Genomic DNA, 54,650 nt, shown 5'->3' with positions numbered 1-54,650 from the left:
ACCGGTGTCACGTCTCATCGTGAGCTCCCGAAACGTCCAGCACTTTGTATCCGACGACGTTGACCACGCGAGTGTCGCCGAGATGACGATCTGGCCGTGGCACGCCGTGCGGGTGGATGTGGCCGTGCAGCATGAACGGAGGCTGCAACCGCGAGACCAAGCCACGGAAACACTCGAACCCACGGTGCGGTGCATCCGGTTCGTCGCCGCAGTCCAACGGCGGCGAGTGGGTCAGCAGCACGTCCACGCCACGTCCGTCCCGCAGCCTGCGCCACCCGGCCAGCCGGGACACCCGGCGGGCGCGGCGGGCCTGCTGCCGTTCCGTCCACTGGTTCGGGCACCTGTTGTAGCGGATCGAACCACCGAGACCGGCGATGCGCAGGCCGGCGACGTCGATCACGCGTTCGTCCGCGTTCACCGCACCGGTTGGACCTGGCCAGCGCACCGGCACGCCCGCCTTTGTCCACAGGCCGCGCACGTTGGAGTAGCCGGAGAGATCGACGTCGTGGTTGCCGGGGACGAAGACCAGGGGCTTGTCCAGCGCGTTGGCCAGAAACTCCAGGTAGTCGAACGGGAGGTCGCCGGCCGCGACGATCAGGTCCACCTCGAGCTGGTGCACCTGATCGGTCCACAGCTGTTCGACGATCTCATCCGCCACCGCGAGCACCCGAACCATTCCAGCAGCGTAATGAGGCTCGTCCCAGATGACGCGGGACAGCGCTGCCACTAGCGTCAACGCCGTGCTTGCCGAGCTGTTCGCCGCGGCCGCCCACGGGTGCCGCGAGCGCAGTCCGCTGACCCAGCGACTCCTCAACGACGCTGCCGCCGACCTCAGTCAGGGCGGCGTCACCGCGAAGATCATGGCGGGCGCCGAACGCGACCGGGAGGCCACCGTGCCAGGTCTGCGGTTCGCGGGCGCCGTGCACCGGCTCGTGCTCGAAGGGCGCGCGCCTGGCCTTGCGAAGCACTACCCGTCCGTCGGTGGCCAGCCGCACCTGCCGACGTTGTGGGAGGACGCGCTGCCCGCCCTCGAGGAGCACGCGGATCTCCTGCGACATCGCATCGGCACGACGGTCGTGCAGACCAACGAACCCGGCCGCAGCGCGCCCCTCTACGGCGGCCTGATGGTCGCCGCGCAGGAGGCGGCGAAGGCGGCGGCAGGCACGTGCCTTCTGCGTGCGGCTGCTGGAGGTCGGCGCGAGCGGTGGGCTCAACCTGCGCCCGCACCACGTCGGCTACCGGCTCGACGACACGGTGCTCGGCGACCCGGACAGCCTCCTCGTCCTCGACCCCGAGTGGACCGGCAGGCCGCCGACCGACCTCGGTCACCGGCTGCGCGTGGTCGGAAGGGCGGGGTGCGACCTCCGACCGGTCGACGTGTCCACAGAGGACGGACGCCTGCACCTGAGCTCGTTCGTCTGGGCGGACCAGCTGGAGAGGTGGAACCGGCTCAGGGACGCGCTCGACCTGGCGGCGACGGACCCGGTGAAGGTCGAACAGTCCGCGGGCCCCGAATGGCTCGCGAAACAGCTCACCCGCGCCGAACGCGACGTGCTCACCGTCGTGTGGCATTCCGTGGTGTGGCAGTACGTTTCGCCTGCCGACAGGGCGATGGGCCGGGCGGTGCTGGCTGACGCGGCCGCGAAGGCGACGCCCACGACACCGTTGGCACTGCTGGTGTTCGAGCCGCGTCGATGGGACGCCGGCTACCGGTTCGAGCTGTTGCTCAAGCTCTGGCCGGCCGGGATCTCACTGAACCTCGGGTACGGCGAAGGGCACGGCACACCGTTCACCTGGAACGTCACCCCTTGGGAATGATCACCGCGTTCACGACGTACCGGCCGTCGTGTTCCTCGACGGGCAACCGGAAGTCGCCACTCGTGCCGTCGCGGGTGTACTCCACGACGACCGCGCCGTCACGGTAGACGCCGCGGTCCACCTGTGCCGTGGCGAAGTGCTCGACGGTCGCCTTCGCCACGTCCTCGCCGCCGACGGCGAGCAACGGCTCAAGCTTGTGGAAGTCGTGTGCGCGCAACGCGTTCGTCACGTCGGCGGTGAGCTGCTCCGGGGACGAGGCGCCGGGTTCCGGCCAGCTCGCGATGGAGATGATCACCATCACGAGCCAGCCGATCGGGAAGACCAGCAGCCAGAACCTGAGGTTCGTCAGCCGCTCGTGCACGTCAGGGCGTCCCCGAGATCAGCACGAACACGGTGGTGATCCAGCAAAGCAGGAACGCGAGGATCCAGAAGCGGATGTTGGTGAGGATTCTGGTCATGACAGGGCCTCTCTACAACGAGCAAAGCGAGCGAAACCGGGACTAGAGCCAGCGATTTCGGCGCAATATTCGGTAGAGCGTGAGGCAGGCGATGAGGACCAGGCTCATCACCAGGGGATAGCCGAACTTCCACTTGAGCTCGGGCATGTAGTCGAAGTTCATGCCGTACACGCCGACGACCATGGTGGGCACGGAGATGATCGCGACCCACGAGGTGATCTTGCGCATGTCGGTGTTCTGCTGCAGCGTGATCTTCGCGAGCGTCGCGTCGACCAGCGTGGTCAGCAACTCGTCGAACGCGGTCACGCGCTCGGACACCTCGGTGAGGTGGTCGTCGACGTCGCGGAAGAACGCCCTGACCTCTTCGGGGATGAGCGGCGTGTAGCCCTCCGCCAAGCGGCGCAACGGGTTCGCGAGCGGCATCACCGCGCGGCGCAGCTCCACGACCTCGCGCTTGAACATGTAGATCTGCTCCGCGCTCACCTCGCTGCGCGGCGCGAAGACCCGCTCCTCCATGCGGTCGATGTCGTCCTCGATGTGGTCGGTGACCTCGAGGTAGTTGTCCACCACCTGGTCGGCGATCGCGTGCATCACCGCGGAAGGACCGATCTCCAGCCGCTCCGGGTCCTCCTCCAGCACGTGGCGCAGCTTGGAGAGCCCGGAGTGGTTGCCGTGCCGCACGGTGATGACGAAGTCCTTGCCGAGGAACACCATGATCTCGCCGGACTCGACGATCTCGTTGGCGGTGTCGGGGGACTCGTTGGTCACGTAGCGGACGGTCTTGAAGACCATGAAGAGCGTGTTGTCGTACCGCTCGAGCTTCGGACGCTGGTGCGCGTGCACCGCGTCCTCCACCGCGAGCTCGTGCAGGCCGAACGTCTCCGCGATGCCCTGGATCTGCTCGGCGTCGGGCTCGTGCAGTCCGATCCAGACGAAGCCGTCCTTGCGCTTGCGCACTTCCTTGACGGCGTCGGTGTGCGTCCAGCGGCCCGGCAAGCGCTTGCCATCGACGTAGACCGCGCAGTCGACCACGTAGTGCGACAACGGCACGGTGATGTGCGGAGCGGGGCGCTGCTGAGCGCCGCGTCCGCGGATCGAGGGCAGGCTGGGCATGGTGAGTTCCTCCAGGGCCACACGTCGTCGTTCAAGTGCACGAAAAGCACGACGGGCGTCCCACCGGAGGGAAACTCGAGCGGTCTAGAACGATCTAGCCGGCCACCTCGGTGAAGACGCGCTTGGTACTGGCAGGGTGGGGGTCCTTGCTCATTTAGGGGTCCTCACCTCCTCGGGGCGAAGGTCACTGGTGGTGGAAATCCTCACACACCGGTTGCCGAGGGTACTCCCTCTCTGCTCAGACTGTCTCCCCACCTGAGACAGATCTCGATCACACGTAGTTGGAGGCGCGGTGCAGTTCGGTCGGTACTACGAGGAGTTCGAGGTCGGAGCGATCTACAAGCACTGGCCGGGCAAGACGGTCACGGAGTACGACGACCACCTGTTCTGCCTGCTCACGATGAATCACCACCCGCTCCACATGGACGTGAACTACGCGGAGAACACGACGGACTTCGGCAAGAACGTCGTCGTCGGCAACTACATCTACTCGTTGCTGCTGGGCATGTCCGTGCCCGACGTCTCCGGCAAGGCGATCGCCAACCTGGAGATCGAGTCGCTGCGGCACGTGAAGCCGACGTTCCACGGTGACACGATCTACGGAGAGACCGAGGTGCTCGACAAGACGCCGTCCAAGTCCAAGGACGACAGGGGCGTGGTCTACGTCGAGACCCGCGGCTACAAGCAGGACGGCACGGTCGTGTGCATCTTCCGCCGCAAGGTCATGGTGCCCAAGAGGTCTTACGGTGAAGCTCGCGGCGGCGAGCAGCCCGGGCGCCCCGAACCGAAGGAGTGAAGTGACTTCTCTGGATCTGGCACAGCAGCGTCTGCGTGCGTTCGCGGAGGAGGCGGCCGGCATCTCGCCGCTCTACGAGCACCTCGCGTCGCGTGCTGCCGACGATCCGGAGGTCGCCGATCTGCTGACCGCCGCCAGTGAGGACAACGCCACGGGCGAACTCCTGCTGGCGGCGGCGCATCGGCTGGTGCAGGCGGAACCGTTCCACCAGCTCTCGAACTACTACCCGTCGCTCGGCGGGACCTACGGCGCGGACGAGAACACCTGGCCGCTCTTCCGCGACTTCCTGCTGGAGCGCGCCGACCGCGTGCGGGCTCTGGTGAGCTCCCAGGTGATCCAGAGCAACGAGGTGCGCAGGGCCGCGCTTCTGTTTCCGGCTGTGGCCGCCGCGGCGAAGCAGGCGGGCGGGCCGATCGGGCTCGTGGAGGTCGCGACGACGGCCGGTCTGCTGCTCGGGCTCGACCAGTACTCGTACCGCTACCAGACCCAGGAGGCCGGTCAGCTCGTCGCCGGGCCCGCGAAGGCCGCGCTGGGCCTGCACTGCTCGCTGGAACTGGCACCGGGCGCGGTGCTGCCGAAGCTGCCCAAGACGATCAAGGTGGCCGCGAAGGCCGGCATCGGCGTGGCACCCGCGGACCTGGCGGACGAGGACGCGTACGCCTGGCTGGAGGCGTGCGTGTGGGCCGACCAACCGGAACGGCTGCGTCTGTTCGGAGTGGCGTGCGGGGTGCTCCGCAAGAACCCGCCACGTCTGGTCGCCGGAGATCCGGTCGCGGACCTCGCCAAGGCGGTCGAGCCGATCGACGCGCCGCTCGTCGTCATCACGAGCGGGTCAGGGCTCGACCTGGTGCCTGCTTTGTCGGCTTTGGGCAGGCCCGCGTGGTGGGCCGCTCACGAGGGCGGTGAGCTGCGGCTCATCCGTGTGCGTGACTCGGAAGTCGAGACGACCACTCTGGCCACCACCGAGGCCCACGGGCAACGTCTCGTTTGGCGTTGAGCACTCGCCCCGATCGCGTGAACCCTGATCAGGCCCTGGGCAGGCAGTTCCACTCGGAAAGCGCTTCTAGGAGCCCGTGAGTGGTCGGAAGTGTGGCCAACGTCGCACTGTCGACCCAAGCGACATCCGATGCGTCGTCGCCCGCTCGGAGCACACCCGACGTGACCTGGCATTCGTAGTCGAAGATCAAGAAAACCCCGTTCGGGGCCTGGCGCTCGACGCTGCCGACGAGGCGTCCAACGGTGACGGAGAGTCCCGTTTCTTCGGCTAGTTCCCTAGTCACGGCAGCCTCATCCGTCTCTTTTGGCTCCACGCGCCCGCCTGGTATCGACCACATGCCCTCACCAGGCGGATTGGCACGTCGCACGAGCAGTAGTCGCCCGTTCGAGTCATGAACGATGGCTCCGACACAACGGATGGTGCGCTCGCTGCTCGCCGTCACGAACACGAAGCGTAGTCACCCCGGAACGGCGGTGCAGTCCACTACCCCGGCTGCGGTACAAATCTCCCAAGGCGCTGAATCGTGCTGTACAACGGTCACGAACGGCGCCAAACGGGTGCGAACGCGGACGGGGTGGACACCGTGAACTTGAAGAAGATTCTCACTTTCGCCGGAATCGCCTTGCTGCTGTTCTTCCTCATCGCTGAGCCGCAGCAGGCCGCACAGTTGGTCACCAACATCCTCAACTCGCTGCGAACTGCGGCTGAGGCCCTGATCACCTTCGTGCGACAATTGTTCTAGTCCCCCGGTTCGCCGGGAGGCGGGGACAGAGCACTGGCTGGCATCGGGAAAGGGCTGGTAGCGCATGTTCGCACCACGTGATCCGGACGACTACCTGCTGTCGAGCGAGCGTCGGGTCATCCGGGTGCGCAGGCACTGGTCCTACCTGATCTGGGACGTGCTCGAAGCCGCAGCACTGCTCGCCGGCTTCATGATGATCTCGTACCTGCTTCCCGCCGACGCGGGCGTGATCCAGAACGTGCTGTGGTACGGCGGGCTGCTCGTGCTGTTGCGGGTCGCCTACTTCATCATCGAGTGGTGGGTCGAGCGCATCGTCGTCACCGACAAGCGGTTCATGCTGACATCGGGCGTCTTCGAGACCAAGGTCGCGATGATGCCCATCAGCAAGGTCACCGACCTCACCTATGAGCGCACCGTGGGCGGACGCATGTTCGGCTACGGCACGCTGATCGTGGAGTCGGCCGGTCAGATCCAGGCGCTGAACCGCCTGGAGTTCCTGCCGGACCCCGAAGAGGTGTACGACGCCATTTCGGAGCTGACCTTCGGTGACAAGAAGGCGCAGGCGGAGCGGTTCTCGATGATCAAGGCACAGCGGGCTGCGCGCGGGAAGAAGATGGTCCCGTAGCGGGACCTCACAGGGGCGTCGTCCACACTGGACGACGTGGTCATCGATCTGCACACCCATTCGACCGAGTCCGACGGCACCGACAGCCCTGCCGAACTGGTGAAGGCTGCGGCGCGAGCAGGGCTCGACGCGGTGGCGATCACCGACCACGACACCGCGGCCGGGTGGGCCGAGGCGGCTGCGACATTGCCTCCTGGCCTGCGGCTGGTGCGTGGCGCCGAGCTCTCCTGCGCGTGCCCTGACGGCCGTGGCCGCACGATCACCGTGCATCTGCTGGCCTATCTGTACGACCCGACGCACGCGGCGTTGATGGTCGAGCAGTCGCGGCTGCGCGAGGAGCGGCGGCACCGGCTGCAGAAGATGGCCGAGATGATGCAGGCCGACGGCTTCCCGATCGACCCGGTCGACCTGATGACGCGGCTGCCCTTCGACGCGCCCGCAGGTCGTCCGCACCTGGCGCAGGCGTTGATCCGCGCCGGGGTGGTGACCTCCGTCGACGAGGCCTTCGCGACCTACCTGACGGGTGGGCGTTATTACGTGGGGCGGACCGACACACCCGTCGAGCGCGCCATCGAGATGATCACCGAGGCCGGTGGCGTGACGGTGCTCGCGCATCCGTTCGCGGTGTCGCGCGGGCCCATCGTGACCTCTGACGTCGTGCGTTCGCTGGCCGCCGCCGGCCTGGCCGGGGTCGAGGTGGACCATCCGGACCACGATCTTGAGACGCGGGCGTCGTTGCGGTCGCTGGCCTCGTCGCTGGGACTGATCGTCACCGGGTCGAGTGACTACCACGGCACGAACAAGACGGTGCGGCTCGGCGCGGAGACGACGGCGCCGGAGATGCTGGATGCTCTGGCCGAGCGGGCGACCGGCGGCAAGATCCTCGTCGGATAGGGCGGTGTCTTCGTGTTCAACCTGCGGCTCTTCATCGAGGCCACGATCACCCTGCTGGTGATCATGGACCCGCCCGGCACCGTGCCCGTGTTCCTGGGACTGGTGGGCCGCAAGTCACGGGACCAGCGCAAGCGAGCCGCGCGGCAGGGCGTGCTGGTGTCGTTCCTGGTGATCACGCTGTTCGCCGTCGCGGGCAACTCGATCCTGGCGTACATGCACATCGGCATTCCCGCGCTGCAGGGCGCGGGCGGGTTGCTGCTCTTGCTGATCGCGCTGGACCTGCTGACCGGCAAGGGCGCGACCAACCACCCCGAGGTCGAGGACGTCAACATCGCCCTGGTGCCGTTGGGGACGCCGCTGCTGGCCGGGCCCGGCGCCATCGCCGCGACGATCGTGTTCGTGCGGCAGGCTGACGGCTGGGGCTCCTACTTCGCGTTGGCCGCGGCGATCGTGGCCGTGCACCTGATCCTGCTGGGGACACTGCGGTCCGCCGGACTGCTGATCAAGGTGTTCAAGGAGAGCGGGATCCTGCTCATGGCCAAGATCGCCGGTCTGCTGCTGGCCGCGATCGCCGTGCAGCTGGTCGCGTCGTCGGTGCAGGGCTTCATTTCTTCTGGCGTCTAGCGCTCGATGTGGGCCTTGTCGCCGTCGATGATGATCGGGCGCTCGATCAGGCTCGGGTTGGCGACCATGTGCGCGATCCACTTGGCGCGGTCGTGCTCGAGGAGCTTGGGGTAGGCGGGTTCCTTGGTGCGCGCGATCTCCCACGGCTCTTTGCCCAGGAGCTTGAGGACGTGGTCGAGCTCCTCGGCGGTGGGGGCGTCGTCGAGATAGCGCCGTTCGGTGTACTCGATGCCCTCGTCGTCGAGGCGTTGCTTGGCGGCGCGGCTCTTGGAACAGCGCGGGTTGTGCCAGATCTCCATGCGCGAAAATGTAGCGAGTTCGCGTCGGTCATCCGGTTGCCCCTTCGGGTCAACCGCCGGAGGCGATTCGGGCCGAAGCGGCAGCCGGATGGCCGACTTCCCGGCGAACTCGCCGCCGTCTGCGGAGCAGGGGCAATCCAACACTGTCAGAGGGGCTGAGTACCTTGATTGGGGTGGAACAACTCGGCTTCGACTTCGGCACGCAGCACCGCCGTCGGCTCGTGCGCGTCACGCCCGCGAAGCTCGCGACGTGGACGGACTGCCCGCGCCGCTTCCGGATGACGTACCTCGACCGCCCCACGCCACCGAGGGGCGGTGCCTGGGCGCACAACACCTTGGGCGCTGTGGTGCACAACGCCCTCAAGGCGTTGTTCGATCTGCCTCCGGACAAGCGCACGCCGGACCAGGCCGTGGCGCTGGTGAACCGGCAGTGGAAGTCCGAGGGTTTCCGCGACGTCGACCAGGCCGCCGAGTACCGCTCGCGCGCGCAGGGCTGGGTGCACGACTACGTGTCGTCGCTGGACGTCGACTTCGAGCCGCTCGGGGTGGAGCGCTGGGTGTCGTCGCCGACCGAGCGCATCGTGGCCGAGGGGCGGGTCGACCGCATCGACTACCGCGACGGCGAGCTCGTGATCGTCGACTACAAGACCGGGCGTCACGTGCTGACCTCTGACGACGCTCGGGGTTCGCAGGCTTTGGCTTTGTACGCGCTGGCCGCTCGGCGCACGTTGCGCAAGCCGTGCAGCCGGGTGGAGTTGCACCACCTGCCGTCCGGGTCGGTGGCGGTGTGGGAGCACACGGAGGAGTCGCTGGCCCGGCACGTTCGGCGGGCGGAGGAGGCGGCGGACGAGATCGACCTGGCCACGGAGACGCTGAAAGCCGGTGGAGATCAGGAGATCCTGTTTCCGCCGGTCACCGGGCGGCAGTGCCAGTGGTGCGACTTCCGGCGGAGCTGTCCGGAGGGGCAGGCGGCCGCACCGTCGTTGGAACCGTGGGCGTTGCTGGCTCCGTAGCCGTCGAGTCGTGAGAACCGGCGGCCCCGTAGGGTGGCGGGAGTGGACGTGGAAGTAGCAAAGCGGCCGTCGCGGACCTACGGAATCCTGCGCGCCGTGAGCGGTGTGCTCGCGGTGGGCATGGTGCTGCTCGCTCTGGGGAACATCGGCGTCCAGTTCTACGCGAACTCCCGCGATCTGCCTGGACCCGGCACGTTGTCGGTCACGGCGCACGTCGTGGCGGCTTTGGTCGTCGTCGCGGGGCAGATCGTGGCTGACCGGTACGCGGACTGGAAGGCGCCGTTGGCCTCGCTGGCGGTGCTGGTGGTGACAGGGGCGACCCTGTGGACCTTCTGGTGGGCCTGACTCGCCGCATTGCTGGTGGGGACCGGGCGGCTGGTGTGCTCAGGCGCTGGCGGCGTCGCTTCGGATGAGGCCGTTGCGCAGCGCCGCCATCAAGGCCTGTGCGCGGTTGGAAGCGCCGAGCTTTTCGTAGAGGCGTGACACGTACGTCTTGGCCGTCGAAGGCGACACGTACAGGGTGCGCGCGATGGCGGGGATGGACACGCCGTCCCGCAGCAGCATCAGCACCTCGCGCTCGCGCGGGCTCAACGCCAGGCGGCTGGCCGTGGACTGGCGGCGTGCCATGGCGAGCGCCAGGCCTGCCGCGGTGAACGACGAGGCCGCCACGGCTGCGTGCCGGATGGCGCAGAGGATCTCCTCGACCGGGGCGCTCTTGCCGACGAAGGCCGATGCGCCGGTCTCCAGGGCGCGGAACAGCACGTCGTCCTCGCCCTGCGACGTCAGCACCACGATGCCCAGCGTCGGGTAGCGGTCGCGCAGTTCGCGGGCGAACCTCAGGCCGTCGGCGTCAGGCAGGCCCACGGCCACGGTGACGACGTCCGGACTCGATGCGGCGATGACGGCGGGGGCCTCGGCCGCTGTGCTCGCCTCCGCGACCACCTCGAGGTCGGGGTGCTCGGCGGCGAGCGTCGTCAGACCGAAACGGGTGAGCGTGTGTCCGTCGACGACGACAACTCTGATCGCCATAAGCCGCCCCTATCGGTTGAAGGTTCAACCCGCATGTCGTTCCGAATGTCACTCTTGGTTACACCAAAGGGCCTAATGGGGTCTTTGGTCCCGTCCTGGCAGGGACCGTCAGATCTGCATCAGGACGCGGGCGATGCTGATGGCACCGGAGCCGATGATGACCACGAACATGGCCGGGAACAGGCACGCGATCAGCGGGAACAGAATCTTCACCGGCACCTTCTGGGCCTGTTCCTCGGCGCGCTGGCGGCGCCGGATCCGCATCTCGCGGGCCTGTTCACGCAGCACGGACGCGATGGGAACGCCCAGCTCACCGGCCTGGGACAGGGCCGAGATGAACGCGCGGAGCTCGTTGACCGTGGTGCGTGTGGTCAGCGAGCGCAACGCCTCGTTGCGGGACTTGCCGATCTGCATCTCCTGCAGCACGCGGGCGCATTCCTGGGCCAGTGGACCCGCGGTGTTGCGGGCGACCTGGGCGAGAGCCGCGTCGAAGCCGAGGCCTGCCTCGACACACACGGTCAGCATGTCGAGGGCGTCGGGGAGAGCGCGGCGGATCAATGTCTGGCGCTTCTGGCCCGCGTTGAGCAGCAGGAGGTCGGGCAGGAAGAAGCCGAAGACCGCGCCCACTGCCAGCCCGGCGACCAGCCAGCCCACCGAACGGAAGCCGAGCATGCCGCCCAGACCGGCGCCGACCAGCAAGCAGAGCCCCTTGGCCGCGAGCACGCGGTCCGGGGTCCAGGTCGCCGGGTTGCCGGCCAGGTCGAGGCGGCGCTGCAACCCGTGGGCCACACCGGCGGGGGACAGGCGCACGGCGATGGAGCGCAGCCAGCTCGGCGACGTGCCGACGTCCGACTTCTGGACGACCGCGGCCGAGTAGCTCGTCTCGATCAGGTCCAGCGAGCCGGAGGCGGTGACGCGCGGTTTGGCTACGAGCGCGACGACGCCCAACGAGAAAGCGAGCAGCAGACAGCCGAGCCCAAAAATGAGCACCATGTCACACCTCCACGCGCACGAGCTTGCGCATCCACAGCGAGCCGATGACGACCAACACAGCAGCACCCGCGAGCATCACGATGCCGACCAACGTGGTGTACAGCGGGCGCATGTACTCCGGGCGCGTCCAGAACAGGAACGCTGCCAGCACGATCGGCAGCCCGACCAGCACATAAGCCGACAGGCGGCCCTCCGCGGACAGCGCGCGGACGTGTCGGCGGGTCTGGGAGCGGTCGCGCATGGTGGCGACGGTGTTCATCAGCACCTCGGCGAGGTTGCCGCCGACCTGGCGCTGGATGCGGACTGCCATGACGACCCACGCGAGGTCGGGGCAGCGCATTCTCAGTGCCACGCGGTCGAGGGCGTCTTCCAGTTCGGCGCCGATCCGGGTGGCGGCCAGCGCGCGGGAGAACTCGCCCGCGGCCGGCTGGGTGTCGTCGCGCACCACGGCGTCGATGGACTGGGCCAGTGAGAAACCCGAGCGCAGCGAGCTGGCGATCAGCTGCAGCACGTCCGGGAGCTGGTCGGCGAACGCCGCGCGGCGCTTCGAGGTCCGCACCTTCAACGCCAGCGCGGTCACGAGCCAGCCGGCCACAACGCCCAGCGGCACACCGATCCACCAGGTCGTCAGCAACGTCAGCAGAGCGGCGAGCCCGGCAGAAGCGCAGACCCGCAGCAACGTCCACTCCGCCGGGCTGGCCTTCACCCCGGCGAGGTCGAGCCGGTCCGCGAGGCGGGCGGCGCTGACGTCGCTCATCACCCGGCGGGTCCACACCACGGCCACCTGCGCGGCCTGGCTTTCCTCCTGCGCAACGGGTTCCTGCGCGCCGTAGTGTTCCAGATGCCGTTCCAGCTTGCGGCCCGCGGCGGAACGACGTGGCGCCAGCACGAGGATCACGAGGACGAACACCACGAGGAACGTGCCGATGATCAACGCTCCGGTCTGCCAGTTCTGCCCGGGAGTCGGAGCGGGAATCGCGACAGGCACGGGATCAGGAGTCGCGACGGGTTCGGCCGCGGTAGGTGACGGAACCGGCGAAGGCACGGCCAGAGCAGCGAAAGCAGCGGCCAGCGCGGGCGTGTCGGAGGCGGTCAACAGACGTCCTCCCGCAGCACCAGCGATCCGGCGCAAAGCATCATCGCTGTACTGGAACCCGATCACGTCGGTCGGCACACCGGCAGCCGCCACAGCGGAAACGGCGGCATCCACGGTGGACTTGCTGACTGTGTCCTCACCGTCGGACACGATCACCATGCGCCGCTCGGAAATGCCCTGCAGCGCGGACAACCCGACCGGAACAGCATCGAACAACGACGTGTCGCCCTTGGCCTGCAAGCGATCCAGTGCACCAGCCACAGCACCGCGGTCGGCGGTAGGTGCGAGAACCAGTGAAGGCTGCGACGAGAACGCGACCAGACCGACCTGCACGTCTGCGGGCAGCGACCCCACGTAGGTCGCGATTGCCTGCCGTGCGACGACAATCCGGTCCGGCGCCATCGACCCGCTGGTGTCGACCAGCACCACGACCCCGCGAGATGGTGCGGCAACGGCAAAAGCGCTGAACACGAACGTCAGCACAGCGCCGATCAGGAGCCCGGCAAGAACTCGCCTCATCGCGGACCACCCCCGAACAGGTGCGGAGGAACATCGATCCCGCGGTCCCGCAACCGCTCCACGAAGTGCGGCCGCAGCCCGGTCGACTGCAGCTGACCCCGGTAGAGCCCGTGCTCGTCGACACCGGCGTGGAAGTCGAACTCGAAGATGTCCTGAAGAGTCACGATCTCGCCCTCCATCCCGATCACCTCGGTGATGTGGGTGATCCGCCGCGTGCCGTCCTTGAGCCGTGACTGGTGCACGATCAGGTCGATCGCGGACGCCATCTGCTCGCGGATCGCCCGCGCCGGCAGGTCGACGCCCGCCATCAGCACCATGGTTTCCAAGCGGGACAACGAGTCGCGCGGCGAGTTGGAGTGAACGGTGGTGATCGAGCCGTCGTGGCCGGTGTTCATGGCCTGCAACATGTCCAGCGCGGCGCCGTCGCGGACCTCGCCGACGATGATTCGGTCGGGTCGCATGCGCAGCGCGTTGCGAACCAGGTCCCGCACGGCCACCTCACCGCGTGACTCCACGTTCGGCGGCCGGGCTTCCAGACGCAGCACGTGGTCCTGACGCAGCTGGAGCTCGGCGGCGTCCTCGATGGTGACGATGCGCTCGTCGGCCGGCACGAACGACGACAGCACGTTCAGCGACGTCGTCTTGCCGGAGCCGGTGCCGCCACCGATCAGGATGTTCATCCGCCCGTGCACGCACGCCTGCAGCAGGTACGCGGTCGCGGGCGTCAGCGTGCCGAATCCGACCAGGTCGTCGACGGTGAACGGGTCGGCGGCGAACTTTCGGATCGTCAGCACCGAGCCGTCCAGTGCGATCGGCGGCACTACGGCGTTGACGCGGCTGCCGTCGGGCAGGCGGGCGTCGACCATGGGCGAGGCCTCGTCGACCCGGCGGCCGACCTTGGCGACGATCTTGTCGATCGTGCGGCGCAGGTGCGACTCGTCCGCGAACGCCGCGGGAACCGGCTCCAACCGGCCCGACCGCTCGACGTAGACCTGGTCGAAGCCGTTGACCATGATCTCGGAGATGCCCGGGTCGCGCAGGTAGGGCTCCAGAGGGCCGTGGCCGAGGATCTCGTCCAGGACCTCCAGCGAGATACGGGTGCGGTCGGCGTTGGTCAGCGGCGTCTCGTCGCGTTCCAGCACCGCCTGCAACGTCTGACGCACCTGGACTTCCAGCTCACGCTGGTCGAGGTGCGCGTCGTAGAGCTTGGGGCCCAGCACCTCCAGCAGGCCCGCGTGCACGCTGCGCTTCACCTCGGCGAACGGGTCCGCGGCACGGGCGTGCCTGCGCGGCTGGTGTGCCGGGGCGACGGATTCCCGTTGCGCGGCAATGCGATTGGCCAGGCTCATCGGAACCACCTCTTGGACTTGGCCGCGATGACCGCGGGCTCGGTGAGCACGTGTTCACGGGCGAACCGCGCGATCGCCTCGCTCACCGAGTGCTTGGGCAGGTCGAGGACGATCGGGTTGCCCTTGTTCACCGAGATCGGCACGTCCCGGCTGGACGGCACGTGTGCGCGGATGTCGCTGCGCACAACGCGTTCGATGTCGTCCATCGAGAGGCCGACCTTGGAGTCGGAGCGGTTCAGCACGACCGACCGGATGTCGTGCGCGTACGACAGCAGGTCCAGCATGTCGAGCGTCACGCGCAGGTTCTTCAGCGCCGGAACGTCCGGCGTGGTCAGCAGGACGTGGTGGTGCGAGGCGTCCATCGCCGCCAGCACGTGCTCACTGAAGGCCGAAGGCGTGTCCACGACGACGAAGTCGAACATCGTCGGTAGCACCTCCAGCAGTTCGCTGACCAGCGTCGCCGGAATCCGTTCCGCGTCACCGGGTTCGACCGGCGCGAGGAGTGCGCTGAGCCCTGGCCGGCACGCCGTGAGCAGCGATGACGTGCCCGTGACGTCGAGGTGGCCGAGCATCCCGAGCCCGTGCACGATCGTGCGGACCGGCTCGGCCCGCAGGCAGATTCCGACGTCGCCGAACGCGAGATCGAGGTCCACCAGGCAGACCGACCGTGCGCCACCGGCCGCGAGCACAGCGGCGAGGTTCACCGCGAGCGTCGTCTTGCCGCACCCGCCCTTCGCGGAGAACACGGTGATCACCTGGCCGTGCTTGCGCTCGTCGGCGTGGGGCTGCGGTACCCCGGTCACCTGCGCGGACAATGCCCGCGATCGAGCGCAGGCATCGGCCAGGGACGGGAGGTCGTCCCGCGCGACAACCTCACGAACACCCGCGCGGAGTGCCTGCGTCAGCACGACGACGTCGAGCACCTCGCGCAGCAGCACCACACCGACCGTGGGACGCTCGACCCGCATCGTCTCGGCGAAAACGAGTGCCTCGTTCAGATCGACGGCCGCACCGATGACGACGAGCAGTTCGGCGGGGTCCGCGGCGAGCAACCGGCCGGTCTCGGCGAGCGTCGCGGCGGTGACGACGTCGCTGCCGACGACGCCGACGGCGTGGGAGAGCTGTCCGGCACGGGCGGCCGGGTCGCACAGGATCGTCATGGCACGCCTCAGTTTCCGAACAGGGAACGGTTGTCGACGCCGTTGCCCGGCGTGACCTCGGACTTGCCGCCGAGCAGCGCGAAGTAGAGCGTTCCGGTCTGCTGGCCGTGGATGAGCCTCTCCGCATCCGCCTGCTTCACCGCGACCGTGACGATCGCCTTGCCGACGTCGCCGTCCTCCGCTGCCTGCTTCTCGCCGACCACGGAGAGGACTTCAAGGCCGGTCAGCAGCAGGCGGGTGGACTGGTTGCGCTCGTACTGCTTGGACAGACCGTCACCGGACGGTGTGTTGCCCTTGCCGTCCATCACGGTGAACGTGTCGAACACCGCGACCTTCGAGCCCTTCTGGATGAGCCCGCCCGCTCTCTGCCAGGCCTCTGTCGGCACGGTCACCGCGATCATCCCGTCGGGGATCGAGATGCCCTTGGCGAGCGAGGCCGCCTCGGTGAACAACGCCTTGGTGACCAGCTGGCCCTCCGCGATTTCCGACGAGGTCACGAGGTCGACGATCGACGTGTCCAATTCGGACAGTACGTTGGCGGGTACGCTGCTCTTGGGCATCTGCTGCTTGTCCACGAGTTTCATCACCGACTCGGCGGTGGTGCCGGCGGGGATGCGTTCCTTCGCGACGAGCACGGTGATGGCCTGCTGGCCCGCGATCGCACGAGCGTCGGCGCTGCGGACGTAGAGGAACACCCCGGCGCTGCCACAGATGGCCAGCGCCACCGCCAGGATGATGATGAGAGCGCGGTTCTTCATGACTACTCCTGGGATTCAGCCGGTGAGCTGGACTATGCGGGCACCGAGATCGGGGCCGCCGATGGTGCCGGTGGAGGGCATGAGGCCCTGGACGAAGTAGCCCGCGACGCACTTGTCCGAGCCGGTGCACTCGTTCTTGCCGGTCAGCCAGTCCTTCTGCGAGGCACCAGGCAGCCAGTACCCGGTGACGACGAAACCCGCGAAGCCGGCGAGCGTGTAGGTGCCGCCGGTGCCGGTCCCGGTGACGTTGGTGTAGATCGGCAGCCAGACGGGCTGGCGCGAGCTCCACGCGCTCGCCAGTGCGGCCTTGCAGTCCTTGCCGGCTGACGCACCGGTGTCCGCGCTGTAGGTGTTGTTGTCGATCAGCACCGAGCAGTCGGAGCCGGCGCCGTCGACCCAGCCGAACTCACCGGGACCGTCCGACCCGGCGGGGCCGCTCGGGCATCCCGTGCCGCTGGTGGTGTGCAGCTTGAGCACCTGGTGCACCGACAGCGGTGGTGTGGTGGGCGGTGTCGGGCCGTACACGGTGCCGCCGGAGGTCGCCGTCGACCATTCGCACCACGAGATGGTGAGCGCGATCGTGGTCGCGGTCTTCGGAGGGCCCCACGCGGCACGGGCGCAGGCGGCGACCCTCGTACCCTCGTAGGCATCATTGCCCGCCAACGTCCTGGCGAATGCGGGCGGCAGCAGGGTGTCGCCGCCCGCGGTCTGCGTCGAGGTGTGCACGTCCACGTACGTGGTGCCGGAGGACGGCTTGGCGGGGCAGTCGGTAATCGTGCCCGACGACGCCGAGCACGAGGGCAGCACGCCATTGCCGTCGAACCCGCACACCTCATCCACCGTGGACACGCCGTCCTTGGCGTTGTGGTTGGCGTAGTAGTTGGCCTTGTTCACCAGGCAGGTCGACGCGCCGGCAGCACAGCCGCGTGCGACGGCGAGCGCAGCCGCGTCGGCGCCGTTCTGCAACTCGGCGCGCTCCTGGTAGATGAACCCGACGTCGATCACGATCGCGCCCATGCCGAGCAGCATGCCGAAGCCCAGCAGGATGCCGATCAGCACGCCGAGCGCACCTCGGTCGTCACCTTTCAGCCTTCGCATGGCATGACTCCCTTGGCGCTCAGCTCGATCGGGTCGCCGTATCCGCCGCCGCCGAACAACGCGGCGATCCCGCCGATCGGTGTCACGAACTCGAAGGTGTACGTGGCCTCCACCTCGGCGCTGGCGTTGCTGGAAGTCGCGGGACAGGCGGTGACGGCGACACCGACGCCGCTCAGCCCGGTGGCTGCGTTCTGCGTGCGGGTGGCGGGGTCAGGTTGTTTCAACGCGACAACGCGGACACCTTCACGTGCCGCCTGGGTCAGGGTGATCTGGGCGTGCAGCGCGCGCCCGAAGTCGACGATGCCCATCACGAGCATCAGCAGGATGGGCATCAGCAAAGCGACTTCGACAGCGGTCGCGCCGCGGTCGCGAGCTCTGTTCGTCATGACCGCTCCGAAGAATCGTGCGCGGCCGGCGGAGGGCACCGCCGGCCGCGCGGGACAGGAGGCTTCAGCCGTCGATCACATCGGCGATGAACTCGAACATCGCGGCCATGTTCTCGCCGACGGCAGTGACGGCCACCAGTGCGGCGATGGCGATCAACGCCTGCATCAGGCCGTACTCGACGGCGATGGCGCCGCGGTCCGCGTCAACCGATGTCTCACGCCTTGGGCGTGAGCGCCGTGCCGATCTTGTCGAACAGCAGATCCAGGTTGGTGCCGACCAGGGTCACGGCGACGATGATCACGACGGCGATGAGGCCGACCATCAGGCCGTACTCGACGGCTGTCGCACCTCGGTCGTTGTCTTCGCGCTTCACGGGGCCGGTGAGGAACGTCTGCAGGTAGCTGAGGAAGTACAGCATGGTCGTCTCCTGTGGGATTGGGGTTCCGTTTTCGGGACGCCACAACTGTGCGTGACGGCCGGATCAGTTCGGTATCGGACGAAGAGGTGTAACGAACATGCAGATCGGGGGACATGTCGGTCGATCGGGGGACACGGTGTCGGTCTGCCGGTCCGACTTGTCGCTGTGACGTTCCGTTGATATCGCGTGCGGACCTACCGTCAGCCGCATGACTCTTCTTTGGGCTGTCGGCGGCGCCGTTGGCGGACTCGCCTCAGGTGTCGCGCTCCGCGAGCTGGTCAACCGGTTCACGCGCGCCGGCATCGCGTTGCCGCTGGTGTCGGCGGCCGTGTTGGCCGTGATCGCAACCAAGTTCGCCGGCTCGGTGGAGGTGCTCGCGTTCGCGTGCCTGGGCGCGGTCGGGGTCGCTCTGGCGTTCATCGACACGGCCGTGCGCCGCCTGCCGGACGTGTTGACGCTGCCCGCGTATCCGGCGGTGCTGATCCTGCTGACCGTGGCCGCGCTGACCGGCGGCACGATCAGCGCGCTCGGCCGGGCGGTGCTCGGCGGGCTCACGCTCGCGTTCGTCTACCGGGTGCTGGAGTTCGTCAACCCCGCCGGGATGGCTACGGCGACGTGAAGCTGTCCGGTGTCATCGGGATGGCGCTCGCCTGGCTCGGCTGGCCGGTGCTCATGCTCGGCGCCGCCCTGGCGTTCATCCTGTCGGCCGTGGTGTCGCTGGTCCTGTTGCTCCTGCGGCGGATCACGCTCAAGAGCACGTTGCCGTTCGGGCCGTTCATGTTGCTCGGCGCGTTCACCGCGGTGTTGCTGCACTGACGGGGACTCGCACTACCGCCGGGGCCGTCCGGCACCTACAGTGTGCTCTCGATCCGCTTGGGGAGGCGGATCGCGATCTGTGGGGGAAATCGATGGCTGTGGCGGATGTCGTTGGCGCGCGCCGAGATTCGGTCGCGTTGCCGGTTCCGGTGTTGCTGGTGGTCGCGGGCTTCGCCGCGGCCGTCGTCGCGCAGGGCGGGTACTACCTGCCCGGCAGGCTGCTGTCCGGACTGCTGGTCGGGGTGGCCGTCGTCCTCGCCCGCCCTCGGCCGAACCTCCTTGCGGCACTTGGCGGAGCGTTCGCGTTGTGGGCCGTCGTGCGCGGACTGCTCGAGTCAGTCGTGCTGTCGGCGCTTCCCACCGTGGCCGCGGCGGGAGTGTTCGTCGGCGCCGCGCTTGTTGCGGCACAGACGGATCAGGCCCAACGCGAGCTGCTCGCCACGGTCGTTGCCGGTGTCGGTGCGCTGATCGGGTTCACCGGATGGGTGGCCGTGGTGTTCCGGGTGCCGTCGTGGACGACGGTCGCGGAAGGACTGCTGCGGGCCGGGTCGACCCTGACCTACCCGAACGCCGCCGCCGCGATCATGGCGGCTGCCACGGTGTTGTCGCTGGTCTTGCGGCCGGCGTTGCTCACAGCGGTGTTGAGTTTCCTGCTGTGCGCCGGGATCGGCGCGACGATGAGCCGTGCCGGCGTGATCGCGCTGGTGGCCGGGTTGCTGGTGCTGTGCGCGTTCTGGGGCGTCAAGAAGACGCTGACGGCCGCCACGCCGCCGTTGCTCGGTGCCGTCGTGGCGGTCGGCGCGTTGCTGCCGTCGATGCGGGTGACCGACGAACCGCGGCCGTTGCTCGCGGTCACCGGACTGGTCGTGGGTGCGCTGGTGGCAGTGGGGTTGCCCAAGCTGGGCCGGTTCGTGGTGCCGATCGCCGTGCTGCTGCTGGTGACCGGTGCCGGGGTGGCCGCTCTCGGCTTCGCCGACCGCCTGGCCACGCGGGTCTCGTTCAGCTCACCGGACCGTGCCGGCGCGACCGGAGCCGCGCTGGAACTCGTCTCCCGGGCGCCGCTGCTCGGGACCGGCCCCGGAAATGGATCTTTTTTCTTCGAGCGGGGCAACGCGGGCAGTCGTGTCATGCGTTATGTGCACAACGAGTACCTCCAGGTGCTCGTCGAGCTGGGGGCTGTCGGGCTGCTGCTGGCGCTGGGGGTCGTTGCCGCCGTGCTGATCGCCATGTGGCGAGGGCGCGGGACCTCGTTGTGGGCAGGGGCGATGGCGGCGGTCGTCGTCGTGCTGGTGCACAGCGGTTTCGACTTCCTGTGGCACCTGCCCGTCGCGCTCATCGTCGCGGGGTTGTGCGCCGGACTGGGGTTTCCGTCCACAAGGGACGGAGTGAATGAGGGGACTACAACAGCATGAAGAAGTTTTCCGGGGGCAAGACGCTGGCGGTCGTCGCCGTCGCGGGCGGCGCGATCCTCGCGTCCATCGCGCCGGTCATGGCGGAGGTGAGTGCGCAGTCGCCGTCCGCTGGTGCCATCAGAGCGGAGTCGCCCGCGAAGCTGAAGGCCTGGGGTGCCGCGATCGAGGTCCAGATGACCTACGCGTGCCCGGCCGGCCAGCAGGGCTACCTCAACGTGACCGTCAGCCAGGCCAAGATCGGTGGTGTGGCCGTCGGCAGCGCGTACAAGGACAACCTCAATTGCACCGGCGGGTTCGAGACCACCACGGTGATCGTGACGGCCAACGACCGCCCGTTCGACGCCATCGCCCCCGCGTTCGCGAAGAGCGAGCTGCGGACCTACCAGAACGGCAACGCCGCCAGGGACGAGCGGGAGATCCGCATCAACCTGTGGTGATGTGAAACGGCCTGGCTGGCTCGGTTTTACGACGTCAGCCAGGCCCGCCACGTCGGCAGCAGCGTGGCGATGAGCTCGTGCGGCGCCTCGGTGTTCGGCGAGTGCATCACGCCGGGCAGCAGGGCGAAGTCGGCGTCCAGCCGCTCAGCCATGTCGCGCTGGGCGGCCGGGCTCCACGCGTCGTCCGCGTCGCCGCACACCACCAGGCACGGCGTGCCCGACGAGCGCAACGCGCGGCCCAGTTGGCGACCTGGTCCGGTTCGTAGCGCAGGCCGTTGCCCATGCCGAGCAACGCCGCGGCCGGTGACTTGAGGAACCTGGTGCGGTAGAAGTCTTTCAGCTCCTGCGGAAGCGCCACCCACGCCGGGTTCTGTGAGGACCGCAGCTCGTTCAGCTTCTGGGAGCCCTCGACGCCCTGCTCGGCCAGCACGTGCTCGCCGACCTCCAGCACCGAGCGGCGCTCGCCGGCGGGCAGCTCGGACGGGCCCGACGACATCAGCGTGAGTCCCACGATCGGGGCACCGGCGAACACCGCGGCCCGTGACACCAGGCCGCCGTAGGAATGGCCGAGCAGCAGGACCTTCCTGCCGTCCGCGGCGATCTTCTCGATCAGCTCGGCGATCACCGACCCCAGCGGGCCCGGACGGTAGAGCGCCTCGTCGTCAGGGCCCTGCGAGTCCTGCTGACCAGGCAGGTCGATCGCGACGACCTCGAAACCCGCGTCCGCGATCGGGTCGATCATGGGCGCGAAGTCCTCTTTGGAACCCGTGTAGCCCGGCACGAGCAGCGCCGTCGTGCGCAACGCGTCATCGCCCACAGCGGGCGCGCGCAGCGCCGCGATCGTGCCGTAGCGGCCCGGCAGGTCGACACGTTGCGCCCGGTGCGGGCTGATCTGCGAGTACACGAGGGAACTATCGCAGTGCGACCAGGGTTTCGCCACGCTGCTCGAGCACGACGGGACCGGCTGTGGCGAGTTGCACAGGGCCCGTGTGGCCGTCGCGGTTCACGCGGATCGTGCCCACGAGCTCACCGGTTGCCTGCTCGTACACCCGCAGGCCGTCCTTCACCGGGATGATCGCGCGGCCCGCGAGCGTCGTGCCGGCACCCAGCGTGCCTTCGGCAGTCCACAGTGGAGCGAGCGTGTCGTGCGCCAGTGCGATCGTCTTGGAACCGGAGAACCAGAAGACGTTCGTCTTCGTCGCGAACGCGCGCGACACGTGCCCCGGCGGATCGACGAAGTCCGCGGCCGGCACGTCGATCGGCGCCTCGCTGACCTGCGTGCCGCTTTCCGCGTCGAACACGACGATGCGGCTCGGGTTCGGCACCGCCACCGCGACGAGCTTCTCCGTGACGGCCACGACCTGCGCGTTCTTGGCGCCGGTCAGGACGCTCGAGATCACCTTCGGCTCGTCGGACTTGTCGGGGTTCGGCTTGATCACCGAGATCCGGTCGCTGGGGTCGTCGGGGCAGCGCTCGATCATCGCGAACTTGCCGGACGTCACCGCCACCGAGCCGTACGCGCAGCCGACCCGCGGTTGCTTGTTCGGGTTCACGATCGCGCGCAGGCTGCCGTACTCCAGCGACTTCACCAGGTCGTCGCGCCGGTAGACCTCCATGTACTTCGACCCGGTCGTGATCAGGTGCGAGCCCTCGTTGAGCAGCGCCGTGCCCGGTTCCGCGTCGCCGTTGCGCTGTGCCCGCCGCTCGCCGGTGACGCCGTCGAGCGAGGTGAGCTCGGAGCAGTTCGTGCCCTTCGAGTACAGGGCCATGGCACGGCCCCAGCCCGTGCTCACCACGCACAGCGGCAGGTCGCGCTTGTACGTCCACCGCACGTCACCGGTCAGCGGGTCGCGCCCGTTGACCTCACCGCCGTCGCCGGTGACCGCCGTCGACGGCTTCTCCTCGCCCGTCTCCTTCACCGCGGTCTGCACGACCACGGGCGACAGCGTCGCGCCGCTCTTCGCACGCCACACCTCGGCGAGCGACGGGGGCAGCGCGGCGACCTCGGGCAGCGGGTCCCACGACGACGGCCCGGTGACCGACGTCGTGGCACGAGCATCGCTGAACGCCCAGGTCAGCACGGCTGCCACGACCGAGACCACAGCGATCAGCGCGACCGCGATGAAGTCGGCGCGGGTGCGCCAGGACCGGGCGGGCGGACGTTCCTCGACGGGCTCAGGCTCGCGCGCTGGCTCGTCGAGGACGTCCTCGATGTCGGTGACGTCGGAACCGGTGGACGACATGGTGATCAGTCTGCCGAAGGAGCGGCCTGTTCGGCAGAGCTTCGGCGACGCCGACGCCTGCGGGGCTTGTCGGACGCGGACTTGTCGGTCGCTTCCGGCGCCGACGTCTCCGCCTGCTCGCCCTCGACTGGCACACCGGAACGGCTGCGCGTGCGCGAACGGCTGCGCTTCGGCCTGGTCGCCTCGCTCACCTCGGGAGCCTGCTCACCGTCGGCACGAGTGGAGCCGGTACGACGACGGCGCTTGCGCTTGCCGCTGTCGAGGTTCTCCTCCTCCTCGGCGTCCAGGCCGGCGCGGGTGCGGTGGCTCATCGGCAACCGGCCCGTGGAACCGGACGGAATGCCCAGGTCGGCGAAGAGGTGGTCCGACGTGGAGTACGTCTCCACCGGCATCGGCTGGCCGAGGCCGAGCAACTCGTTGACCGACTGCCAGCGCGCCGTCTCGTCCCAGTCGACGAACGTGACGGCGACGCCCGTGCGCCCGGCACGGCCCGTGCGGCCGATGCGGTGCACGTAGGTCTTCTCGTCCTCGGGGCACTGGTAGTTGATGACGTGCGTCACATCGTCGATGTCGATGCCGCGCGCCGCGACGTCCGTGGCCACCAGCACGTCGACCTTGCCGCTGCGGAAAGCCCGCAGCGCCTTCTCGCGCGCGCCCTGGCCCAGGTCGCCGTGCACGGCGGCCGCGGCGAACCCGCGCTCGGTCAGGTCGTCAGCGACCTTCTGCGCGGTCCGCTTGGTCCTGGCGAAGATCATCGACAGGCCGCGGTCGCGGGCCTGCAGCACGCGGGCCAGCATCTCCGGCTTGTCCATCGAGTGCGCCCGGTAGACGAACTGCGAGGTGCGCTCGTGCGTCTGGCCCGCGTCGTTCTCCTCGGCGCGGATGTGCGTCGGCTGCGTCAGGAACGTGCGGGCCAGCGTGATGATCGGGCCCGGCATCGTCGCCGAGAACAGCATGGTCTGACGCTCGTCGGGGACCATGGTGAGGATGCGCTCGATGTCGGGCAGGAAGCCCAGGTCGAGCATCTCGTCAGCCTCGTCCAGCACCAGCATCTTGACCTTGCCGAGCACCAGGTGGCGCTGTTCGGCCAGGTCCAGCAGGCGGCCGGGCGTGCCGATCACGACGTCGACGCCCTTGCGCAACGCGGCGATCTGCTGCTCGTAGGGGCGGCCGCCGTAGATGGCGGTGACCTTCACGCCCAGGTGCTTCGACGCGTCGGTGAGGTCGTGCGTGACCTGGAGACACAGCTCACGGGTGGGGACGACCACAAGGGCCTGCGGGGTGCCGTCGCCGGGCGTGTCGAGGCGGTGCAGCAGCGGCACGCCGAACCCGAGGGTCTTGCCGGTGCCGGTGCGCGCCTGGCCGATGACGTCGTCACCGGCGAGAGCGATGGGGAGCGTCAGCTCCTGGATGGCGAACGTGCGTTCGATGCCGGCTTCGCTGAGTGCCTTGACGATCTCGTCACGCACTCCGAGCTCGGCGAATGTGGGGGAATCGTTGGCAACCGGGGCGTCGGCCAGCAGCGGGTGCGATGTGTCTTCTGCGGGGACACCGGCCTCGCTGTGTTCCAGGAGGACCGGGTCCAGATGTGCTTCTACTTCAGCGGTCAGGGTGATCAGCCTCTCTCGTACCAAGCGCGTACGAGCCCTGGCCGGGCCTCTCGACCGCGCTCGATGAGCAGCTGCGGGAAAGGTGTACGCGCACCATTTCATGCGCCGCGCAGCGTGGTCGTCACACTCGTCACGCCGGGCGTCCAGACCCATTCTACCTGGCGAGACCCCGTTGACCACCTAGTGCGGCAAACCCGACCCTCGCCAGCCGCTCGCGGCGTTCAGCAGGACGCCTCGCGGCACCGCCCCCACGCCCCCATATGCCCGATATGCGTGGGGGCGGCACCACGATTCGCCCGTCTGAACGCGTCGACCGGCAGGTGAGTCTCGGGTCCGCCGCACTAGGCTTGCTTCTCATGGGTGTTGCGGAGGGTGTTGTTGATCTTCTCGGAGCGCTCGCATATGGCGAGCTCTCGGCCTTCGACCGGATGACGGAGGACTCGCGCACGGCGCCGACATTGGCGGGACGCGCGGCGTTGGCGCAGATGGCCGCCGCGGAGATCGGTCACTTCACGCTGCTGCAGAACCACCTGGCCGCCGAGGGGATCGCCGTCGAGGACGCGATGGCGCCGTTCGTGAAGGGCTTCGACGCGTTCCACGAGTCGACCAGCCCGAAGTCGTGGCTCGAGTCGCTCGTGAAGGCCTACGTGGGCGACGGCCTGGCCGCCGACTTCTATCGCGAGATCGCCGAGTGGCTGGACGCGCCGACCAAGGAACTGGTGCTCGCCGTGCTCGCCGACACGGGTCATTCGGCGTTCGCTGAGCGCGAAGTCCTGGCCGCCGTCGAGACGGATCCGCGGGTGCGCGACCGGCTCGCGCTGTGGGGCCGCCGGCTGCTCGGCGAGGCGTTGACGCAGGCCCAGTACGTGGTGGCGGAGCGGGACGGGCTCGCCGAGCTGATCGTGCGGGGCTCAGGCGACCTCGCGGGCATCGGCCAGCTGTTCCGCCGGCTCCAGCAGAGTCACGCGCGGCGCATGACGCAGCTCGGTCTCGGCTAGGTAGGCTCGGCCGTAGATTTTTCTCTTGAGCACGGAGGTCAGCGTGGAGGTCAGGATCGGCGTCGCGGACAGTCCGCGGGAACTCATCGTGACCAGTGAGCTCAACCCGTCCGAGGTTGAGGCACTGGTGGCGGACGCGGTGTCCGGCAAGTCCAGCGTGCTGTCGCTGGTGGACGCCAAGGGTGCGCGGTTCGTCGTGCCCGCTGGCCGCGTCGCGTACGTGGAGATCGGCCCGCAGGACTCGCGCAAGGTCGGCTTCGGCGCCTGAAGCACTTGACGAAAAAGCCCCGGTCTCGTCGACCGGGGCTTTTTCAGTGCTCTGCTGGCTCTTCGATCTTGTACGGCGGGGTCGAGATGCCGCCGACCCGGTAGCGGCCCCACGGGTCGGGGTCGGTGAGCGTGCCTTCCGCCTGGCCGGTCGGGGTGTGAAGCAGCGCGGTCCGCGCTCCTCCTTCGACCCGGCTCGTGACCTCGTCGTTCTTCTTCACGCGGCCGTACCAGTGGTAGCGGCCGTCGATCGGCTGGAAGTAGCCCCGCAGGTCGACCTCGACGTTCACCTCGTCGGATCCGAAAACGAGGGTGGCTTCGCCGGTGTAGCCGTCTTCGTCGTGCTCGCTCATCAATCCACCAATCGGAGTGGGGTGAGTGGCTTTGCCGGGTCGGCCTGGACGCCCGCCGAGCGCAGCAGCCCGTCGATGGCGTGCCAGATGATCGTGGCGAGGTAGTCGCTCAGGTTCTCGCGGGACATGGTCTGGCGGTCGAGCCACCAGTCGCCGGCGTTCTGCACCATGCCGACGAGCGCGTGCGCCCACGGCTCGGCGCCGCCGGAGTCCATGTCGAACGCGCGCAGGTAGTCGCCGAGGATCCTGGCCAGCGCGGTGGCGATGAGGTTCTTGTCCTCCGCCACGACGTCCTTCTCGACCGGGCGGTCCACAAAGGACCCTTTCACCACGAACCGGTAGAGGTTCGGGTTCTCCTCGATCACCGACAGGTACGCGTCGACGATCCGTTCGATGCGGGCGCGGATCGGGCCGTCGGCGGCGAGCGCGGGACCCATCCGGTCCATCAGCAGCTCGGTGGCCCTCTGACCCACCGCGAGGTAGAGGTCGGACTTGTCGGTGAAGTGCCGGTACAGCACGGGTTTGCTGACGCCGGCCTCCGCGGCCACGTCCTCCATGCCGACGTCGGGGCCCTTCTTGGCCACGACGGCGATCGTGGACTCCACGAACTCCGCCCTGCGCTGCTCGCGATGCCCCTTCCAGCGCTCGCGTCGCGCGTCCGGCCCCTTGACAGTGCGTGCCATGTGACGCACGCTACCAGAAGTAACCGTTACCTCAAGTAACACTTACCGGGGAGGGCAACCGATGAGGGTCGCCGATCGGGAGAAGACAGCGGAGAGGCTGCTGAAGTCGTCCGCGGAGAAGTTCTACGACCCCGAGGTGGACATCGACTGGTCCGCACCTCTGGTCGACGGTCTCTTCTACATTCCTGAACAGCGCATTTCGCTCTACGGCACCCCGTTGTACGACTCGTTGACGGTCGAGCAGCGCATCGAGCTCTCCAAGCACGAACTGGCGTCGATCGCGTCGGTGGGCCTGTGGTTCGAGCTGCTGCTCATGCAGATGCTGGTGAAGGTCGTCTACAACACCGACCCGACCTCGCGGCACGCCCAGTACGCGCTGACCGAGGTGGCCGACGAATGCCGCCACTCGACGATGTTCGCGCGCCTGGTCGAACGCATCGGCTGCCCGCCGTACGGGCCGACCAGGCACACGCACCGCCTCGGCAAGCTGCTGCCGACCATCGGCTACGGGCCTGCCATGTACGGCTCGATCCTGGTCGCCGAGGAGATCCTCGACCGGTTGCAGCGCGAGGCGATGAACGACGAGACCATCCAGCCGATCGTGCGGATGGTGAACCGCATCCACGTGCTGGAGGAAGCCCGTCACGTGCGGTTCGCCCGCGAGGAGCTGCTCCGCGGGATGTCCTCGTTGCGCGGTTTCGAGCTGCCCTACCAGAAGTGGCTCGTCGGGTACGTGTCGATGATGATCACGCGCACGATCATCAACCCCGCCGTGTACGCCGCCGTCGGCCTGGACGTGCGCGAGGCGCGCCGGCAGGCACTGGCCAACCCGCGGTTCCAGGAGACCATCCGCTGGTCGGGGGAACGGATCATGTCGTTCCTGGATGAGGCCGGACTCGTCGGAAAGCCGGGGATGCGCTCATGGCGTCGCTCGTTCTTGATCGGCTGAACGTCGTCACGTCGGGGTCTTCGTCCTCCGGCGTGACGGCGGTCCTGCTGCACGGCTGGACCATGGACCTCACGACGTGGGACCGCGTGGCCGCTTCGTTGCCCGGCAGGGTGGTCCGCTACGACGTGCGCGGCCACGGTCTTTCCGGCGGCGGTACCGCGACGATCTCCGAACTGGCCGACGACCTCGCGGCGGTGCTGGAGGAACACGTCCCCACCGGACGGATCGTGCTCGCCGGGCACTCGCTGGGCGGCATGACGATCATGGCGCTGGCCGAGCAGCGCCCCGAGTTGTTCTCGCGCGTCACGGGGGTGGCTCTCGTGGCCACGTCGTGCGGGAACCTGCCCCGGTTGAGCCGTGTGGAGCGGCTCGCGGGGAAGTGGCTGGTCAAGCGGCCGAAAGTCGGGTTCGGCCGCTTGATCACGCCTGGCCTGCGGGTCACGTTCGGCCATCGGCCTCGCTGGGCCGACGTGCGGGCCGCGGCGGCGATGGCGGGAGCCACCACCGGTGAGGCGTTCGTCGGGATCCGGGAGGAGCTGACCCTGCACCAGCGGCGGGAGGCGCTGGCGGTGCTGGCGGACATCCCCACCGTCGTCATGGCCGGTTCGTGGGACGTGCTCACGCCGATGCGGCACTCGCGGGTGCTGGCGGACGCGTTGCCGGGCGCGGAGTTCGTGATCTATCCGAAGGTCGGGCACATGCTGCCGCTGGAACGGTCGGAGGACGTGGCTCGCCGGATCGCCGCGCTGATGTGAGTCAGCAGGGAGCGCTGGTCCCGATCTGCGAGTACGGGACTTTGCAGGAGTCCTTGCACTGGTGCCATCCCGGACAGGTACGCGGCCGTGTACTTGTCCGGGCTCGTTTTCGAGGTCGACCGGCCTGGCCTCAGTGATCTGGACGGCGCTGCTCGGGCGGCTTCAGCGCGAACCGCGCCGCCGCCGCGCCGACCAGCACCAGGACAAGCTCAGTGCTGCAGCGGGAACCCGCCACCGATACCGCGCCACGCCAGGTTGGAGATCAGCGCGACCGCGTCCTCCTTGGGCACCCGGCGGTTGTCCGCCAGCCACGACCGAGCGGTGACCTGCGACAAGCCCACGAGCCCGACGGCCAGCAGGCGCGCACGCTCGGGGTCGAGCCCGGCGTCCGCGGTGATGGTGTCGGTGATGGCGTCGACGGAGTCGGTGGTGGCGCGCTCGACGGCCTCCTGCACGGCGGGCTCTGAGCGCAGGTCGGACTCGAAGACCATCCGGAACGCCTGGCCCTCGCCGTCCACGAAGTCGTAGAAGGCGGCCACGGCGGCACGTACGCGCAGCTTGTTGTCCGTCGTCGAGCCGATGGCGGCGCGCACGCGGCTGACCATGTCGTCCACATGGGACTCGAGCAGGGCCATGTACAGCTCGAGCTTGCCGGGGAAGTGCTGGTACAGCACCGGCTTGGACACGCCCGCGCGCTCGGCGATCTCGTCCATCGCCGCGGCGTGGTAGCCGTTGGCGACGAACACGTCCTGCGCCGCTGCCAGCAGTTGCGCGCGGCGGGCGGTGCGCGGCAGTCGAACGCCCCTGCCTGCGGGTGCGCTCTGCGCCGTCTCCGTCATGGTGCCTCCAGCACGAGTGTTCCGGCCGTCGGAAAGGGGTTGCCAGACCGAGGCGTGAGCGCAACCTTACTCGCTGGTAGCCCACATCCGGGAACCAACTGTTGCTTCTTTCCCGCATCCTGGTCTGGTGAGCACGCTGATCCCCGCCCCGCTGTCCACGGTCGCACTCCCGCCGGTGGACAAGTCTCAGAAGCCATGGCCAGGTGAGTTCCACCAGATCGACGACCACGAGGTCCACGTCAGGGTCACCCCTGGCGACGGGCCGCCTGCCGTCTACGTGCACGGGCTCGGAGGGTCCGCGACCAACTGGACGGACCTCGCCGCCCAGCTGCGCGACCACGTCACCGGGTACTCGGTCGACCTGCCCGGCTTCGGGCGGTCGGAGCCGATTCCCGGCTACGACTTCAGCCTCCCGGCGCACGCCCGCACGGTGATCAAGTACCTCGAGACGCTCGGGGAGCCCGTGCACCTGTTCGGCAACTCGATGGGCGGCGCGATCTCGCTCATCACCGCCGCGACCAGGCCTGATCTGGTCAGGACGCTCACGCTGGTCTCGCCGGCCGTTCCTGATCTCAGGCCGCGCCTCGATCGCATGTCGGACCCGCGGATGGCACTCGCCGTCCTGCCGGTCATCGGGTCGAAGGTGCGCAGGGAGCTGGCCAAGCTGAGCGCGCACGAGCGCACCAAGCAGATGCTCGCCCTGTGCTTCGCCGACCCGAGCGTGGTGCCCGACCACCGCATCGAGGAGTCGATCAGGGAGAACGAGGAGCGCGCTCGGCAGAAGTGGGCGGGGCAGGCCCTCAACCGCAGCACCTTCGGGCTGATGCAGAGCTGGCTCACGCCGGGCCCCAAGTCGTTGTGGCGGTTGTTGCCACTGGTCAAGGCGCCCACGCTGGTCGTGTGGGGTGAGAACGACAGGCTCGTCAGCGTGCGGAAGGGGCCCCGAACGGCGCGGCTGTTGCCGAAAGGACGACTGCTGGTGCTTCCGCGGACCGGCCACGTAGCCCAGATGGAGCGGCCGGCCACCGTGGCGAGGGCCGTGCTGGGCATGTGGGAGGCGGTCGACCGACACACATGGTGATGGACGACGGCCATACGGGGGATGTGGGACCCTGGGCAACGTGAATCGCGCCCCCGAGCGAGGACGTACTGCTCCGCCCGCTGACCGCTACCGTCGCGGCGAGCGCCGGACCAGCGCCGAGCCACTCGCGGCCGCCTGGGAGCCGGAAGGCACCGCCCAGCACCGGCGGCCCCGCAAGCGCGGCGGTGTGAAGAAGCTCGTCTCCAACTACGGGTGGCGCATCTACGCGATCCCGGTGCTCCTGGTGCTGACCGCGCTGGTGGTGCTCGACACGGTGCAGCCGAAGTCGCCCCCGGCCGGCGGCGCACCCAACAATCCGGCCGGTAACTCCACCTCCACGCCGGAAGTGCCTCCGTCGGAGAAGCAGGCGTCGAAGCCCAAGCTCGACATCCCCACGGCCGAGCTGCCGGCCGGGCCCGGGTTCTCCGAGGACGGCGTCGGCACGTTCAAGGCGCTGGCGGGCAGCGGGCCGCGGATAGGCGAGGGGAACGCGCAGAAGTTCCGCAAGTACTCGATCGCGATCGAGGACGGCGTCAAGCCCGCCGACTACAACAACGACGACGGCGCGTTCGCCAGGACCGTCGACGGGATCCTGTCCGACCCGCGCAGCTGGATCGGCACGAAGCAGGTCGCGTTGCAGCGCGTCGAGCCGAACCAGAACCCGGACTTCATCGTGAGCCTGACCACCACGAAGACGACGCACACGCTCTGCGGCAAGGAGATCCCGTTCGAGACCTCCTGCTGGAACCCGGCGAGCAAGCGGGTGGTCATCAACGTCGCCCGCTGGGTGCGCGGTGCCATGGCCTATGGCCCCGACCTCGCCGGCTATCGGACCTATGTGATCAACCACGAGGTCGGCCACGCGCTCGGCAGCGGCCACGCGCCCTGCGCGGAGAACGGCGCGCCGGCCCCGGTGATGATGCAGCAGACGTTCGGTGTCGCGAACAACTTCGTCTCGCAGATGAACGCGGGCCTGGACGTCGTGCCCGCCGACGGCAAGGTCTGCACGACGAACCCGTTTCCCGCTGGCTGAGACGGCTTTCCAACCGGGAAGAGTCCAGGCAGGGTAGACGTTGTCTCGGACACGGAGACATTCGTCGAGGAGGAGCAGCATGGCGCTTCCGCCGCTCGTTGAGCCAGCCGCGGAGCTGACCAAGGAAGAAGTCGCGCGCTACAGCAGGCACCTGATCATCCCGGACGTCGGGGTGGACGGGCAGAAGCGGCTGAAGAACGCGAAAGTGCTCGTCGTCGGCGCGGGCGGCCTGGGCAGCCCGGCACTGCTGTACCTGGCCGCGGCCGGAGTCGGCACGCTCGGCGTCGTCGACTTCGACGTCGTGGACGAGTCGAACCTGCAGCGTCAGGTCATTCACGGCCAGTCCGACGTCGGCCGCCCCAAGGCGGAGTCCGCGCGCGACTCGGTCGCCGAGATCAACCCGTTCGTCAAGGTCGTGTTGCACCAGACGCATCTCAACTCCGAGAACGCGCTGGACATCTTCCGCGACTACGACCTGATCCTCGACGGCACGGACAACTTCGCCACGCGCTACCTGGTGAACGACGCCGCGGTGCTGCTGGGCAAGCCGTACGTCTGGGGCTCGATCTTCCGGTTCGAGGGCCAGGTCAGCGTCTTCTGGGAGGACGCCCCGAACGGCCAGGGCCTGAACTACCGCGACCTCTACCCGGAGCCGCCGCCTCCCGGCATGGTCCCGTCGTGCGCGGAGGGCGGCGTGCTGGGCGTGCTGTGCGCGTCGATCGGCTCGATCATGGTGACCGAGGCGATCAAGCTGCTCACGGGCATCGGCGACCCGCTGCTGGGCCGCCTGATGGTCTACGACGCGCTGGAGATGAGCTACCGGACCATCAAGATCCGCAAGGACCCGGAGTCGCCGAAGATCACCGAGCTGATCGACTACGAGGCGTTCTGCGGTGTCGTGTCCACGGACGCGCAGCAGGCGGCCGCGGGCAACACGATCACGCCGCTCGAGCTCAAGCACAAGCAGGAGTCCGGTGAGGACTTCCTGCTGGTGGACGTTCGCGAGCCGCACGAGTACGAGATCGTGAAGATCCCGGGCTCGGTGCTGATCCCGAAGGACCGGATCCTGTCCGGCGAGGCGTTCTCGGAGCTGCCGCAGGACAAGCCGCTGGTGCTGCACTGCAAGTCCGGTGCTCGTTCGGCGGAGGCGCTGGCCGCGCTGCACAAGGCGGGCTTCAAGGACGCCGTGCACGTCGGCGGTGGAGTGCTGGCGTGGGCGCGAGAGGTCGATCCGTCGCTGCCGACGTACTGATGGCTTGAGGGCGTCTGCAAGTACCACCAACGGCCTAGTTGGCGGTACTTGCAGACGCTCCAACCACTGGGCCAAGTGGGTGGTGGGATGAATCACGGCGTGTCGCGTTCCGCCAACCGGGTGGTCTGAGCAGGTAGCGTGCCGAGCCGTGACCCGGACCCCCGAACCGCCCCCAGCGCACGTGCGTGCGGCGTTCGGGGCACGTGACGCCGAGCCAGAGCTGATCGACGGCGGACCTGCCTGGCGCTGCGGCGACGCCACCGTCCGGCCCGCGCCCAAGCCTGCGGAAGCCACCTGGATCGCCAAGACCCTCGACGGGCTGGACGTGCCGAACCTGCGCATCGGCAGACCGTTGCGGTCCACCGACGGCCGGTACGTCGTCGGCGGCTGGTCGGCCACCAAGTTCCTCGCCGGTCGTGCCGAGGCACGCCACGACGAGGTCATCTCCGTGGCTCAGCGCCTGCACCAGGCCACCACCGAGCTGCCCAAGCCCCGTTTCCTGGACGCGCGCACGGACGTGTTCGCCGTCGCCGACCGTTTGACGTGGGGCGAGGAGGACGTTCCGCTCGACGCCGACCTCGGCGGCAGGCTGTTCGACCTGTTCAAGGAAACGCGGAAGCCGATCAACCTCAGACCGCAGGTCGTGCACGGTGACCTGTTCGGCAACGTGCTGTTCGCGGGCAACGCCCCGCCGGCCGTCATCGACTTCACCGCGTACTGGCGCCCCGCCGAGTGGGCCGCCGCCGTGATCGCGGTGGACGCCGTCGCGTGGGGTGGCGCGGACCCCGGCCTGTTCAAGCGGTGGAGCCATCTGAGCGAGTGGACGCAGGTGTTGGTGCGCGCGACTTTGTTCCGGCTGGCGGTACACGCTCTTCACCCGTTGTCAACGTCACAGTCGTTTGCGGGCTTGGAACGAGCTGCTCACCAGGTGTCCGCAATGCTGTGAGCAGACAACTTTCCAGGTTGGAAACATTCCGGACCGCCGCGTTAACAGGGGCTTCTTAGCGTCAGCGGCGTGACCCATTGCCCCTACTGCGCGCTGCAGTGCTCCATGAGCGTCATCGACGGCCAGGTTGCCCCTGGTCCCGGTGGGCTGTGCCAGAAGGGCTGGACGGCGGGGGAGTTGCTGCGCCATCCAGGCCGCCTCACGACACCTCTTCTGCACGGTGAGCCCGTCTCCTGGGACGAGGCGCTGGACTTCGTGGCGTCCCGGATCCGTTCGTACGAGCCCGACGAGGTCGCCGTGTTCGGCGGCGGCGGGCTGACCAACGAGAAGGCGTACCTGCTCGGGAAGTTCGCCAGGGTTGCGCTGAAGACCTCGCAGATCGACTACAACGGCCGGTTCTGCATGTCGTCCGCCGCTGCTGCGGGCAACAAGGCGTTCGGGCTGGACCGAGGTCTGCCGTTCCCCCTGACCGACCTGCAGTCCGCGGACACGGTTCTGCTGGCGGGATCGAACCCGGCCGAGACCATGCCGCCGTTCCTGCGTCACCTCGAGGGTGCCCGGCTGATCGTCATCGACCCGCGCCGCACACCCACCGCCGAGCGCGCGACGTTGCACCTGCAGCCCGCGCCGGGCACGGACCTGGCGCTGGCGCTGGGCCTGCTGCACACGGCGGTCATGGAGGGCTTGATCGACAAGGAGTACATCTCCTCCCGGACCACCGGGTTCGACGACGCCTGGCGCATCGCCGCGCAGTGGTGGCCCGAGCACACCGAACGCGTTACGGGCGTTTCCGCCGCCGACCAGCGCGCTGCCGTGCACATGCTGGCCGGGCGGTCGTACATCCTGACCGGGCGCGGCACCGAGCAGCACGCTTCCGGCACCGACAACGTCTCCGCGTGGATCAACCTGGCGCTCGCCCTGGGACTGCCTGGCCGTGCCGGCTCCGGTTACGGCTGCTTGACGGGGCAGGGCAACGGGCAGGGCGGGCGTGAGCACGGGCAGAAGGCCGATCAGCTGCCCGGTTACCGCAAGCTCGACGATCCCGTGGCGCGGCAGCACATCATGAAGGTCTGGGGTGTCGACTGGTTGCCAGGACCCGGCCGCAGTGCGTACGAGCTGCTGGTCGCCGACGACCTCAAAGCGATGCTGGTGTTCGGTAGCAACCCGGTGGTGTCGGCGCCGCGAGCGTCGCGGGTCGCCGAGCGTTTGAAGGCGCTGGACCTGTTGGTGGTCGCGGACTTCGTGATGTCCGAGACCGCCGCGATGGCCGACGTCGTGTTCCCGGTGACGCAGTGGGCCGAGGAAGACGGCACGATGACCAACCTCGAAGGCCGGATCATCAGGCGCCGCAAGGCACTCGACCCGCCTGCCGGTGTTCGCAGCGACCTCCACCTCATCCACGGGCTGGCCGCACGCCTCGGCTGCGCTGAGAAGTTCCTGACCGAGCCCAAGGAAGTGTTCGAGGAGCTGCGGAAGGCGTCCGCCGGCGGTCTCTCCGACTATTCCGGCATCACCTACGAGCGGCTCGACGCCGAGCAGCTGCACTGGCCGGTGCCGTCGGTCGACCATCCAGGCACGCCAAGGCTTTTCCTTGACAGGTTCGCGCACGCCGACGGCCTGGCGAAGTTCATCCCTGTCGACCACAAGGGTCCGGCGGAGCCGCCGGACGAGGAGTACCCGTTGCAGGCCACCACAGGGCGGGTCCTGCAGCACTACCAGTCGGGTGCGCAGACGCGGCGGGTCGGCGAGCTCATGAAGGCCGTTCCCGAGATGTACGTGGAAGTGCACCCGGACACAGCTTCGCGGGCGGGGCTCACGTCGGGCGAGCCCGCTCACGTCGTGTCCAGGAGGGGACGGGTGACGGCGACCGTGCGGTGCGTGCCGAGCATGCGTTCCGACGCGGTGTTCCTGCCGTTCCACTTCCCCGGTGAGGGGCGGGCGAACCTGCTCACCAACCCCGCGCTCGATCCCACGAGCCGGATGCCCGAGTTCAAGGTCTGCGCGGTTCGATTGGAGCGGGCATGAGGCGAGTCGTGATCGTTGGTTACGGCATGGCGGGCGCGCGTCTGGCAGATGAGCTGCGCCGCCGTGACCAGGACATCTCCATCACCATCATCGGGGCGGAGCCGCACGCCGCGTACAACCGCGTGCTGCTCTCGACCGTCGTCGCCGGGACCATGACGCCGGAGTCGACCAGGCTGCACGACGAGAAGTGGGCGGCCGGGCACAACATCGACCTGCGGCTGGGCTGTGAGGTCCTGGAGATCGACCGCGGCTCGCGAACCGTGACGGTCTCGGGCACGCCGGGGATCACCGGGCCGGAGAGCGAGCCCATCCCGTACGACGCTCTTGTGCTCGCCACCGGTAGCACTCCGTGGGTTCCGCCTGCCGAGGGACTCGTCGAAGACGGCAAGCTCGCCCCCGGCGTCGTCGCCTTCCGCACCCTCGACGACTGCGCCGAGATCGAAGCCAAGACGCACAAAGGCGCGCCCGTCGTCGTCCTCGGCGGCGGCCTCCTCGGCATCGAAGCCGCCCGAGGACTGGCCGGACGCGGCTGCCTGGTCACCGTCGTCCACCCGGTCGGCCACCTCATGGAACGCCAGCTCGACCCCGGCGCCGGCAGCGTCCTGGCCCGCACCCTCGGCCAGCTCGGCATCGAGTTCCGCCTGAACGCGCTGGCAGCCAAGTACCTGCCAGGTGACGGGCTGATCCTCGATGACGGCACCCACGTTCCTGCTGAGCTCGTGGTCGTCTCCGCGGGCGTCCGCGCCGAAACCTCGTTGGCGGTCAAGGCGGGCCTGGAAGTCGACCGCGGCATCATCGTCGACGACGTCTTACGCACCAGCGACCCGCGCATCCACGCCATCGGTGACTGCGCACAGCACCCCGGCACGGTGTCCGGCCTCGTACAACCCGCCTGGGACCAGGCTGCCGTGCTCGCGGACCGGCTCACCGGCGCCAACCCGGCCGCCCGGTACCGCGGGACTTCCGTTGTCACGCGGTTGAAAGCACGTGACGTGGATCTCGCTGCGCTGGGTGACGTGCACACGGATGTGGACTGCCCCGACTCGGAAGTCCTGTGCTTCCAGGAACCTTCGCGCGGCCGCTACGCCAAGCTCGTGCTGCGCGACGACAGGGTGACCGGCGCGATCGTGCTCGGCGCACCCGACGCCGCCGCCACGATCACCCAGCTCTACGACCGCGGAATCCCTGCCCCGACTGATCGTCTGGCGTTGCTGCTGGGCCGAGCACTGCCCGCGGAGGCGGCGAGCCCGGCGGATCTCCCGTCCAGCGCGGTGATCTGCCGTTGCAACACCGTCTCCAAGGGGCAGATCGTCTCAGCCTGGCGTGCGGGCGCGGAAAGTCTGCCGCAGCTCGCCGAGGCCACCCGCGCGACCACGGGCTGTGGTGGTTGCAAGGACGCTGTGTGCGGACTCCTCGACTGGCTGGGGGCCTCACAGCCGCAGTCGGCGTGATGTGCGCGGGAGTTGCCTCCGTCGTCATCGTCCAGAACCCCTTGGTAATCAGCGCTTCTTACGTTTTCCGGCAATCGCCGACCCCACGGAGGACTTCATGAGCTGGATCGACCACTGGGAGCCGGAGAAGCCCGAGTTCTGGGAGAGCACCGGCAAGCGGATCGCCCGCAAGAACCTGGCGTTCTCCATCTTCGCGGAGAACCTCGGCTTCAGCGTCTGGGTGCTGATGAGCATCGTGGTCGTGAGCCTCGGCTCCGTCGGGTTCAACTTCAGCGTCGGCCAGCAGTTCTGGCTGTTGATCGTCCCGAACCTCATCGGCGCGGTCCTGCGGGTTCCCTACACGTTCGCCGTGCCGAAGTTCGGCGGGCGGCTGTGGACGACGATCAGCGCCGGGCTGCTGCTGATCCCGTGCGCGATGCTCGTCTACGCGGTCACCACGCCGGGCACGCCGTACTGGTTCTTCCTGCTCACCTCGGCCGCGATGGGCCTCGGTGGCGGCAACTTCTCGTCCTCGATGGCGAACATCTCGTTCTTCTACCCGGAGGGCAAGAAGGGCCTGGCGCTCGGCATGAACGCCGCGGGCGGCAACCTCGGTGTCGCCGTCACGCAGCTGATCGTGCCGGTCGTCATCACGATCGGCACCGGGATCCACCTCGCCTACGCCGCGCTGATCTGGATGCCGTTCATCGTCCTCGCCACGGCTTGCGCGTGGTTCTTCATGGACAGCCTGACGCAGGCCAAGCCGGACGGGCAGTCGTACAAGCTGGCGATGTCCAACAAGCACACCTGGGTGATGTCGTTCCTCTACATCGGCACGTTCGGGTCGTTCATCGGCTACTCGTTCGCCTTCCCCTCGCTGATCAAGATCAGCTTCGTGGACTACAAGGGCTGGGTGGCGCTCGCGTTCCTCGGCGCGCTGATCGGCTCGGTGGCCCGTCCGGCCGGCGGATGGCTGGCTGACCGGATCGGCGGCGCGAAGGTGACGCTCTGGACGTTCGTCGGGCTCGGTGTGGGCACGATCGGTGTCATGACCAGCGTCGACATGAAGAGCTTCCCGCTGTTCTTCAGCTCGTTCATCCTGCTGTTCGTGCTGGCCGGTGTCGGCAACGGCTCGACGTACCGGATGATCCCGGCGATCTTCAAGACGCAGTCGGACGACGACAAGTCCGCCAAGCGGCAGGCCGCCGCGGTGGTCGGCATCGCGGGTGCGATCGGCGCGGCCGGTGGTGTGCTGGTGAACCTGGTCTTCAAGTTCTCGCTGGAGGGCTCGAAGACCCTGACACCCGCGCTGACCGCGATCCTCGTGTTCTACGCGCTCTGCCTCGGCACCACGTGGTGGTTCTACCTGAGGCGCAACGTGTTCGTGCAGCGGCCGAGCCTCGCCTACGCAGGCGTGTGACGCACACCGCACTGAGCTGCGAAGAGAGTTTCCTTTAACACCCGCGAAATATTGCGGACCATGGGATGACACGCCGCCCGATGAGCATAGCGGGCGGAAGGAGTGATGCGGACATGACGCGGACCCTGGTTGTGATCGGCAACGGTATGGTCGGCCACCGGCTCGTGGACGCTCTGAGCGGATCCTCCTGGCGGATCGTGGTCTTCGGCGAGGAGTCACGCCCCGCCTACGATCGGGTGGCGCTGTCGTCCTATGTGGACACGTGGAGCTCTGCGGACCTGGAGCTGGCACCGTTGTCCGGCGCGGAGATCCGGCTGGGCGAGAAGGCCGTCTCGGTCGACCGCGAGCGCCGGATCGTCGTGGGTGCTTCCGGTGTCGAGGTGTCGTACGACGCGTTGGTGCTGGCCACCGGATCGGTGCCGTTCGTGCCGCCGGTGCCGGGCCGCGATCTGCCCGGTTGCCACGTGTACCGGACGATCGACGACCTGGACGGCATCCGGGCGACCGTCGAGGCCGCTGACCGGCCCGGCAGGCACTCCGGCATGGTGCTCGGCGGCGGTCTGCTCGGGCTGGAGGCCGCGAACGCTTTGCGCGGCATGGGAGTCTCTCCGCACGTCGTGGAGCTGGCGCCCCGGCTGATGCCGATCCAGGTCGACGACGGCGGTGCCGGGCTGCTCAAGCGGCTGGTCGAGAAGCTCGACCTGACCGTGCACACCGGCACGTCCGCCTCCTCGATCGAGCGCGACGGGTCGCGGTTGATCGCCAAGCTGGCCAACGGACTCGAGCTCGACCTCGACGTCGTCGTGTTCAGCGCCGGCATCCGGCCGCGCACCGACCTCGACCTGGGGCTGGAGCTGGGCCCGCGCGGTGGTTACCTCGTCGATGCGGCTTGCCGGACCTCTGATCCCCACGTGTACGCGATCGGTGAGTGCGCTTCCGTCGAAGGCATGACGTACGGGCTCGTGGCCCCCGGTTACGCGATGGCCGAGGTGGTCGCGGACCAGCTCAACGGTGGTACCAAGGTGTTCCCCGGTGCCGACCTGTCGACGAAGCTGAAGCTGCTCGGTGTCGACGTCGCGTCGTTCGGCGACGCGCACGCCCAGACCGAGGGCGCGCTGGAAGTCGTGGTGAACAACGCGGTCGCCGGCACCTACAGCAAGCTCGTGGTGTCGGACGACGCGAAGACCTTGCTCGGCGGTGTGCTGGTCGGCGACGCCTCGGCGTACCCGTCGCTGCGACCGTTGGTGGGCAAGGAAGTTCCGGCCGCGCTGCTGCAGCCGGGCGGGAACGCGGCTGACCTGGAGATGCCCGCAGACGCGCAGGTCTGCTCCTGCCACGCGGTCACCAAGCAGACGATCACCGACGCCATCCAGTCCGGTGTCGCGTGCGATGTCGCCGAGCTGAAGGCGTGCACCAAGGCGGGCACGGGCTGCGGTTCGTGCGTGCCGATGCTGAAGAAGCTGCTGACCGACTGCGGTGTCGAGCAGTCCAAGGCGCTGTGCGAGCACTTCACGTACTCGCGGGCGGAGCTGTTCGAGATCGTCCGCGCGACTCGGATCACCACGTTCACGGCGTTGATCGAGAAGCACGGCAGCGGACGCGGCTGCGACATCTGCAAGCCCGCCGTGGCCTCGATCCTGGCTTCCCTGAACAACGGGCACATCCTCGGCGAGACCCAGGTCTCGTTGCAGGACACCAACGACAAGTTCCTGGCGAACCTGCAGCGCAACGGCACGTACTCGGTGGTGCCGCGCATCCCCGGCGGTGAGATCACGCCCGAGAAGCTGATCGTCATCGGCGAGGTCGCCCGCGACTTCGGCCTCTACACCAAGATCACCGGTGGGCAGCGCATCGACCTGTTCGGCGCGACCGTCGACCAGCTGCCGGAAATCTGGCGACGGCTGGTCGACGCGGGCTTCGAGTCCGGCCACGCGTACGGCAAGGCGTTGCGCACGGTGAAGTCCTGCGTGGGCACGACCTGGTGCCGTTACGGCGTGCAGGACTCCGTCGGTCTCGCGATCGAGCTGGAACTGCGCTACCGGGGCCTCCGTTCACCGCACAAGCTCAAGTCCGCCGTCTCCGGGTGCGCGCGCGAGTGCGCCGAGGCACGAGGCAAGGACTTCGGTGTGATCGCAACGGAGAACGGCTGGAACCTTTACGTCGCCGGCAACGGCGGCTTCACCCCGCGCCACGCCGACCTGCTCGTGTCCGATGTGGACACCGAGACGCTGATCAAGATCATCGACCGGTTCCTGATGTTCTACATCCGCACGGCCGACCGGCTGCAGCGCACCTCGGCGTGGCTGGAAGGGCTCGACGGCGGGCTCGAGCACCTGCGTGAGGTCGTCGTCGACGACAAGCTCGGCATCTGCGACGAGCTGGAGGCCGCGATGGCGTCCCACGTCTCGGACTACGCCGACGAGTGGCGCGGTGTGCTGGAGGACCCGGAGAAGCTGGCTCGGTTCACGAGCTTCGTCAACGCTCCCGGCACCCCTGATCCCACGATCACGTTCCGCGCTGAGCGTGGTCAGCGCGTTCCCGTCCAGCTCGGCATTCCGGAGGTCGTCAGGTGACCGTCGTCTGTGACTTTGAGGTTCTGCGTCCGGAGCAGGGTGTCGCGGCGTTGCTGCCCGACGGCTCGCAGGTTGCGGTGTTCCTGACCGCGGACGGTTCCTTGCACGCGTTGGACAACATCGACCCGTTCAGCGGCGCCGCGGTGCTCTCGCGCGGCATCGTGGGCGACCGCGGCGGCGTGCCCGTCGTGGTGTCACCGGTCTACAAGCAGGCGTTCGAGCTGGCGACCGGCAAGTGCCTGGACGAGCCCTCCGTGTCCATTGCGGTGCATCAGGTCCGCGTACGTGACGGCGTCGTGGAGGTGACATGACACAGCCGCTGGCGGGCTTCACGATCGGCGTCACCGCGGCCCGCCGCGCCGACGAGCTCATCGCTCTGCTGGAACGCAAGGGCGCGTCCGTCCTGCACGGACCTGCTCTGCGGATCGTGCCTCTGCCCGACGATGAGACGCTGCACAAGGCGACGCTGGAACTGGTGTCGTCACCGGTGGACGTTGTTGTGGCCACCACAGCGATCGGGTTCCGAGGCTGGTTCGAAGCCGCCGAGGGGTGGGGACTGGCCAGCCGCCTGCATCGCGCTCTCGAAGGTGCTGTGGTGTTGCCACGCGGCCCGAAGGCGAAGGGCGCGGTACGGGCGGCAGGCCTGGTCGAGACCTGGTCGCCCACGTCCGAGTCGAACGCCGAGCTGCTGCAGTACCTGCTGCGGATGGGCGTGTCCGGCAAGCGCGTCGTCGTCCAGCTGCACGGCGAACCGCTGCCGGACTTCGTGAACACCCTCGCGGCCGCCGGCGCCGACGTCGTCGAGATTCCCGTCTACCGCTGGGAGCCACCCGCTGATCTCGGGCCGTTGCAGCGGTTGATCGACGCGGTGCTGGCCGGGCAGGTGGACGCGCTGACGTTCACGAGCGCTCCCGCCGCTTCTTCGGTGCTGCGGACCGCCCCTGACCACGCCGCGTTGGTGTCGGCGTTGCGCCGGGACGTGCTGGTGGTCGGCGTCGGTGCGATCACCGCCGGACCGTTGGTGGCCGCGGGAATTCCTGTGGTGCAGCCCGCGCGGTCGCGGATCGGGTCGATGGTGCGGGAGCTCGCGGTCGAGCTGCCTTCGCGGGCCACTCGGCTGCGGATCGCGTCGCGGGACATGGAGATGCGGGCGCAGGCCGTGGTGATCGACGGCGAGCTGCGGCCCGTTGCCCCGGCGCCGATGGCCGTGTTGCGGACGTTGGTGGCTGCTCGCGGACGTGTCGTTTCCCGGCAGGACCTGTTGGCTGCCTTGCCTTCCGGTGGCGAGGAGCACGCGGTGGAGACCGCGATCGGGCGGTTGCGGACGGCGTTGGGTTCGCCGCAGATGGTGTGCACGGTTGTGAAGCGCGGTTACCGGCTAGCTATGGAGCCAGCATGAAACTTGTTCTGGCGTTCCACGGCACGCGTGATCCTCGCGGGGCCGTGGTGTGTGAAGAGATCGCCTCGCTGGTGCGGTCCTCGGTGGACGTACCGGTCGAGGTCGCTTATGCCGATGTTCGGCAACCGGACGTTCGGTCGGTTGTGGACGGTCCGGCTGTCGTGGTCCCGGCGTTCCTGGCGGCCGGCTACCACGTTCGCGTCGACATCCCCCAGCAGATCGGCAACCGGCCGGACGTCGTCGTGACCTCGCCGCTCGGCGTGGACGCGGTGCCGGCGATGCGGGATCGGTTGCGGGAAGCAGGTTTCCGCCGCGGCGACGCAGTGGTGCTCGCCGCGGCGGGTTCGTCGGACCCACGCGCGCTCGCGGACGTTCGCCGTGCCGCGGCGTTGCTGGGTGCGGATGCCATCGGGTACGTGGCGACGGCGACGCCCCGCGTGCCCGACGTCGTTGCCGGGCTGCGGGGGCGCCGCGTGGCCGTCGCCTCGTGGCTCTTGGCACCGGGGACATTCCACGGGTCGCTCGCCGAGTGCGGCGCGGATGTGGTGTCCGAACCGATCGGGGCGCATCCTCTTGTGGTCGATGTGTTGCTGCGCAAGTACTACGAGGCTCGGGCCGTGTTGCTGCAATCAGCATGAGGGCGGGGTTGATCCGGCCTCAATGGAACTGTTCCACCGGGTGGTTTGACAGGAGTTGAACTTCGCTGGTGGCGGGCCGGTTGGTGCTGCGTTGGTCGGCTGGCGGTGGCGCCGGTTCCGGCTTTGGTGCTTTGCGTTGGCGGGTTCCGGTTTGCAGCGCGCGGGTCGGCTTGCGTTGGCGGGTGCCGGTTCCAGCGGAGGGGTCACCAATGCGGTCATGTCGCCTTGCGTTGGTGGTCGCTCGGGTCCTGACGCGCGTGGTTGCGTCATCACCGCTGTTCAGATGAGTCGTGCGGTCGGCTCGCTTCGCATTGCCGTTGTGGGGTGGCTCGGCTTCGCCGTTGCCCTGCGTTGGCGGGGGTGGTGCTCGCGTTGGCAGGGTGGGGCTCGCCTCGCCTTAGCAAGGGTGAGGGCTCGCCTCGCCTTGGCTACCAGAGGCCCGGGGCCTCTTCCTTGCGCGCGTCCTCCCACCGGTACTCGCGCAGGTTCACCTTGCCGTCGAGGTTCGGCACACCCTCTTCATGTAGAAGCTGAAGTTGGGTCTCGCGGAGGTGCGGCGCGCAGGTGCCGTCGGCCTTGAGAACGCGTTGCCACGGCAGGTCGTGCCCGTCCTCGTTGAGGATGCGGCCGATCAGCCGTGGCGACGGTGCCTTGGCGAGATCAGCGATGTCGCCGTAGGTGGCGACGCGTCCGCGGGGGATGGCCCTGATGAAGTCGCGGACCCGCTCGTGGATCTCTTCGTCCATCCCTCGAGTCTAGCTAGATGCCTTTCGCCCAGGCGGCCACGACGGCGTGGTAGTCGGGGGCGTTGGGCGCGTAGTTGATCGAGTGGCCGTAGCCGTTGAGGACGTAGGTGGAGAGGCTTGGGACGGCGGGGAAGAACTGGCCCTCGTCGGCCTTCAGAGCTGCGGCCGACGAACAGTCGCTGCCCATCAGGGGGAGGCCGGAGCTGCAGAAGTGCGTGTCGTTGCCGACGACGATCATCACCGGGACCGTGATGTTCCGGGAGATCGGGATGACGACCGTGTTGAGCAGGATGGTGTCGACGGCCTCGGTGACCGCGAAGACGTCCTTGGTGGACTCGTCGAACGAGATCGCGCCGGGGATCAGCGGGCCGGGCTTGTGGAACGAGTTGTAGCGGGTGTCCGGCATGGTGGTGAGGTAGCCGAGGTCCAGGCTGGTCGGGATCATGTTGGCCAGCACGGGGACGACGGTCACGTAGTTCATCTTGTGCGTGAAGCCGGTGACCAGGACGCCGTCGACGTCGCGGTAGGTGCCGGCCTCGATCATGGCCATCGCGGAGCCGATGGAGTGGCCGGCGACGATCACCTTGGAGAAGCGGGGTTTCAAGCGAGCGATCACCTGGTGGACGGCGCTCGCCTGGGTGGACGCGGTGATGAGGGCGCTGAGTGGCTTGGAGCTCTGGCCGGTGCCCAGGCGGTCCAGCGCCAGGGTGGCGAAGCCCGCCTTGTTCTGGGCCCTGGTGAACGAGTGGGTCGAGGGCTCGTAGCCGACGTCCCAGTACGACCTGTCGTAGGTGCCGCCGGGGATCAGCACCTGCACCGTGGTGGCGCCGTCGGGGACGCACAGCCTGCCTGCCATGGTCTCCTGCGAGATCACCAGCGGGCTGAGCCCGATTCTCACGGGATAGTTGACGTTCTGGCAGGAAACTGCGGCGGAGGCGGGCAACGGGGCGAGCAGGGTTCCGGTGGCGAGCAGGGCCGCGGCGCACAGCCGGCGGAAACGCATGGTGGAACGACCTCCAACTAGTTGCGGGGGACGGCCTTCATCAACAGGCCGTCGGGGTACGGAGCGGACGTGAACTTCACGCGCGCCGGACGAGTGGGGACGAGTCGCCAGCGCGCGGCGATGGTCGCGAGGGTGATGACGATCTCGGTGTGGGCGAAGACGTTGCCCAGGCACTGGCGGTTGCCGCCGCCGAACGGGATGAACGCGCCGCGCGGCAGGCCCGCGATGAAGCCGGGGGTCCAGCGGTCCGGCGAGAAGCGCTGTGGTTCAACGAAATAGCGCGGGTCGTGGTGCAGGGCGTGCGGGCTGACGATCACCTCTGCGCCCGCGGGAAGCAGGACGTCGCCGAGTTGGACCTCGACCAGCGTTCGGCGCATCACGAACCAGATCGGGTACATCCGCAAGGTTTCCTGCACGACCTGCGCGGTGTAGGTCAACGAAGCCACGTCCGCGAACGTCACAGGCCGATCGCCGACGACCGAGTCGATCTCGGCGTGTAATCGGCGTTCGATCTCGGGGTTGCTGCCGACCTCGTAGAGGGCCCAGGCCAGGGCGATCGCGGTGGTCTCGATGCCGGCGGTCAGCAGCGTCAGGACCTCGTCGTAGGTCTGCTGGTCCGTCATGCCGACGCCGTCTTCCTGCGCCAGCAGCAACATCGAGAGCACGTCGCCGTGGTCGGTGCCGTCCGCGCGCCAGCTCTCGATCACCTGCAGCACAACGGCTTTCATGCGCGCGATGGCGGCGTCGAATTCCTTGTTGCCTGGAATCGGGAGCTTCTCGACGAAAGCGGGCGACAGCGCGCGGATCATGCCCTGCTGGATGACGGTGAAGATCGAGCGGCGGACCTCCTCGACCGCGCGTTGCCCGATCTCGGTCGAGAAGAGCGCCTCGCCGACGATGGTGACCGCGAGTTCCTGCATGTCGTTCTCGATGACGCGGACCTCGCCGGGTTGCCACCGCGCAGCCAGCGAAGAAGCAGCACGAGCCATCGTCGAGGCATACGCTTCGATCCGTTCCCGATGGAACGCCGGCTGCATCATCCGGCGCTGTCGCAGGTGGTAGTCGCCGTTCGACAGAAGCAGCCCGGTTCCCAGGTACGGCTGGAACTTGTCGAACATCGCGCCCTTGCGGAACTTCGATCCCTGCGCGACAAGCACTTCATGGGTGAGTGTTGGATCGGAGACGAAATACGCGTGCAGGGGACCGAGGTCAAGGCGCACCACGTCGCCGTGTTCGTGCAGCGCGTCGGTGAACTTGGCGCGCCGGGTGAGCATCGCCGGGGTGTGCCCGAGTAACGGCCAGCGGTGGGGAGCCACCGGGACGGGCATTCGGACTCCTGAAGAGTTGGGGCCGAATGGGGACGGACCACCCTAGGAGCCGTTTGGGGGAAGATGACAGTGCCTGAACGGGTGGTTCCGGGTCACTCTGATGGTTCAGCGCACGGACCCCTCGGGTGACTAAGCTCGTGCATCTTCCCCGAACCGCCAACCGAAGAGGGTGTTCACCGTGGCAGAGACCCAGGACTGGGTGCCCCTCGGCATCGACACCAACGTGCCGAGCATGGCGCGCGTCTACGACTACATCCTCGGCGGCGCCCACAACTTCGCCGCTGACCGGCAGGTGGGTTCCCAGATCGAGAAGCTCGTGCCGGGGCTGCCCAGCGTGGCCCGGCTGAACAGGCGGTTCCTCGGCCGCGCGGTGAACTTCCTGATGGACCAGGGGGTTCGCCAGTTCCTCGACATCGGATCGGGCATCCCGACGGTCGCGAACGTGCACGAGGTCGCGCAGGAACGTGATCCGGCGGCGCGCATCGTCTACGTCGACAAAGACCCCGTCGCCGTCGCGCACAGCCAATTGATGCTGTCTGACAACGAAAACGCCGCCGTCGTGCAGGCCGACATGCGCGATCCGGAGGCCGTGCTGTCGAGTCCCGAGGTCGGGCGGTTGCTGCGCTTCGACGAGCCGGTCGGCCTGTTGATGCTGCTCATGCTGCATTGGGTGCCGGACGAGGACAGCCCGGAGAAGCTCGTCGCCCACTACCGCGACGCGCTGCCCGCCGGCAGCTTCATCGTGATGACCCACGTGGCCAAGGACCAGATCGACGAGAGCGTCGACCAGGCCGCGGCGGTGGTGAACCGCAGCAAGAGCGCCGACCAGATGCACATGCGCACGCACGCGCAGGTCAGCGCGTTGTTCGACGGGTTCGAGCTGGTGGAACCGGGTCTCGTCGGGTGCGGGGAGTGGCGGCCGGACGGGCCTGGCGACTTCGCGGACGAGGCGTCCATGAACATGTTCTTGTACGCCGGGGTCGGTCGTAAGGGCTGAAACCACCCTGTAGTGTCGGAGGTTCACTCCGTCGGCGCAGCGGGCGCCGACTACCGGTAGGTAAACTGCCGAACACTCTTCAACCCATACAGGGCAACGGGAATGACGAATCCAGACCGAAGACCCGATGCCGCTCCACCTTCGGACACCGCCGCCGTCCGCGCGCGAGAAGCCTTGGCGCGCAAGTGGAGCTACCTGCTCAGCAGCGTCGTTGTCGTCGCGCTGAGCAGAGACGAGCTGGACGCCGAACTGGGCGACCAGCTCGACGCGTTGTGCGCGGCACTGCACAACGAGCCGTTCGACCCTGCCCCGTTCGAGGAGGTGGGCGAGCGACTCGTCGCTCTCGGCTACGTCAATGAGCCCGGACTCCGGCGCACCGTCGACGTGCTGGGCAAAGGTCTGCTGGCGCTGGAGGAATTCCACTCGACAGAGCATCACGTGGTCCGCGTCGTCGGCGGTATCGGTTCGCTGGCGTGCGGCTTCACCGCGGCTCGTGCCCGCGCGATCCTGGATCAGCAGGAGAGCATGCAGCGGTCGTTGTTGAAGGCTGCCCGCGACGCGCAGTGGGGTCAGCGGCAGAGCGAGGCCAAGTTCGCGGGCGTCGCGACCTCGTCGACGAACGGCATCCTGATCGTCGGCCTCGACGGCAAGGTGGTGTGGGCGAACGAGGCGATCGGCGAGATCATCGGTCGCCAGCCGGAACCCGGTACCCGGCTCATGGAGCTCATCGCACCGATCTCGATCGTGGCGTTCCGCGAGATGATGGAGAAGGTGCTCGCCGAGCGCGACGATTTCGAGCGGGAGTCGATGCAGCTGCTGCGCGGAGAGGACGATCTGGCCAAGGTGACGCTGACGGCGTCGCTGCTGCGCGACGGCGACAACAAGGCCAGTCATGTGCTCGTGGTCGCCGCCGACGACACGGAGCTCGCGTTGCTGCAAGGCGAACTGCGCAGGCAGTCGCTGCACGACGTGCTGACCGGGTTGCCCAACCGGCAGTTCTTCACCACGCACCTGGAAACCGTGCTGCGCCGCGCTGATCCCGAGTTCGGCGTGACGGTGTTCCACCTCGATCTCGACGCGTTCGGCCTGGTGTGCAACAGCCTCGGCGGACGCGTGGGTGACAAGCTGCTGCAGCACGTGGCGCGCAGGCTGCGGGCGTTGATGTCCCGCGAGCAGGCGATGGTCGCCCGGTTCGACGGCGACGAGTTCGGCATCGTCGTGGAGAACTCCGCCTCCACACCGAACGTCGCGACGACGATGGCCATCATCAACGCCGACCTGGCCGAACCGGTCTTCGTGGACGACCACGGGCTCGCCGTCTCGGTGAGCGCCGGAGTGGTCCACCGGCCCTCGCCCGACGTCGACCCCACGGAGCTGCTGCGCATGGCGGACCTGGCGTTGCGGCAGGCCAAGAAGGACCAGCGCGGCCAGTGGGAGCTGTTCCACAGCAACCAGGACACCGAGCGCAGGCGCGACCACGCACTTGCCGTCGTGATGCCGGGAGCGTGGGAGCAGGGCGACATCGGCGTGTGCTACCAGCCCGTTCGCGTGCTCGCGACCGGTGAGCTGGCCGGTGTCGAGGCGGTGCTGCACTGGGATCTCTCTGACCGGTGCGCCGAACTCGCGGACCAGACGGGCCTCATCCTGCCGATGGGCGAGTGGCTGATCAGGATCGCGGCCGGCCAGGCGCAGTGGTGGCGCCAGCGCGGCGAGCTCGACCAGCAGTTCGGCGTCCGGCTCACCCGGCACCAGTCGACCGACGCGGATCTGGTGTCACGCGTGGGGAAGGTGCTGGAGGAGACCGGGATGCCGCCAGAGCGCATGACGTTGTGCATGCCGGTCGGCGTGCTGGGCGTGGCCGACGCGGCGGAGAACCTGCGCACGCTGGCGGACATGGGAATCAAGATCGCGCTCGAGGACTTCGGCCTCGGGCCGCAGGACCTCGCCTGGCTCTCCGAGCTGCCGATCGTGTCCGTGTGCGTGCCGAAGGATCTGGTGTGGCGTCAGGATCCTCGTTCCGCCGCGCTGATCCCCGCCGTGCACGACCTGGGCGTGAACATCTGCGTGGACGGCATCGAGACCGCGGAACAGGCGAAGTGGTGGAACGACGCGGGCGCCGACCTCGCGATCGGCGCCCACTTCGGTCCGCCCCGGGATGCGGGCGAGTTCATGGAGAAGCTCGAGAAGTTCTAGATGCTGCGCTGCCACGCGACGACCGCCGCGTGGTAGCCGGACGAGTTCGGTGCGAAGTTGAAGCAGTGCCCGTAGCCGGTGAGGACGAACGCGTCGAACCGCGGCGCCTTCGGGAAGAACGGCCTCTCGGACGCGGCCAGCGTCTCGGCGGACGAGCAGTCGGCGCCCAGCGGCGGGGTGCCGCAGAAGTGGTCCGCCGCGGCCTGGGCGGTCATCACCGGCGCGGTGATGCCGCGGCTGGCCGGGATCACGATGTTGTTCATGAGGATGGTGGTGATGGCCTCACCCGTCGCGAACACGTCCTTTGAGGACTCTTCGTAGTCCACCACGGCGGTGTTCAGCGGGCCGGGCTTGTGGAAGGTGTCGTAGCGGGTTCCCGGCGCCGAGGTCAGGTAGCCGGGGTCGAGGCCGAGCCTGCTCAGGCGCGGATCAAGGGTCACCGGGATCATGCTGGCCAGCGCGGGCAGGACCTTGACGTAGTTCCACTGGTTGGTCATGCCGGTGATCAGGACCCCGTCGACGTCGCGGTAGGTGCTCGCCTCGACGATCGCGATCCCCGAGCCGACGGAGTGGCCGCCGACGAGGACCTTCTGGAACCGGGGCCGCAGGCTCTGGATCACGTGGTGCACCGCTTCTGCCTGGCTCACGCTGTTGACCAGCAGGCTCAACGGTTTGCTGCTCCTGCCGGTGCCGATCCGGTCCACCGTCATGGTGGCGATGCCGGCCTTGTTCATCGCCTGCCGCACCGAGCGGACCTCCGGCTGGACCGGGATGTCCCAGTACTCGCTGGTGTAGGTGCCACCGGGAACGAGGACCTGGACCGTCGTCGCCCCTCGCGGCACGCACAGCCTGCCGAACATGGTCTGCTGGGTGAGCCCGAAGCGCACCGGGGTGTACACGTCCTGACAGCCGGCCGTGGCGGCGTTCGCCGAGGTGGGTGCGGGGACGAGCAATGCGAGCAGTACGGCGGCACAGAGCCGACGGAGACGCATCGGGGAACAACCTCCAACTAACGGGGAACGGCCTTCATCAGAAGGCCGACGGGGTAGACGGCGTTGGTGAACTTGGTGCGCACAGGCCGATCGGGGACCAACCGGTAGCGAGCGCAGACGGTCGCCACCGCGATGACGATCTCGGTCAGCGCGAAGTGGTTTCCGATGCACTGGTGGATGCCGCCGCCGAACGGGACGAACGCGCCCTTCGGCAGCCGGCGGACGTGATCGGGCGTCCAGCGGTCCGGGTCGAAGCGTTCGGGGTCGGCGAAGTGCGCGGGGTCGTGGTGCATCGCGTGCGGACTGATGATCACCTCGGTGCCGGGCGGCAGGCGGACGCCCCCGAGGTCGACCTCCTCGGCGGCACGGCGCATGAGCAGCCAGAGCGGGTACTTCCGCAGCACCTCGTTCGCCACCTGGCCGACGTAGGTCAGCTTCGGCAGGTCGTCGAACGTCACCGGGCGCCCTGCCAGCACCTCGTCGAGCTCCGTCAGGACCCGCTGTTCGACCTCGGGATTGGCTGCGATCTCGTGGAAGATCCACGCCAGCGCCAGTGCGGTGGTCTCGATCCCCGCGGTCAGCAGTGTGATGACCTCGTCGAAGACCTGCTGGTCGGTCATCGGCTCACCGGTCTCGGCGTCCCTGGCCAGCATCAGCGTCGACAACAGGTCGCCGTGGTCGGCGGTGTCGGCGCGCCGGCTCGCGATGACCTCGTGCACGATCGCGCGCATCCTGGCGATGGCCGCGTCGAACTCGCGGTTGGCCGGGATGGGCAGCTTCTCGACAAAACCCGGCGAGAGCGCGCGGACGATGCCGTTCTTGATGATCACGAAGATCGACCGGCGGGCCTCGTCGATCGCGCGCTTGCCGATCTCGGTGGAGAACAGCGCCTCGCCGACGATCGTGATGGCGAGGCCCTGCATGTCCTCCTCGACCTGCCGCACCTCACCCGGCCGCCAGCTCTCCACCAACTCCCGTGTCGCGCGGATCATGGTGTTCGCGTAACCCGCGATCCGGTCGCGGTGGAACGCCGGCTGCATCATCCGGCGCTGGCGCAGGTGGAAGGCGCCGCTCGACATCACGAGCCCGTTGCCGACGAACGGGCGGAACTTGTCGAACATTCGCCCTTTGTGGAACTTCGTCGCATCGGTTACCAGCACCTGATGCATCAGCTGCGGGCTCGTGACGAAGAAAGTCCTCATCGGACCGAGATGAACCTCGACGAGGTCGCCCTGATCTCGCAAATTCGTGGTGAACTCGAATCTTTTCCGCAGTAACGGCAGGGTGTGCCCGAGAAATGGCAACCTGCCGGGTGCCACCGGGACGGACATCATCGCTCCTCGCGACGTGGAAAGAGGTGGACAACAATAGGAGTCATTCGGTCGAGCGGGACAGTGCCCGATCGGGTGGCGCGCGTTCACACTGGCGGCCCAGTCACATGCGCCTCGTGCGTGACTAGGCTTGTGCGCCCACAACCCGAAGAGGTGGTCGCCGTGGCCGAAGTGCAGAACTGGGTTCCGCAGAGCGTGGACGTCTCCGTGCCGAGTGCGGCGCGGCTGTACGACTACCTGCTCGGGGGTGCGCACAACTTCGCGGTGGATCGCCAGATGGGCGAGAAGGTCGAGCTCTTGATGCCGCACGTGCGCAGTGCCGCCAGGATCAACCGGGCGTTCCTCGGCCGCGCGGTGCGCTTCATGATCGACCAGGGTGTGCGTCAGTTCCTGGACATCGGCTCCGGCATCCCGACCGTGGCCAACGTGCACGAGGTCGCTCAAGCAGTGGATCCGGAGTGTCGTGTCGTGTACGTGGACCGCGATCCGGTGGCCGTCGCGCACAGCGAGCTGATCCTCGCGGGCAACGACCGCACTGGCGTGCTGCAGGCCGACATGCGTGACCCGGACAGCATCCTGGGCAGCGCCGAGGTGCGCAGGCTGCTGGACTTCGACGAGCCGATCGGCCTGTTGATGCTGCTCATGGTGCACTGGGTGCCGACAGAGGCGGACCCGTGGGGTCTGCTGAAGCACTACCGCGAGGCGTTGCCCAGCGGGAGCTACCTGGCGATCACGCACTTCGCCAGCGATCACAACGACGAGGGCTCCAACGCCGCGGCCGCACGGATGAACCAGGCGGGCGGGGACCAGGTCGTCCCGCGCAGCCGGGACGAGATCGCCGCCCTGTTCGGTGACTTCGAGCTGGTCGAGCCGGGACTCGTCGGATTCGCCGGATGGCGGCCGTCCGGGCCTGGCGACATCTCCGACGACCCGGCGATGAACAGGATTGCTTACGCCGGCGTCGCTCGTAAGCCATGACAAACCTCGATCGAGCGAAGCTGATTCACGCTGTCGGTCGAAAAGAGACCGACAGCTAGTGGGTAAACTGCCGAGCAATCTGAGCCCCACGCGAGGCAGCCCCGAATGTCGACCCCGAGTCGAAGACCAGACGTCCCATCATCGCCCCAGGAAAACGTCCGGGCGCGGCTGACTCTTGCGCGGAAATGGTCATATCGCCTGCTCGGCACGGTGGCAATTCCAATGGGCAGCGAAGATCTCGACCAAGAACTGAGCGGCAGGCTCGACGCGTTGTGCACGATGCTGCACGAGGAGCCGTTCACCACGGCTCCGGTCGAGCGGGCCGGTGCGGATCTGGCGGCGCTGGGGCACCTGGGGCAGTTCGGTTTGCGCTGCACCACGGAGGTGCTCGGCAAGGGGTTGCTCGCGCTGCCGGAGTTCCAGCCGGTCGAGCGGTACGCGGAACGGATCGCGCTCGCGATCGGCGCACTCGGGTGCGGCTTCACCGCGGCCAACACCGAGTCCGTGCTCGCACAGCAGGAAAGCATGCAGAAGTCGTTGCTCAAAGCGGTGCGTGACGCCAACTGGAACCTCAAGGAGAGCGAGGCCCGCTACAACGAGGTGGTCACGTCGTCCGCCAGCGGCGTGCTGATCGTCGATCTCGAAGGCCGGCTGCTCAGGGTGAACGCGGCCGTCGCCGACATCCTCGGGCGCACCGCGGAGGAGCTCACCGGGGTTCCGCTGCTCGACCTCATCGTGCCCGGCTTCGCCGAGATGCTGCGGGAGGCCATGGAGGAGCTGCTGAGCGGCGCCGCGGAACGGATCAGGCAGTCGCAACGGATGCTGCGCAAGGACGGCGAGGTCGCGCGGCTGACCCTGACCGCGTCGCTGCTGCGCGGTGCCGACGACGAGCCGAGCCACTTCGTCGTGGTGGTGGAGGACGGCACCGAGCTGGCGCTGTTGCAGGGCGAGCTCAAGCGGCAGGCGCTGCACGACGTGCTGACCGGGTTGCCGAATCGCCAGTTCTTCACCACTCAGCTGGAGACCGTGCTGCGCAAGGCCGATCCCGAGCACGGCATCACGATCTTCCACCTGGACCTGGACGCGTTCGGCATGGTGTGCAACAGCTTCGGCGGCCGGGTCGCCGAGCGGCTGCTGCAGCACGTCGCGCAGCGGCTGAGGGTCGTGATGGCCGGCGAGAAGGCCATGATCGCCAGGTTCGACGGCGACGAGTTCGGTGTCCTGGTGGAGAACACGGCGACCACACCGGGCGTCGGCGCGATCATGAAGAGCATCAACGACGACCTGCTCGAACCGACCTATGTGGACGGTCACGGCCTGGCGGTCTCGGTGAGCGCGGGCGTGGTGCACAGGCCTTCTGCGGACGCCGAACCGCTCGACCTGCTGCGCGCGGCGGACACGGCGTTGCGCAGGGCCAAGGTGCGCAGGCGTGGCCAGTGGGAGGTGTTCCACGCCGAGCAGGACGCCGAGGAACGCCGTGACCACGCGGTGGCGGTGAAGATGCCGGGTGCGTGGGAGAACGGCGAGATCACCGTGCGGTACCGCCCGATCGTGCGGCTGGCCGACGGTCAGGTCGGCGGTGTCGAAGCGGCGTTGCACTGGGACCGGCCGGGTTTCGAGGCGCTGGACCACGACCGGTGCGCGGGGCTGGCCGAGGCGACCGGGCTTATCCTGCCGCTCGGCGAGTGGCTGCTGCGCGTCGCGGGCGGCAGCGGCGTCGGTGGCGGCAGGCGCGAT

At 68.3% G+C, this 54,650-nt stretch carries 60 protein-coding genes and 1 pseudogene (1 of these 61 running past the window's edge); 33 read left to right on the top strand and 28 right to left on the bottom strand.

Annotation, left to right across the window (positions count from 1 at the left end; all coding sequences use genetic code 11):
* Both FXN61_RS06815 and FXN61_RS06810 read right to left on the bottom strand, forming a co-directional pair.
* Positions 1–18: the 5' end (the start) of a ParB N-terminal domain-containing protein gene (locus FXN61_RS06815; protein ID WP_167971309.1), read on the bottom strand. The gene continues 849 nt to the left of window position 1, outside the view; 18 of the gene's 867 nt are visible here — the first part of the coding sequence; its start codon is at positions 16–18; its stop codon lies beyond the left edge, outside the window.
* Positions 8–676 carry a metallophosphoesterase family protein gene (locus tag FXN61_RS06810; protein WP_167971307.1) on the bottom strand — a complete coding sequence of 223 codons (669 nt, stop codon included), beginning with the start codon at positions 674–676 and terminating at the stop codon, positions 8–10. Before FXN61_RS06810 ends, FXN61_RS06815 begins: the two co-directional genes overlap by 11 nt.
* 28 nt (positions 677–704) lie before the next feature.
* On the opposite strand from FXN61_RS06810, the pseudogene FXN61_RS51595 reads away from it, so the two are divergent.
* Both FXN61_RS51595 and FXN61_RS51590 read left to right on the top strand, forming a co-directional pair.
* Positions 705–1,091: pseudogene (locus tag FXN61_RS51595) on the top strand (DUF2332 family protein); the annotation flags it as partial.
* An 85-nt stretch (positions 1,092–1,176) separates the two neighbouring features.
* Positions 1,177–1,818: a DUF2332 family protein gene (locus tag FXN61_RS51590; protein ID WP_312877586.1), complete on the top strand. Its 642-nt coding sequence runs from the start codon at positions 1,177–1,179 to the stop codon at positions 1,816–1,818.
* Here the strand turns inward: FXN61_RS51590 and FXN61_RS06800 are convergent.
* Positions 1,802–2,179, bottom strand: a complete 378-nt coding sequence (locus FXN61_RS06800; RefSeq protein WP_167971210.1) for a hypothetical protein — start codon at positions 2,177–2,179, stop codon at positions 1,802–1,804. The genes FXN61_RS51590 and FXN61_RS06800 overlap by 17 nt on opposite strands.
* A 139-nt stretch (positions 2,180–2,318) precedes the next feature.
* Positions 2,319–3,389 carry a magnesium/cobalt transporter CorA gene (corA, locus tag FXN61_RS06795; protein ID WP_167971305.1) on the bottom strand — a complete coding sequence of 357 codons (1,071 nt, stop codon included), beginning with the start codon at positions 3,387–3,389 and terminating at the stop codon, positions 2,319–2,321.
* Between the two features lie 292 nt (positions 3,390–3,681).
* Between corA and FXN61_RS06790 the strand changes: the two genes are divergently transcribed.
* Positions 3,682–4,185 carry a MaoC family dehydratase gene (locus FXN61_RS06790; RefSeq protein WP_167971303.1) on the top strand — a complete coding sequence of 168 codons (504 nt, stop codon included), beginning with the start codon at positions 3,682–3,684 and terminating at the stop codon, positions 4,183–4,185.
* A gap of 1 nt (position 4,186) precedes the next feature.
* Complete coding sequence (locus FXN61_RS06785; protein ID WP_167971302.1) at positions 4,187–5,182, top strand: DUF2332 domain-containing protein; 996 nt, start codon at positions 4,187–4,189, stop codon at positions 5,180–5,182.
* A 28-nt stretch (positions 5,183–5,210) separates the two neighbouring features.
* On the opposite strand, the gene FXN61_RS06780 is transcribed toward FXN61_RS06785, so the two are convergent.
* On the bottom strand, positions 5,211–5,624 hold the full coding sequence (locus tag FXN61_RS06780) for an NUDIX hydrolase (RefSeq protein ID WP_167971358.1): 414 nt from the start codon (positions 5,622–5,624) through the stop codon (positions 5,211–5,213).
* Positions 5,625–5,756: 132 nt separating this feature from the next.
* Here FXN61_RS06780 and FXN61_RS06775 point away from each other — a divergent pair, with 132 nt between their 5' ends.
* The 4 genes from FXN61_RS06775 to FXN61_RS06760 all read left to right on the top strand — a co-directional run bounded on the left by FXN61_RS06775 (position 5,757) and on the right by FXN61_RS06760 (position 8,067).
* Positions 5,757–5,924 (top strand): hypothetical protein, encoded by a 168-nt coding sequence (locus tag FXN61_RS06775; RefSeq protein WP_246290905.1) that lies wholly within the window; start codon positions 5,757–5,759, stop codon positions 5,922–5,924.
* 64 nt (positions 5,925–5,988) lie between these two features.
* Positions 5,989–6,549, top strand: coding sequence for a PH domain-containing protein (locus tag FXN61_RS06770; RefSeq protein ID WP_167971298.1), 561 nt, complete (start codon positions 5,989–5,991; stop codon positions 6,547–6,549).
* 36 nt (positions 6,550–6,585) lie between these two features.
* The gene (locus FXN61_RS06765) at positions 6,586–7,443 is read left to right on the top strand and encodes a PHP domain-containing protein (protein WP_376770591.1); all 858 of its coding nucleotides are present in this window, start codon (positions 6,586–6,588) and stop codon (positions 7,441–7,443) included.
* Positions 7,444–7,455: 12 nt separating this feature from the next.
* On the top strand, positions 7,456–8,067 hold the full coding sequence (locus FXN61_RS06760) for a MarC family protein (RefSeq protein WP_312877585.1): 612 nt from the start codon (positions 7,456–7,458) through the stop codon (positions 8,065–8,067).
* On the opposite strand, the gene FXN61_RS06755 is transcribed toward FXN61_RS06760, so the two are convergent.
* Positions 8,064–8,366 carry an ArsC/Spx/MgsR family protein gene (locus FXN61_RS06755; protein WP_167971296.1) on the bottom strand — a complete coding sequence of 101 codons (303 nt, stop codon included), beginning with the start codon at positions 8,364–8,366 and terminating at the stop codon, positions 8,064–8,066. The genes FXN61_RS06760 and FXN61_RS06755 overlap by 4 nt on opposite strands.
* A 173-nt stretch (positions 8,367–8,539) precedes the next feature.
* On the opposite strand from FXN61_RS06755, the gene FXN61_RS06750 reads away from it, so the two are divergent.
* On the top strand, positions 8,540–9,379 hold the full coding sequence (locus FXN61_RS06750; protein WP_167971294.1) for a RecB family exonuclease: 840 nt from the start codon (positions 8,540–8,542) through the stop codon (positions 9,377–9,379).
* Between the two features lie 48 nt (positions 9,380–9,427).
* Positions 9,428–9,724, top strand: a complete 297-nt coding sequence (locus FXN61_RS06745) for a hypothetical protein (protein WP_167971292.1) — start codon at positions 9,428–9,430, stop codon at positions 9,722–9,724.
* A 39-nt stretch (positions 9,725–9,763) separates the two neighbouring features.
* Here the strand turns inward: FXN61_RS06745 and FXN61_RS06740 are convergent, their stop codons facing one another.
* The 10 genes from FXN61_RS06740 to FXN61_RS06695 all read right to left on the bottom strand — a co-directional run bounded on the left by FXN61_RS06740 (position 9,764) and on the right by FXN61_RS06695 (position 18,186).
* The gene (locus FXN61_RS06740; protein ID WP_167971290.1) at positions 9,764–10,408 is read right to left on the bottom strand and encodes a response regulator transcription factor; all 645 of its coding nucleotides are present in this window, start codon (positions 10,406–10,408) and stop codon (positions 9,764–9,766) included.
* Between the two features lie 108 nt (positions 10,409–10,516).
* Positions 10,517–11,401 carry a type II secretion system F family protein gene (locus tag FXN61_RS06735; RefSeq protein WP_167971287.1) on the bottom strand — a complete coding sequence of 295 codons (885 nt, stop codon included), beginning with the start codon at positions 11,399–11,401 and terminating at the stop codon, positions 10,517–10,519.
* Position 11,402: 1 nt separating this feature from the next.
* Positions 11,403–13,016 carry a VWA domain-containing protein gene (locus FXN61_RS06730; RefSeq protein WP_167971285.1) on the bottom strand — a complete coding sequence of 538 codons (1,614 nt, stop codon included), beginning with the start codon at positions 13,014–13,016 and terminating at the stop codon, positions 11,403–11,405.
* On the bottom strand, positions 13,013–14,365 hold the full coding sequence (locus FXN61_RS06725) for a TadA family conjugal transfer-associated ATPase (RefSeq protein WP_167971283.1): 1,353 nt from the start codon (positions 14,363–14,365) through the stop codon (positions 13,013–13,015). The genes FXN61_RS06730 and FXN61_RS06725 overlap by 4 nt, the downstream gene beginning before the upstream one ends.
* Positions 14,362–15,525: a CpaE/TadZ family protein gene (locus FXN61_RS06720; RefSeq protein ID WP_167971281.1), complete on the bottom strand. Its 1,164-nt coding sequence runs from the start codon at positions 15,523–15,525 to the stop codon at positions 14,362–14,364. The genes FXN61_RS06725 and FXN61_RS06720 overlap by 4 nt, the downstream gene beginning before the upstream one ends.
* A gap of 8 nt (positions 15,526–15,533) precedes the next feature.
* Entirely contained in the window at positions 15,534–16,283 is a 750-nt protein-coding gene (gene cpaB / locus FXN61_RS06715; RefSeq protein WP_167971279.1) for a Flp pilus assembly protein CpaB, read from the bottom strand.
* Between the two features lie 15 nt (positions 16,284–16,298).
* Complete coding sequence (locus FXN61_RS06710) at positions 16,299–17,381, bottom strand: TadE/TadG family type IV pilus assembly protein (protein ID WP_167971277.1); 1,083 nt, start codon at positions 17,379–17,381, stop codon at positions 16,299–16,301.
* On the bottom strand, positions 17,369–17,767 hold the full coding sequence (locus FXN61_RS06705) for a TadE/TadG family type IV pilus assembly protein (protein ID WP_167971275.1): 399 nt from the start codon (positions 17,765–17,767) through the stop codon (positions 17,369–17,371). Before FXN61_RS06705 ends, FXN61_RS06710 begins: the two co-directional genes overlap by 13 nt.
* 64 nt (positions 17,768–17,831) lie before the next feature.
* On the bottom strand, positions 17,832–17,954 hold the full coding sequence (locus tag FXN61_RS57075; protein WP_167971352.1) for a Flp family type IVb pilin: 123 nt from the start codon (positions 17,952–17,954) through the stop codon (positions 17,832–17,834).
* A 28-nt stretch (positions 17,955–17,982) separates the two neighbouring features.
* Positions 17,983–18,186 carry a Flp family type IVb pilin gene (locus FXN61_RS06695; protein WP_167971273.1) on the bottom strand — a complete coding sequence of 68 codons (204 nt, stop codon included), beginning with the start codon at positions 18,184–18,186 and terminating at the stop codon, positions 17,983–17,985.
* 208 nt (positions 18,187–18,394) lie between these two features.
* Between FXN61_RS06695 and FXN61_RS06690 the strand changes: the two genes are divergently transcribed.
* The 4 genes from FXN61_RS06690 to FXN61_RS06675 all read left to right on the top strand — a co-directional run bounded on the left by FXN61_RS06690 (position 18,395) and on the right by FXN61_RS06675 (position 20,851).
* Positions 18,395–18,805 (top strand): A24 family peptidase, encoded by a 411-nt coding sequence (locus FXN61_RS06690; protein WP_167971271.1) that lies wholly within the window; start codon positions 18,395–18,397, stop codon positions 18,803–18,805.
* Positions 18,802–19,002: an A24 family peptidase gene (locus tag FXN61_RS06685; protein WP_167971269.1), complete on the top strand. Its 201-nt coding sequence runs from the start codon at positions 18,802–18,804 to the stop codon at positions 19,000–19,002. Before FXN61_RS06690 ends, FXN61_RS06685 begins: the two co-directional genes overlap by 4 nt.
* A 92-nt stretch (positions 19,003–19,094) precedes the next feature.
* Positions 19,095–20,414, top strand: a complete 1,320-nt coding sequence (locus FXN61_RS06680) for an O-antigen ligase family protein (RefSeq protein ID WP_167971267.1) — start codon at positions 19,095–19,097, stop codon at positions 20,412–20,414.
* Positions 20,411–20,851 carry a hypothetical protein gene (locus FXN61_RS06675; RefSeq protein WP_167971265.1) on the top strand — a complete coding sequence of 147 codons (441 nt, stop codon included), beginning with the start codon at positions 20,411–20,413 and terminating at the stop codon, positions 20,849–20,851. The genes FXN61_RS06680 and FXN61_RS06675 overlap by 4 nt, the downstream gene beginning before the upstream one ends.
* 26 nt (positions 20,852–20,877) lie before the next feature.
* Here the strand turns inward: FXN61_RS06675 and FXN61_RS55120 are convergent, their stop codons facing one another.
* The 4 genes from FXN61_RS55120 to FXN61_RS06660 are packed head-to-tail and all read right to left on the bottom strand — an operon-like array spanning position 20,878 to position 24,713.
* A complete protein-coding gene (locus FXN61_RS55120; protein ID WP_312877584.1) occupies positions 20,878–21,003 on the bottom strand; it encodes a hypothetical protein in 126 nt (41 codons plus the stop codon).
* The gene (locus FXN61_RS06670; protein WP_312877583.1) at positions 20,958–21,755 is read right to left on the bottom strand and encodes an alpha/beta hydrolase; all 798 of its coding nucleotides are present in this window, start codon (positions 21,753–21,755) and stop codon (positions 20,958–20,960) included. The genes FXN61_RS55120 and FXN61_RS06670 overlap by 46 nt, the downstream gene beginning before the upstream one ends.
* Before the next feature lie 7 nt (positions 21,756–21,762).
* Positions 21,763–23,094 (bottom strand): Rv3212 family protein, encoded by a 1,332-nt coding sequence (locus FXN61_RS06665; protein WP_188134759.1) that lies wholly within the window; start codon positions 23,092–23,094, stop codon positions 21,763–21,765.
* Between the two features lie 5 nt (positions 23,095–23,099).
* The gene (locus FXN61_RS06660; protein ID WP_376770594.1) at positions 23,100–24,713 is read right to left on the bottom strand and encodes a DEAD/DEAH box helicase; all 1,614 of its coding nucleotides are present in this window, start codon (positions 24,711–24,713) and stop codon (positions 23,100–23,102) included.
* Positions 24,714–25,060: 347 nt separating this feature from the next.
* On the opposite strand from FXN61_RS06660, the gene FXN61_RS06655 reads away from it, so the two are divergent.
* Positions 25,061–25,702 carry a ferritin-like fold-containing protein gene (locus tag FXN61_RS06655; RefSeq protein WP_167971261.1) on the top strand — a complete coding sequence of 214 codons (642 nt, stop codon included), beginning with the start codon at positions 25,061–25,063 and terminating at the stop codon, positions 25,700–25,702.
* Between the two features lie 43 nt (positions 25,703–25,745).
* Positions 25,746–25,970 carry a DUF3107 domain-containing protein gene (locus FXN61_RS06650; RefSeq protein ID WP_167971348.1) on the top strand — a complete coding sequence of 75 codons (225 nt, stop codon included), beginning with the start codon at positions 25,746–25,748 and terminating at the stop codon, positions 25,968–25,970.
* 43 nt (positions 25,971–26,013) lie between these two features.
* Here the strand turns inward: FXN61_RS06650 and FXN61_RS06645 are convergent, their stop codons facing one another.
* Both FXN61_RS06645 and FXN61_RS06640 read right to left on the bottom strand, forming a co-directional pair.
* On the bottom strand, positions 26,014–26,322 hold the full coding sequence (locus tag FXN61_RS06645; protein ID WP_167971259.1) for a DUF4873 domain-containing protein: 309 nt from the start codon (positions 26,320–26,322) through the stop codon (positions 26,014–26,016).
* A complete protein-coding gene (locus tag FXN61_RS06640) occupies positions 26,322–27,005 on the bottom strand; it encodes a TetR/AcrR family transcriptional regulator (protein WP_167971257.1) in 684 nt (227 codons plus the stop codon). Before FXN61_RS06640 ends, FXN61_RS06645 begins: the two co-directional genes overlap by 1 nt.
* Positions 27,006–27,066: 61 nt before the next feature.
* On the opposite strand from FXN61_RS06640, the gene FXN61_RS06635 reads away from it, so the two are divergent.
* Both FXN61_RS06635 and FXN61_RS06630 read left to right on the top strand, forming a co-directional pair.
* On the top strand, positions 27,067–27,954 hold the full coding sequence (locus FXN61_RS06635) for an AurF N-oxygenase family protein (RefSeq protein ID WP_167971255.1): 888 nt from the start codon (positions 27,067–27,069) through the stop codon (positions 27,952–27,954).
* The gene (locus FXN61_RS06630) at positions 27,927–28,709 is read left to right on the top strand and encodes an alpha/beta fold hydrolase (RefSeq protein WP_167971253.1); all 783 of its coding nucleotides are present in this window, start codon (positions 27,927–27,929) and stop codon (positions 28,707–28,709) included. Before FXN61_RS06635 ends, FXN61_RS06630 begins: the two co-directional genes overlap by 28 nt.
* Before the next feature lie 209 nt (positions 28,710–28,918).
* Here the strand turns inward: FXN61_RS06630 and FXN61_RS06625 are convergent, their stop codons facing one another.
* On the bottom strand, positions 28,919–29,548 hold the full coding sequence (locus FXN61_RS06625) for a TetR/AcrR family transcriptional regulator (protein WP_167971251.1): 630 nt from the start codon (positions 29,546–29,548) through the stop codon (positions 28,919–28,921).
* 127 nt (positions 29,549–29,675) lie between these two features.
* Between FXN61_RS06625 and FXN61_RS06620 the strand changes: the two genes are divergently transcribed.
* The 11 genes from FXN61_RS06620 to FXN61_RS06570 all read left to right on the top strand — a co-directional run bounded on the left by FXN61_RS06620 (position 29,676) and on the right by FXN61_RS06570 (position 43,345).
* A complete protein-coding gene (locus FXN61_RS06620) occupies positions 29,676–30,629 on the top strand; it encodes an alpha/beta fold hydrolase (RefSeq protein ID WP_312877581.1) in 954 nt (317 codons plus the stop codon).
* A gap of 40 nt (positions 30,630–30,669) precedes the next feature.
* On the top strand, positions 30,670–31,662 hold the full coding sequence (locus FXN61_RS55115; RefSeq protein WP_312877580.1) for a DUF3152 domain-containing protein: 993 nt from the start codon (positions 30,670–30,672) through the stop codon (positions 31,660–31,662).
* A gap of 79 nt (positions 31,663–31,741) precedes the next feature.
* Positions 31,742–32,914, top strand: a complete 1,173-nt coding sequence (moeZ, locus tag FXN61_RS06610; RefSeq protein WP_167971249.1) for an adenylyltransferase/sulfurtransferase MoeZ — start codon at positions 31,742–31,744, stop codon at positions 32,912–32,914.
* A gap of 148 nt (positions 32,915–33,062) precedes the next feature.
* Positions 33,063–33,860, top strand: a complete 798-nt coding sequence (locus tag FXN61_RS06605; protein ID WP_167971247.1) for a TIGR02569 family protein — start codon at positions 33,063–33,065, stop codon at positions 33,858–33,860.
* Positions 33,861–33,965: 105 nt separating this feature from the next.
* Positions 33,966–35,885: a molybdopterin oxidoreductase family protein gene (locus FXN61_RS06600; protein ID WP_167971342.1), complete on the top strand. Its 1,920-nt coding sequence runs from the start codon at positions 33,966–33,968 to the stop codon at positions 35,883–35,885.
* On the top strand, positions 35,882–37,336 hold the full coding sequence (locus FXN61_RS06595) for an FAD-dependent oxidoreductase (RefSeq protein WP_167971246.1): 1,455 nt from the start codon (positions 35,882–35,884) through the stop codon (positions 37,334–37,336). Before FXN61_RS06600 ends, FXN61_RS06595 begins: the two co-directional genes overlap by 4 nt.
* A 97-nt stretch (positions 37,337–37,433) precedes the next feature.
* Entirely contained in the window at positions 37,434–38,735 is a 1,302-nt protein-coding gene (locus FXN61_RS06590) for an MFS transporter (protein ID WP_167971245.1), read from the top strand.
* Between the two features lie 113 nt (positions 38,736–38,848).
* On the top strand, positions 38,849–41,308 hold the full coding sequence (nirB, locus tag FXN61_RS06585; protein WP_167971244.1) for a nitrite reductase large subunit NirB: 2,460 nt from the start codon (positions 38,849–38,851) through the stop codon (positions 41,306–41,308).
* On the top strand, positions 41,305–41,619 hold the full coding sequence (gene nirD, locus FXN61_RS06580) for a nitrite reductase small subunit NirD (RefSeq protein WP_167971243.1): 315 nt from the start codon (positions 41,305–41,307) through the stop codon (positions 41,617–41,619). The genes nirB and nirD overlap by 4 nt, the downstream gene beginning before the upstream one ends.
* The gene (locus tag FXN61_RS06575) at positions 41,616–42,707 is read left to right on the top strand and encodes a uroporphyrinogen-III synthase (protein WP_167971242.1); all 1,092 of its coding nucleotides are present in this window, start codon (positions 41,616–41,618) and stop codon (positions 42,705–42,707) included. The genes nirD and FXN61_RS06575 overlap by 4 nt, the downstream gene beginning before the upstream one ends.
* The gene (locus FXN61_RS06570) at positions 42,704–43,345 is read left to right on the top strand and encodes a sirohydrochlorin chelatase (protein ID WP_167971241.1); all 642 of its coding nucleotides are present in this window, start codon (positions 42,704–42,706) and stop codon (positions 43,343–43,345) included. The genes FXN61_RS06575 and FXN61_RS06570 overlap by 4 nt, the downstream gene beginning before the upstream one ends.
* A gap of 428 nt (positions 43,346–43,773) precedes the next feature.
* Here the strand turns inward: FXN61_RS06570 and FXN61_RS06565 are convergent, their stop codons facing one another.
* Genes FXN61_RS06565 through FXN61_RS06555 form a run of 3 tightly spaced genes read right to left on the bottom strand, consistent with a single transcriptional unit; the run spans position 43,774 to position 46,422 of the window.
* Entirely contained in the window at positions 43,774–44,091 is a 318-nt protein-coding gene (locus FXN61_RS06565; protein WP_167971240.1) for an MGMT family protein, read from the bottom strand.
* 13 nt (positions 44,092–44,104) lie between these two features.
* Positions 44,105–45,094: an alpha/beta hydrolase gene (locus FXN61_RS06560; RefSeq protein ID WP_167971239.1), complete on the bottom strand. Its 990-nt coding sequence runs from the start codon at positions 45,092–45,094 to the stop codon at positions 44,105–44,107.
* A 17-nt stretch (positions 45,095–45,111) separates the two neighbouring features.
* Positions 45,112–46,422 carry a cytochrome P450 gene (locus FXN61_RS06555; protein ID WP_167971237.1) on the bottom strand — a complete coding sequence of 437 codons (1,311 nt, stop codon included), beginning with the start codon at positions 46,420–46,422 and terminating at the stop codon, positions 45,112–45,114.
* A gap of 178 nt (positions 46,423–46,600) precedes the next feature.
* Here FXN61_RS06555 and FXN61_RS06550 point away from each other — a divergent pair, with 178 nt between their 5' ends.
* Complete coding sequence (locus tag FXN61_RS06550; protein WP_167971235.1) at positions 46,601–47,419, top strand: SAM-dependent methyltransferase; 819 nt, start codon at positions 46,601–46,603, stop codon at positions 47,417–47,419.
* Between the two features lie 102 nt (positions 47,420–47,521).
* The gene (locus tag FXN61_RS06545; protein ID WP_167971233.1) at positions 47,522–49,612 is read left to right on the top strand and encodes a putative bifunctional diguanylate cyclase/phosphodiesterase; all 2,091 of its coding nucleotides are present in this window, start codon (positions 47,522–47,524) and stop codon (positions 49,610–49,612) included.
* Here the strand turns inward: FXN61_RS06545 and FXN61_RS06540 are convergent.
* Both FXN61_RS06540 and FXN61_RS06535 read right to left on the bottom strand, forming a co-directional pair.
* Positions 49,609–50,604, bottom strand: coding sequence for an alpha/beta hydrolase (locus FXN61_RS06540; RefSeq protein WP_167971224.1), 996 nt, complete (start codon positions 50,602–50,604; stop codon positions 49,609–49,611). The genes FXN61_RS06545 and FXN61_RS06540 overlap by 4 nt on opposite strands.
* A 17-nt stretch (positions 50,605–50,621) precedes the next feature.
* Complete coding sequence (locus FXN61_RS06535; RefSeq protein WP_167971340.1) at positions 50,622–51,935, bottom strand: cytochrome P450; 1,314 nt, start codon at positions 51,933–51,935, stop codon at positions 50,622–50,624.
* 153 nt (positions 51,936–52,088) lie between these two features.
* On the opposite strand from FXN61_RS06535, the gene FXN61_RS06530 reads away from it, so the two are divergent.
* A complete protein-coding gene (locus tag FXN61_RS06530) occupies positions 52,089–52,913 on the top strand; it encodes an SAM-dependent methyltransferase (protein ID WP_167971338.1) in 825 nt (274 codons plus the stop codon).
* A 222-nt stretch (positions 52,914–53,135) separates the two neighbouring features.
* A partial coding sequence (locus tag FXN61_RS06525; RefSeq protein ID WP_246290875.1) for a diguanylate cyclase domain-containing protein occupies positions 53,136–54,650 on the top strand: 1,515 nt, incomplete at its 3' end.

The organism is Lentzea indica, from assembly GCF_012184385.1.
Classification (GTDB): Bacteria; Actinomycetota; Actinomycetes; order Mycobacteriales; family Pseudonocardiaceae; genus Lentzea; species Lentzea indica.
Note: the sequence above shows the minus strand (reverse complement) of the source record. Positions and strands in the feature narration are given on the sequence as shown.

What these genes read in the sequence shown, in the direction of transcription:
- FXN61_RS06810 (WP_167971307.1), bottom strand. Translation starts at nt 676, where the DNA reads ATGGTTCGGGTGCTCGCGGTGGCGGATGAGATCGTCGAACAGCTGTGG.
- corA (WP_167971305.1), bottom strand. Translation starts at nt 3,389, where the DNA reads ATGCCCAGCCTGCCCTCGATCCGCGGACGCGGCGCTCAGCAGCGCCCC.
- FXN61_RS06770 (WP_167971298.1), top strand. Translation starts at nt 5,989, where the DNA reads ATGTTCGCACCACGTGATCCGGACGACTACCTGCTGTCGAGCGAGCGT.
- FXN61_RS06755 (WP_167971296.1), bottom strand. Translation starts at nt 8,366, where the DNA reads ATGGAGATCTGGCACAACCCGCGCTGTTCCAAGAGCCGCGCCGCCAAG.
- FXN61_RS06740 (WP_167971290.1), bottom strand. Translation starts at nt 10,408, where the DNA reads ATGGCGATCAGAGTTGTCGTCGTCGACGGACACACGCTCACCCGTTTC.
- FXN61_RS06735 (WP_167971287.1), bottom strand. Translation starts at nt 11,401, where the DNA reads ATGGTGCTCATTTTTGGGCTCGGCTGTCTGCTGCTCGCTTTCTCGTTG.
- FXN61_RS06730 (WP_167971285.1), bottom strand. Translation starts at nt 13,016, where the DNA reads ATGAGGCGAGTTCTTGCCGGGCTCCTGATCGGCGCTGTGCTGACGTTC.
- FXN61_RS06725 (WP_167971283.1), bottom strand. Translation starts at nt 14,365, where the DNA reads ATGAGCCTGGCCAATCGCATTGCCGCGCAACGGGAATCCGTCGCCCCG.
- FXN61_RS06720 (WP_167971281.1), bottom strand. Translation starts at nt 15,525, where the DNA reads ATGACGATCCTGTGCGACCCGGCCGCCCGTGCCGGACAGCTCTCCCAC.
- cpaB (WP_167971279.1), bottom strand. Translation starts at nt 16,283, where the DNA reads ATGAAGAACCGCGCTCTCATCATCATCCTGGCGGTGGCGCTGGCCATC.
- FXN61_RS06710 (WP_167971277.1), bottom strand. Translation starts at nt 17,381, where the DNA reads ATGCGAAGGCTGAAAGGTGACGACCGAGGTGCGCTCGGCGTGCTGATC.
- FXN61_RS06705 (WP_167971275.1), bottom strand. Translation starts at nt 17,767, where the DNA reads ATGACGAACAGAGCTCGCGACCGCGGCGCGACCGCTGTCGAAGTCGCT.
- FXN61_RS06695 (WP_167971273.1), bottom strand. Translation starts at nt 18,186, where the DNA reads ATGCTGTACTTCCTCAGCTACCTGCAGACGTTCCTCACCGGCCCCGTG.
- FXN61_RS06690 (WP_167971271.1), top strand. Translation starts at nt 18,395, where the DNA reads ATGACTCTTCTTTGGGCTGTCGGCGGCGCCGTTGGCGGACTCGCCTCA.
- FXN61_RS06680 (WP_167971267.1), top strand. Translation starts at nt 19,095, where the DNA reads ATGGCTGTGGCGGATGTCGTTGGCGCGCGCCGAGATTCGGTCGCGTTG.
- FXN61_RS06675 (WP_167971265.1), top strand. Translation starts at nt 20,411, where the DNA reads ATGAAGAAGTTTTCCGGGGGCAAGACGCTGGCGGTCGTCGCCGTCGCG.
- FXN61_RS55120 (WP_312877584.1), bottom strand. Translation starts at nt 21,003, where the DNA reads ATGGCTGAGCGGCTGGACGCCGACTTCGCCCTGCTGCCCGGCGTGATG.
- FXN61_RS06665 (WP_188134759.1), bottom strand. Translation starts at nt 23,094, where the DNA reads ATGTCGTCCACCGGTTCCGACGTCACCGACATCGAGGACGTCCTCGAC.
- FXN61_RS06655 (WP_167971261.1), top strand. Translation starts at nt 25,061, where the DNA reads ATGGGTGTTGCGGAGGGTGTTGTTGATCTTCTCGGAGCGCTCGCATAT.
- FXN61_RS06645 (WP_167971259.1), bottom strand. Translation starts at nt 26,322, where the DNA reads ATGAGCGAGCACGACGAAGACGGCTACACCGGCGAAGCCACCCTCGTT.
- FXN61_RS06640 (WP_167971257.1), bottom strand. Translation starts at nt 27,005, where the DNA reads ATGGCACGCACTGTCAAGGGGCCGGACGCGCGACGCGAGCGCTGGAAG.
- FXN61_RS06635 (WP_167971255.1), top strand. Translation starts at nt 27,067, where the DNA reads ATGAGGGTCGCCGATCGGGAGAAGACAGCGGAGAGGCTGCTGAAGTCG.
- FXN61_RS06630 (WP_167971253.1), top strand. Translation starts at nt 27,927, where the DNA reads ATGGCGTCGCTCGTTCTTGATCGGCTGAACGTCGTCACGTCGGGGTCT.
- FXN61_RS06625 (WP_167971251.1), bottom strand. Translation starts at nt 29,548, where the DNA reads ATGACGGAGACGGCGCAGAGCGCACCCGCAGGCAGGGGCGTTCGACTG.
- moeZ (WP_167971249.1), top strand. Translation starts at nt 31,742, where the DNA reads ATGGCGCTTCCGCCGCTCGTTGAGCCAGCCGCGGAGCTGACCAAGGAA.
- FXN61_RS06600 (WP_167971342.1), top strand. Translation starts at nt 33,966, where the DNA reads ATGAGCGTCATCGACGGCCAGGTTGCCCCTGGTCCCGGTGGGCTGTGC.
- FXN61_RS06595 (WP_167971246.1), top strand. Translation starts at nt 35,882, where the DNA reads ATGAGGCGAGTCGTGATCGTTGGTTACGGCATGGCGGGCGCGCGTCTG.
- FXN61_RS06590 (WP_167971245.1), top strand. Translation starts at nt 37,434, where the DNA reads ATGAGCTGGATCGACCACTGGGAGCCGGAGAAGCCCGAGTTCTGGGAG.
- nirB (WP_167971244.1), top strand. Translation starts at nt 38,849, where the DNA reads ATGACGCGGACCCTGGTTGTGATCGGCAACGGTATGGTCGGCCACCGG.
- FXN61_RS06575 (WP_167971242.1), top strand. Translation starts at nt 41,616, where the DNA reads ATGACACAGCCGCTGGCGGGCTTCACGATCGGCGTCACCGCGGCCCGC.
- FXN61_RS06570 (WP_167971241.1), top strand. Translation starts at nt 42,704, where the DNA reads ATGAAACTTGTTCTGGCGTTCCACGGCACGCGTGATCCTCGCGGGGCC.
- FXN61_RS06565 (WP_167971240.1), bottom strand. Translation starts at nt 44,091, where the DNA reads ATGGACGAAGAGATCCACGAGCGGGTCCGCGACTTCATCAGGGCCATC.
- FXN61_RS06560 (WP_167971239.1), bottom strand. Translation starts at nt 45,094, where the DNA reads ATGCGTTTCCGCCGGCTGTGCGCCGCGGCCCTGCTCGCCACCGGAACC.
- FXN61_RS06555 (WP_167971237.1), bottom strand. Translation starts at nt 46,422, where the DNA reads ATGCCCGTCCCGGTGGCTCCCCACCGCTGGCCGTTACTCGGGCACACC.
- FXN61_RS06545 (WP_167971233.1), top strand. Translation starts at nt 47,522, where the DNA reads ATGACGAATCCAGACCGAAGACCCGATGCCGCTCCACCTTCGGACACC.
- FXN61_RS06540 (WP_167971224.1), bottom strand. Translation starts at nt 50,604, where the DNA reads ATGCGTCTCCGTCGGCTCTGTGCCGCCGTACTGCTCGCATTGCTCGTC.
- FXN61_RS06535 (WP_167971340.1), bottom strand. Translation starts at nt 51,935, where the DNA reads ATGTCCGTCCCGGTGGCACCCGGCAGGTTGCCATTTCTCGGGCACACC.